This window comes from Streptomyces sp. NBC_00250, from assembly GCF_036192275.1.
Taxonomy (GTDB): domain Bacteria; phylum Actinomycetota; class Actinomycetes; order Streptomycetales; family Streptomycetaceae; genus Streptomyces.
Genome location: NZ_CP108088.1, coordinates 1259169 through 1316839, shown reverse-complemented (window position 1 = coordinate 1316839; position 57671 = coordinate 1259169). Strand labels below are relative to the sequence as shown.

The window sequence follows — 57671 nt, the reverse complement described above, 5'->3', positions numbered from 1 at the left end:
AATACCGTCTGCCAAAGGAGCGACTGTGACAGGGCCCTCACCGAAGCGGAGTTTCGGCCGGACATTGCTTCGGATCATTCCCATCCTGGCCGTTCTCATCGCGGCCGGTGCCTTCATCATCGCGAACCGCACGGAGGCCATCAGCCCGGAAGGGACACCGGTGTCGCTGAGCAAGGCGCTGAGCATCTACCGGGAGCATCCGAAGGCGTTCCGCGACGAACTCGGCCAGATCAAGGCCCCGGTGTCCCCGAACAAGGCGATCAAGGGGTTCACGGTGCCGGCCGCCGGTGTCTACACGTACAAGACGGACGGCAAGGACTCCATCATCTACGCGGGGGACAGCTATGAACGCCCCTTCCCCAAGGAGAGCTACGCGCGGGTGCACCATGGCGGCGGCTGCGTATGGGAGTTGTACTTCGCCCCGATCGAGGAACACGTCGACGCGCACCGCCAGTGCAGTGGGAAGAACGAGTACCTGTGTCTCGCGCACATGCAGAAGGTGAGCTTCGCCGGCATCGAGGGCGACGAGGCCCACAAGTGCAATCCCGCGATGGTCCAGGTCGGCGGTGCCGCGGTGAAGCCCGGCGGGAAGGAGGAGACGATCTGCGTCGCTCACGGCAACCGCGCGCGGATCGTGATCAAATACGTCGGCGACGAGACGGTGGACGTCGGCGGCGAGAAGCGCGGTGCCCATCACGTCCGTATCGACAGCTACGTCAAGGGCGACGGTCTCGACGGTGACGCCGTAGCCGACGTGTGGTTCGACAAGGAGGACGGCCTCTACCTGAAGGTCGTCCGGTCCGCCGACGTCAACGTCGACCGAGGCGGCGGCAACAAGGGCACGTACCGCGTGGAGGCCTCCTACGTCCTGACCTCGCGCACCCCGCAGATCTGAGTCCCTGTCACCGGGAGCGCACCAGCCGGAGCACCGGAAGAGGCCCTGTCTCCTCGGAGGAGACAGGGCCTCTTCGTGCGTCGGACACGCCGGTTGCGCCGGATCAGCGCACGGCGGCCGTCAGCCGGGAGCGGACGGAATCCAGGACGCACGCGGTGTTCTCGGCGATGAAGAAGTGCCCGCCCGGGACCAGTTGGAGCTCGAAGTCGCCCGTCGTGTGCATCCGCCAGGGGGCCATCAGCTCTGCGGGCGCCCGGTCGTCCTCGGTGCCGGCCAGGGCCAGGACCGGGCAGTCCAGCGGCAACCCGGGGGAGTATCGGTAGCCCTCCGCCGCCCGGAACTCGGCCCGGAGACCGGGCTCGGCCACCTCGCGCAGGGCCTCGCTCTCCATCAGCTCCGGCGGGGTTCCGCCCAGGAGGCGCACCTCCTCCCAGAACTTCACGGTCGGCAGGTCGGCCAACTCCGGCCCCGGGGAGGGGAGATGGGGTGCCACGTGACCGGAGGCGATGAGAGTGTGCGGTCCCGGCGCGCCCTTCGAGCGCAGTTCCCTGGCCGTCTCGAAGGCGATCAGGGCGCCGAGACTGTGGCCGAGGAACGCGAAGGGGCCGTTCTCCGCCCTCAGCCGGTCGGCGAGGGCGGAGGCGAGCGCGGTCACCGGAGCCGCGGGCGCGACCGTGCTCGGCCGGCTGCCGCGCCCGAGAACCCGGACCTCGGCGTCCGGGGCCAGCTCCTCCGCCCACGCGCGGTACAGCGACTCGGCGCCCCCGGCGTGCGGGAAGCAGTACAAAAGCATGTGCGCACAACTCCTCTCGAATCTCGGTGCGCGGTCCCGGCGCTCAGCACACCGGGTCAGTCCTCCACCAGGCGGGCGAACGCGGGGATGACGAACAGCTGGGTGACGAGCGTCATGCCGATCAGGACCGCGACCGCCTTGAGCAGGGCCTCGGTGACCGTGCCGCTCGTGGGACCGGTCATCAGCGCACGGACGCCCTCGATGACATAGGTGAAGGGGTTCCACCGGGTCAGCGCGGCGAGCCAGTCCTGGAGCAGGAGCGGCGGCGCCGCCGCCGGGCTGGCGAACAACAGGAGGACCGAGAGCGGAGCCATCGCCAGCGGGGCCTGCGGATTGCGGGTGCGCAGGGCGACGATGTAGAAGAAACCGCCGTACGCCACCGACCAGAGCGAGCACAGCAGCAGAAGGCCCAGGACCCCTAGAGCACCCTGCTCGATCCGGGCGCCGAGCAGCACGCTGACGACGAGGACGACGAGGACGGCGGGCACGACGCGGATCGCGTCGAAGAGCAGCCGGGAGAGCAGCAGTGCGGTGGGGCGCACCGGTTGCAGGCGCAGCCGGTCCAGGAAACCGCTCTGGGCGTCGAGCACCAGCGCCGTCGCCGAGTATCCGGAGCCCATCATGCCGGTGAACAGCAGCAGCCCCGGAGCCATGTAGGCGGCGTACGGCGTGACCGGGAAGCCGGGGATGAAGGCCATCCGCTCGTAGCTCGACGCGACCAGCGTGATGAGGAACAGCGGGAAGACCACGGGGAAGACGAACGCGATGACGGGGCTCCGCACCCCTTCGCGCAGATTGCGGACGAGCAGTGTCGTCGTACCGGAGGCAGCGGACATCACATTCCTCCCTGCTGGGTTCCGATGGTCCGGCCGAGTGCCGCCGCCGAGACCGCGCTCTCGTGTGCGACCTTGCTGTCCAGGGACTCACCCGTGAGCCGGACGAAGACGTCCTCGATGGTCGGGTCGGCGACGGTCGTCCCGTCCAGCGCAACCCCGGCGTCGCGCAGCCGGGCCAGAAGTTCGGGCATCAGATCCTCCTTGCCGGACAGGTCGATGCTCAGGACGCCGTCGTCCTCGTGGCAGGCCGCCTCGCCGACCACTCCGGCCGCGGTGCCGCGGGCCTCGGGCGAGGCCGCGGTGAGCTGGAGGACCTTGCCGCCGATGCCCTTCTTGAGCCCTTCCGGAGTGTCGGTGACCGCGACCCTTCCCTTGTCCAGGATCGCGATCCGGTCGCACAGCTCGTCGGCCTCGTCGAGATACTGCGTGGTGAGGAACACCGTGCCGCCGTCCGCGCGGTACTGCCGGACGAAGGCCCACAACGCCCGCCGGCTCTGCGGGTCGAGCCCGGTGGTGGGCTCGTCCAGGAAGAGCAGTTCGGGCCGGTGGACCAGGGCGAGCGTGGCGTCCAGCCGACGCCGCATGCCGACGGTGTACGCGGCGACGAGCCGGTCCGCCACGTCGGTCAGGCCGAAGGAGGCCAGCAGCTCGTCGACGCGTGCCTTGCGTTCCTTGCTGCTCATGCGGCGCAGGGAGGCGATGAGGTTCAGATGCTCGCGCCCGGTCATCAGCGGGTCGAGTGCCGCCTGCTGGAGCGAGAGACCGATCCGGTCGCGCACCTCGGACCGCTGTTTGACGACATCGAGCCCGAGCACGCGGGCCTCGCCGGATGTCGGCCTGATGAGAGTGGCCAGGACTCTGACCGTGGTGGTCTTGCCGGCACCGTTGCGGCCGAGGAAGCCGAACACCTCGCCGGCACTTACCTCGAGATCGACGTGGTCGAGTGCGACCGTGCCGTCGTCGAACGCCTTGTAGAGGCCTTGGACCTCGATGGTGGACATGAAGTCACTCTGGGAGCAGCGGTCCTCCGTGCACAGCGCTGATTCGGAGCGTCGTTCGTGCCTCGCCGGACGTCCGTTCGGAGTGGCCGATCGGCGTCGCCGGTGGTGCTGTGGCACGGACGTCCCGTTGGCCCTGTGGACGGAGCGCCCGCCGGCGCTAGAAACGAGACCGAGACCGTACGGGACCGTGTGAGACCGAGGGGACTTCGTGAGCGTCTTTCCCAGCACCGAATGGCTGCAGTCGTATGTCCAGCGCATCAATGCTTCGGAGGAGTTCGAGGAGGCGGCGAGCACGTTCGACGCCGAGATCGCCTTCGTCTTCGAGGCCGAGGCGGAGAGCGGGGTTCCCGCCGACATCTGGTGTCACACCGAGTTCGGCGGCGGCAAGTGCAAGTGGGCCGAGTACGACACGGGCGAGGAGAAGGCCAAGGACTCGACCTTCGTGATCCGGGCCCCGTACTCCTCCTGGAAGGGGGTCATCCGGGGCGAGATCGATCCGATCGAGGGCATGCTCGACGGTGATCTGATGGTGACCGGGCATCTGCCGACGCTGCTGCGCTACGTCCGGGCGACGGATGAGCTGGTCTCGCTCGCCGCCCATGTCGCCAGCACGTTCGTGGACGATCCGCGCTGACCCGGCGCGTTCACGGACACGGCCCGGCGGGGCGCCGTCCTCCTCGGACGGCGCCCCGCCGGTTTCGTACGTGGGGCCGAGCGGTCCGGCCAGGCCCTGGCCGGCTCGGTCGGGCCGGGTCAGCGGACCGTGCGGACGACCTCCAGGTCCCCGGCCAGATACAGCTCACGGCACACCCCGCGCTGCTTCTTGCCCGAGGAGGTCTTCGGGAGGGTCGCCGGGCGCACGATCAGCACCTCCGCGGGTGCGTGCTGGGCCGTGGTGCGCAGGACGTCGAAGAGCTCGCGCCCCAGCCGGTCCAGGGACTCCTCGCCGCCGACCCCCTCCGCGACGACGACCATCCGCTCCGTGTCCGGCAGCGAGAACGCGATCACATGACCCGCCCGTACGCCGGGGACCGCCTCGGCGGCGATCTCGTAGTCCTCCGGGTAGAGGTTGCGACCCGCCACGATGATCATGTCCTTGGCCCGGCCGCAGATGTACAGCTCCCCTTCGTGCAGGAACCCGAGGTCGCCCGTGCGCATCCGCCCGTCGGCCAGCTTTCCCTGGCCGTCGAGGGGCCGGCCGGGGCCCGTCCAGTAGCCGTCGGTGACGCCGGGGCCGCGCACCTGGACCTCGCCCACGTGCCCGTCGGGAAGCTCCTGGTCCGTGGGCCCGTGAATGGTGACCGTCGTCCCGGCGAGCGGCCGGCCGCAGGACACCAGCGGCCGGGCCGGCAACGGGTGGTCGCCGCCGTTCGGCACCTCCTGGGGATCCAGGACGCGCGGTGCGGAGCCCGCGGAGTCGGCGCTGACGACGAGCGTGGTCTCGGCCATGCCGTAGGTCGGGCAGAGGCTTCCGGCGGGCATTCCGCTCTTGCCCAGGATCTGAAGGGTCTCCTCGACGATGTCGGCGGTGACCGGTTCCGCTCCGTTGATGGCGACCTTCAGACACGACAGGTCCAGCTCCGCGGGCCGCAGCTGCTGGGCCCTGGCCGCGAGCCGGTAGGCGGAGTTGGGCGCGGCGGTGATCTCCGCACGCCACGCGCTCACCGTCGCCAGCCAGGACGACGGCCGGCCGAGGAAGTTCTCGGTGGGCATGACCACGGTGTGCACACCCTGCGAGACCAGTCCGACCACGGAGACGATCCCCATGTCGTGGTAGAAGGGCAGCCAGCTCACGTAGGTGTGACCCGGGCGCATCTCCAGCGTCTCCATGCAGGACCGCACGTTCTCGATCAACTGCCCCTGCCGGACCGGTACCGCCTTGGACGTGCTGCTCGTGCCCGAGGTGAACTGCAGCATGCCGAGCTGATCGGCCTCCGGCATCGGCGGCGCGGGAGCGGGGCCGCCGGCCGAGGCGGCGTCGAGGGTGAGAACCCGGACATCCGGCAGCCCCACGCCCCGTACGAACTCCGGGCGGTCCGTGATCACAGCGGTGGCCCCGGCGACGGCCGACCGGCCGACGAGCAGACCGCGTGCCTGAGCGCCGTCGCCGCGCTGTTCGTGCGGCAGGACGACCGGCACGGCACCGAGCCGCCAGAGACCGAACAGATTGATCAGCATCATCGGGGAGGTCGGGGCCATGACGCAGACCCGGTCGCCGGGGGCGACACCCGCGTGCCGCAGACCCACGGCGGCCCGTGTCGAGCGTTCGTGAAGTTCCTGTAAGGAAAACCGGGTGACGCGCATGGAACCGTCCAGGATGGAAAGCGACCCGCCGTGTTCGGCCGCCCGGCTCATGGCTTGGGGGATTGATGTCTGAATATTCCCCTCATGGCGGACTGTCATAGCGGCGTTTCCTTCCCTGTGAATTCAGGCATACTGCGACAGGCTAGGTGGATGATCCCGGCCCCGGCAGTTCCTCCGGGGGGCTCGTGTGGGGGTGCCCGATCGGTGCGGCCGCGAGCGTGGCCTTCTGTCGTGGCGAGAAGAGGGGCCGCTTCGGCGCGGCCGGACGCAGGTGGCGAAAACCAATCGGTCGGCTCCGGAAGTCCGTTGGCGGCGTTGCTAGGCAGTGCTTTCGTGGCTACTGTCGTCCGCGTCTACTAGCACCGCGTAGTAGGAGACCGGATCGGCGAATCGCAGCGGACCGGGGGTGAATCCCCGGGCGCATGCGTTTCGCCGTCGTGCCGTCTCGGAGGTTCCGCCCCGCCCTCCACGCGAACGACGGCTCTCCAGAACTGCCATACAACCGCCCATCCCCGGCGGCACCGCAGCCGGTAAGTAGCCAAGGAGTCAGAGCCGTGACGCAGGCAACTCACACCACCCCCCAGGACTACCGGCACAATTCCACGAAGACGCCCGACATCGCGCTCGTCGTCCCCAACGAGATGGCCCGGCTGGGTCTCAAGACCATGCTCTCGGCAATCGACATGCGATGTCTGGTCGAAGCCGATTCATTTGACGCACTGTCGAATAGCCTCGACCGAATACCGGTCGACGTGATCATCATGTCCTGTACGGAGTGTGATCTGGACGTACATGAGGAGTCGCTTCGAGAAGTGGCCGGACGTGGCGTGAAGGTTTTGTTTCTGCTGGAGAGCGCCGCGCAGCACATGATTGCCAGGGCCGCGTGTCTCCCGGTGGACGGATTTCTCATCCAGTCGGAGCTGACCGGAAATACCCTCGACGACGCCATCCGCCGTATTTCCGACGGAGAGATCTCCATGCCGTCCACTCTCGCCCGGGAACTGCTGTCCCAGGTGCGGGACAGGGGAACGGTCAAATCACCGCGCCCCGTCTCCCTGACACCCCGGGAGCAGCAGGTTCTCTCCCTCGTCGCGGACGGTCTGAGCAATAAACAGATCGCCCGCCGGCTCGGCATCTCCGAGCACGGCGCCAAACGGCACGTGGCGAACGTGCTGGCCAAGCTCAACAGTCCCAACCGGACACTGGCGGTGGTCACCGCCCTGAAGGAGGGGCTCCTTCCCGAGCAGGCCTGAGGGCAGGAGACACCGACGCGGCCGGCACTGTCCCGCTCGGCACCGTCCCGGTCGGCACCGACACGGCCGGCACCGTCCCGCTCGGCACCGTCCCGGCCTCGTCGCGGCCCTCCGTCGAGGGGCGCCATGTCCGCAGCCGCAGGCTGTTGGCGACGACGAGGAGCGAACTGGCCGACATGGCCAGCGCGGCCAGCATCGGATTGAGCAGTCCGACCGCCGCGACGGGGATCAGCAGACCGTTGTAGGCGAAGGCCCAGGTGAGGTTGGAGTGGATGACGGCCAGGGCCCGCCTGGCCAGGTGCAGCGCGTCCACCACGACCTCGATGTCGTCCTTCACCAGCGTCACACCGGCCGCACCGATCGCGGTGTCCGTGCCCGTGCCGAGCGCGATGCCCAACTCGGCACGGGCCAGCGCCACCGCGTCGTTGACCCCGTCACCCACCACGGCGGCGGTGCGTCCGGCCCTGCGCAACTCCTCCACCACCTCGGCCTTGCGCTCCGGCGAGGCCGAGAAGTGGACCTCCTCGATGCCCAGTTCGCCGGCGACCGCGTAGGCGGCCCCCCGTCCGTCACCGGTGAGGAGCACCGTGCTGACGCCCATCGCGCGCAGCCGCCGCACCGTCCGGAGACTGCCCGGCCGCACCGTGTCGCCGAGGACGAGCACGGCGGCGACGGCGCCGTCCACCTCCACCACCACGCCCGTACGGCCCATGGCGTCGGCCCGGTCCAGCTCCGCCCGCAGCACGGCCGGCAGGTCCCCGGCCGCCTGCGGGCGCAGCACCCGCACCAGGCGCCCGTCCACCATGCCCTCCACGCCCGTCCCGGTGGTCGCGAGGAAGGACGTGGCCGGCAGGGGAGCGTCGTCGCGCTCCAGGGCCGCCGCCGTCACCGCGCGGCCGATCGGATGCTCGGAGAGCCGCTCGACGGACGCGGCCGACCGCAGCACCTCGTCCTCGTCCCGTCCGGGCACCGTGACGACCGAGAGCAGCCGCATCCGTCCGGTGGTGAGCGTGCCGGTCTTGTCCATCACCACGGTGTCGATCTGCCGGAGCCGTTCCAGCACCTCCGGCCCCTTGAACAGCACCCCCAGCTGCGCACCGCGGCCCGTCGCGGCGAGCAGCGCCATGGGCGTGGCCAGCCCCAGCGCACACGGGCAGGCGACCACCAGGATGGCCACGGCGGTGGTGACCGCCCCCAGTGCGGTGGCGCCGGCACCGAGCCAGAACGCGAGGACGGCGCCGGCCAGCGCCATGACGGCGGGTACGAAGACCCCCGCGACCCGGTCCGCGAGGCGCTGCGCCCGTGCCTTGCCCGCCTGGGCGTCGGCGACCAGCGAGGTGATCCGGGCCAGCTGGGTGTCGGCCCCGACGGCGGTGGCGCGCACCACCAGGCTGCCGCCGATGTCGAGGGTCCCGCCCATCACCCGGTCGCCGGGGCCCACGTCCACGGGAACGCTCTCCCCGGTGAGCATGGACAGATCGAGGGCGGCACGGCCGCGGACCACCACCCCGTCGGTGGCGACCCGTTCGCCAGGGCGCACCAGGAACCGCTGCTCCGGAAGGAGCTGTTCGATCGGGATGAGCCGCTCCCGCTCGGGGGCGCCGTCCGCCGCGGACGGCGGATCGTCGAGGACGGTGACGTCCTTGACGGCGAGTTCGGCCAGGGCCCGCAGCGCGGATCCGGTCCACCGCCGTGCCCGGTCCTCCAGGAGCCGCCCGGTGAGGACGAACAGCGGCACTCCGACCGCCGCTTCGAGGTAGATGTGATCGTCGCCCGCATCCGCCGTGAGCGAGAACGGCATCCGCATCCCGGGTTCTCCGGCGTCCCCCAGGAACAGCGCGTACACGGACCAGGTGTAGGAGGCGACGATGCCCAGACTGACGAGCGTGTCCATGGTCGCCGTGCCGTGCCTGAGCCCCCGCAGCGCGTTGCGGTGGAAGGACTCGGCGCCCCACAGCGCCACCGCCGTGGCCAGCAGGAAGCAGACCCACTGCCAGTTGTGGAACTGCGAGGAAGGCACCATCGAAAGGACCAGGACCGGCAAGGAGAGCGCGGCCACGATCACGAGCCGGACGAGCCGGTCGGCGTCGTCCGCGGCTTCGGCCCCGGCGTCCCGCGATGCCGTGGTCCCCTCGCCGACCGGCTCCGCCGTGTACCCGGCCTTCTCGACCGCGGCCACCAGCTCGGTGACCTCCACGAGCGGCGGATGCAGCACGCGGGCGCGGCCGGTGGCGAAGTTGACCCCCGCTCTCACTCCGTCGATGCGGCTCAGCCGCTTCTCCACCCTGGCCACGCAGGCCGCGCACGTCATGCCGCCGATGGCGAGGTCCGTCGCCACCAACTCCGCGGTGTCGGTGTTCATTTCCGCTCCAGTCCCGCGCCGTGCTGCCCCGTCTCGTCCCGCGGTGGGCTCCAGCCCGGGCGCAACTCGGGCGGGACCGGCCCCACGAGCCGGCCGGCCGCGTAGGAGACGGCGAAGAGCAGAGCGAGCAGAAGGAGGAAGCCGGAGGACTTCACCAGGACGCCGTTCCCTCCCCGCCGCGCTGTCGTGGTGCGCAGGAGCTGTCCTTGCCGATGGTCTGCATCCATGACAAGTCAGTCGTGATCCGGGCCCCCGGAGTTCCGGACTCCGCCGCCTTCGGTGCGGGATGCGGTCGGGACTCGGAGACCGGGAGGGACGGGTCCCGGCGCTGGGTGGCCGAGCGGACGTCGGTCCAGGGCGAGGTCGTCTGCCCGCCGGGACGGCACCGCCCCGGCCGACAGAGCCCGGCATCCGTCGGCACGACACCCGCGGCACCCTCTCCGGCCTGCGGTTTCACCCCTGTGGAGGCAGGCGGCAGCGGCGGCTAGGGTGAGGTGAGGAGTGTGTGGGAGAGCCGGGAGCCGTGATGCGCGGACACCGTTCCGAGCCGCCCGAAGGCGTGCAGGAACTTCTGGTCGCTCTCGGGCAGCTCGTCGATCAGGCCCTGGAACGGATCGAGAACCAGCGGGCCAGGGTCGAGCTGGCCGTGGCTCTGCAACGCCATATGCTCCCGCCCGGGCTTCCGGAGTTGCCCGGACTGCGCCTGGCCGCCAGGTACGCGCCCTCACGGGACGGCCTGGACGTGGGCGGAGACTGGTACGACGCCTTCGTCATGCACGACGGGTCACTGGGGCTCACGATCGGCGATGTGCAGGGTCATGATGTGGAGGCCATCGCCTTCATGGGCCAGGTGCGTACCAGCCTGCGCGCCCTCGCGCAGGCGACGAGCGACACCCGGGAGGTACTGGGCCGCGCCAACGATCTGATGATCGCCATGGGGAGCGGCCTCTTCGCGACGTGCTGCTTCCTGCGCTTCGACCCGGCCAGTCGCGATCTGACGGTCTCCAGGGCCGGCCATGTCCCGATGGTCTGGGCCACGGCCGGAGGCCGCCACGGCATCGCCCTCGACCGCGGTGGGCCGCCGCTCGGCATCGTGCCGGGTGAGCGCTATCCGGTGACCCACCGGCGCCTGACAGAGGCGGGCGTGCTCGTGCTGCTCACCGACGGAGTGGTGGAGGGTCCGCACTATCCGATGGAGTCCGGTCTGGCCGAGGTGGCCGCACTGGTGCGCGCGGGCTTCGACGCCGATCCCGACACGTTGGCCTCGGCCGTCGTGAAAGTGGCCGACCTGACGGGACACCGCGACGATGCCGCGGTCCTCGTAGCCCGGTACGACGGCCCGCACGAGCAGGGCTGACCGACGGCCGTCGCTGAGGTCGCAGGTGGCGAAATCTGAGCGCAGACTGCTGACGTGCGGAGTGCAGAGATCGGTCGTTACGGGTCCACTGCCCTGGGCGTCCTGGCGGTCGCCGCCGTCTACTACGGGGCCGCCCGGGTCGGCCTTCTTCAGCAGCTGGTGCGTGACCAGGTCACCCCTCTGTGGCCGCCGACCGGCGTCGCACTGGCCGGGCTGCTCATGCTCGGGATGCGGGTCTGGCCGGGCATCGCACTGGGTGCGTTCGTGGTCAATGTGTTCCTCGGGCCGTCGTTGCTCTCCGTACTGGCCATCACCGTGGGCAACACCCTCGCGCCGGTCTGTGCCTGCCTGATGCTGCGCAGAGCCGGATTCAGGAACGAGCTGGACCGCCTGCGGGACGTACTGGCACTTGTCTTTCTCGGCGCGCTCGCCGGGATGCTGATCAGTTCGACCATCGGCAGCGGCGCCCTCGTCCTCTCCGGAGCGCTCGATCCGAGCGACTTCTGGCCGACATGGTCGGTGTGGTGGACCGGTGACGCGATGGGAATCCTCGTCGTCACACCCTTCCTGCTGGTGCTGCGCAAGGCCCGGTGGCCGTCGCGGGCCGGGCCCGGCCGCTGGTTCGAAGCGGTGGCGCTGGCGCTCGGCGCGCTGTTCACCACGCTCTTGGCGACGCGCACGCCCCACTCGAGCCTGCTCTTCCTCGTGTCGCCGTTCCTGATGTGGGCGGCCTTCCGATTCCGGCTTGCGGGCGCGGCGCCGTGCGCGCTCATGGTGTCGACGCTCGCGATTCTGGCTGCCGCCGGCGACCGGGGCCCCTTCGTCGGCGACGACGTCTTCGCCAATATGGTCACGCTCCAGGCCTTCAACGGCACGACGGCGCTGACGGCTCTCCTGCTCGCGGCCGTCATCGCCGAACGCGACAGCACGCATGAGGAGATCAAAAGGGTCTGCGCACGGCTCGCGCTGATGGTGGCCCGGATGGAGCCGCCACCCGAGTCGTACGAGATCCCGCCCGAGCACCCGCCGCCCTCGACCGGGAGGTCGTCGAGCACTCCCGGCGGTTGACCCCGCCGAGGAGCACCCGTCGCCGTTCGCGCGCCGGGAGTGCTCGGCTGTCACCGTCGGCGCGGGCCGACCCGCCGTTCTACGCCTTCGACGACGTGCACGCCGTCATGTCCTGCGTCGGTCGGCGCCCACCGTCCGGCCGAGGCCGAGCGGCTCATCGCCGATCGGCAGCGGTGGCTCGCACAGACCGGCGCGGGCACGCCGCAGCAGGCGCCCGCACCCGCGGCCACCGGCGCACGGCGCTCGTACGGACGGGTCCGTACCTCGGTCTCCCCGGCCGACGTGGCGCTGATCCCGATCTGGCTCACCTGCGCGGGGCGACATGCGCCCCTCCCTGGGAGGCGGCTGTCGGAGGAGCGCCGGCCCCGCCGGTGTCACCTGGAAGGCTTGAGCGGCTTCACCTTCCGGGCCGTGCCGTTGACTCGCACCGTGACGTTCCCCCGGTTCCGCGCCCGGTCGGCCACGATCCTGTACGACGTCACCTTCCCGTCCCGCCACTCGCAGCTGACCTCGTAACCGCCACGAGCGCGGAGCCCGGTGAACGAGCCCTTGGCCTTCCACTCGTCCGGCAGGGCCGGCAACAGGTGGACGACGCCGTCGTGGCTCTGCAGCAGCATCTCCGCCACCGCACCCGTGATGCCGAAGTTGCCGTCCATCTGGAACGGCGGGTGGTTGCAGAACAGGTTGGGCAGCGTGTTGTAGGTCAGCAGTCCCCGCAGCATGATCTGGGCGCGCTGCCCGTCGCCGAGCCGGGCGAAGAGGGCCGCCCGCCAGGGCCAGGTCCACGAGCGGCGGCTGTCGCCCGACACGGTCGCGGCCGTGAAAGGGACACCCTCCCGCTCGCCGCAGCGTGCTTTGAGCGAGACGAGGGCCGCGGCGGCGAATTCCGGCGTCCTCGGGGTGATCTGACGCCCCGGGTAGACCGCGAAGAGGTGCGAGGTGTGGCGGTGGATGTCGGTGGGGCTGTCGATGTCCTCCTGCCACTCCTGCAGCTGACCCCACCGGCCGATCCTGTTCGGCGCGAGCCGCGCCTGCATGTCCGCGACCTTGGCCCGGTAGACAGGATCCGTGTCGAGCACCGCCTCGCAGTCGAGGTAGTTCTGGAACAGGTCCCAGATGAGCTGCTGGTCGTACATGACGCCGTCCTCGCGCGGACCGTGCTCGGGCGACCAGCCGTCCGGCGAGACGAGGAGTCCGTCCTCGCGCTCCTCGAGACGGTCCTCCCAGAACTCGCAGATCTCCTTGATCATGGGGTGGGCGACGGTACGCAGGTAGCCGAGATCCTGGGTGAACGCCCAGTGCTCGTACAGGTGTTGCGCGTACCAGGCGCTCGCGACGGTGTTCCACTCCCACGCGTTGCCGCCGAAGATGCTCTGGCTGGTGCGGGCGGTCCAGCCGCGCGTGTCCTGGCCGAAGGCGTTGCGGGTCGCCACCCGGCTGGGTACCGCCACCTGCCGGATGAACCCGACGAGCGCCTCGTGGCACTCCGGCAGGTTCGTCGTCTCGGCTCCCCAGTAGTTCATCTGGACATTGATGTTGGTGTGGTAGTCGGAGGCCCACGCGGGCTGGTTGCTGTCGTTCCAGAGGCCCTGGAGGTTGGCGGGGAGGCCGTTCGGGCGAGAGGAGCTGATCAGCAGGTACCGGCCGTAGCCGAACATCGTCTGCTCGAGTTCCGGGTCCGCCCCGCCCGCCGCGTACCGCGCCAGCCGGGACTTGGCCGGCAGAGCGACGACGGCGGCGTCGGAGGTGCCCCAGTCCACGGAGACGCGGTTCATCAGGGCCCGCGTCCCGGCTGTGTGCTCGTCGCGCAGTGCGCCGTAGGAGCGGGCCGCCGCCTTGCCGAGGGTTCTCTGCACGACCGGGGCCGGATCGGCTCCGCGCCACCCGGCGGCGGCGTCGAGCTTGTAGTCCGTGCGGGCGTCGAGGAGCAGGGTCAGGGTCGTGCAGCCGCTGAACCGGAGCACCGAGCCGTCGGCGCGGAAGGTGCCGTCGGTGTGTACGGCCTGGACGGCGCAGGCGTGCTTGAGGCCGTTGCCCATGACGCCGGAGAAAGCGATCCGCCGGGCGTCGGCGTCGACCGTCGTCGGGGTCTCGTCCTGTGCGGACGTCAGCGCGATGGCTCCGGAGAGTCCGCCGACTCTGTCCGACGTGTACCGGAAGACCATGACGTCCGCGGACCGGCCGGCGAAGGCCTCCCGCAGCACGCGCCGTCCCGGCGCGCCGAAGCGGGTGACGTGGACGCCGTCCACGAAGTCGAGGGCACGCTGGTAGTCGACGACCGCGCGCCGGGTGCGCGTGTCGAAGCCCGCGCCTTCCAGCGCGATCTCCGCGATCTGCAGGCCGGTGGAGGAGGCTCCGGGAGTCAGAGTGAGCCGGTAGCTGCGGTAGGCCGTGGTGTCGGTGATCCGGAAGGTCCGGGTCTCGCCGCGGCCGGCGAAAGGCGCTCCCGGGTTCTGCGTATCGAGGGTCACCCAGGCGTCACCGTCCTTCGACGCCTCCAGCGCCCATCGCCCGGGGTCGTCCTGCGGACGGTCGCCGGCCGCTGTCAGGGCGTACGAGGCGACGACGACCGCGCGTGCCAGGTCGATCTGCCAGACGACCGCCGGCGCGGCCGCGTCGACCCGCCAGACGGTGGCCGGGTCGCGGTCCACCGAGCACGAGAGGTCCGTGGCCGTGCGGCCGGTCCCCGCGCCGGATCCCTCGGCGTGCCCGCTCGGCGACGAGACGTACATCGCATCGCCTGCGAGATCGACACCGGTCAGCCCGATCTCGCTCACCTGGAAGTGACTGACACCTGCCTTGGGGACGAAGTCGAACCGGTAGAAGCGGTAGGCCCCGGCGTCGCCACAGGTGAACTGCTTCGTCTGCAAGCGGCTGTCGAAGGGTGTCGCCAGGGTGCGGCTGTCCAGCGTGGTCCACTCGGCGCCGTCGACGGAGCCGGAGAGCGTCCATTCCTGCGGGTCGCGCTGGGGCACGTCGTTGGCGCTCGTCAGGCGGTAGGACGGGACCGGGACCGGCTCGGGAAGCTCCACCTGCCACTGCACCCTCGAACCGGGCGCCTCGATGCACCACTTGGTGCCCGAGTTGCCGTCGCAGGTCTTGTCGACCCCTTCCGACGAGGAAGTCCGGTACGGTCCCCCCGGGGCCGTGACCTTGGGGGCGGGCGTGAAGGTGACGACGACGTCACCGAAGTTCCGGTACGAGCCGAAGCCGGTCATGCCGGTGTCGAAGGCGCTGTCCGGCTTGCCCGCGAGGGCGTTGTCGTAGTCGTTGAGGCCGCCCCACAGGCTCTGCTCGTTGAACTGGATGCGCTCCACATGAGGATCGGCGAAGAGCATGGCGCCGAGTCGGCCGTTGCCGATCGGGAGGGCCTGCGACTGCCAGTCCGTGGCGGGGGCGGTGTACCTCAGCGCCTTCCGCGACAGGGTCGGCCACTGGACGGGGGGCGGGGCGTCGGTGCCTGCTGCGGACGCCTGGGCGACCGCTGTACCGCCGGTCAGCTGAGTGACCAAGGGCGCGAGGGCGAGGGCGCCGCTGAACTTGAGAAGGCTTCTGCGCTTGGGTTCGTTTTCATGGATCACGATGAGATCTCCCGGCCAAGTCATCGGCTCTTTCGCGGAGAAAGTGGCAGCCGCGTCTACGTTCTTCGAGGGCGCAGCCATCATTTCCACTGAATAGATCGGATGTCTAGGGGCATGCGGCGTCGACTCATCGCACACGGATGGACACAGAACGTGACGGGTCCGGGGGTGGGGCGAGCCGCATCCTGGCGCAAGCAGGCGATGGCCCCCGAAGGGAACGGCGTTCTGGAGGGCTACGAGCGGCGCACCGGCACGACCTCGGGGTCGTACGGCCGCGCCGGACCGGGTCAGGCGTGTGCGGACCCGTCCACGCCGAGGGTCTCGCGCAGCCACTGCTCGACCTCGCCGACGTGCACCGTCGCCCACGCCTGCGCGAGTTCGGGCCTGCGGGCGGCGATGGCCTCGTAGATCGCCCGGTGCTGCTGCTGGGTTCGCGCCACGGCGCCGTCGTCCGCACGGCCACGCCACACCCGGGCGCGAGCGGTGGGACCGGACAGGCCCTCGATCAACGACGCGAGCACCGCGTTGCCCGAGCCCGCTGCCAGGCGGCGGTGGAACTCGAAGTCGTTGTCGATCAGGGCGTCCAGCGACGGGTTGTCGTCGAGTCGGTCGAGGACCTCGCCGAGCGCGGCGACCTCCTCGTCCGACATCGCGCGGGCGGCCATGGCGGCGGCGGCCGGTTCGAGGACACGCCGGACTTCCAGGATCTGCAGCACGGTGTCGTCCTGCTGGAGGTCCGCCACGAAGGTCAGCGCGTCGAGCAGCAGGTCGGGTTCCAGGCTCGTCACGTACGTGCCGTCGCCCTGGCGGACGTCGAGGACCCGGATGAGCGAGAGCGCCTTGACCGCCTCGCGGAGCGAGTTGCGGGAGAGACCGAGCCGCACGGCCAGGTCGGCCTCGCGCGGAAGCTTGGAGCCCGGGCCGAGTTCACCGCTGACGATCATGGCTTTGATCTTCTCGATCGCCTCATCGGTGACTGGCACGACCTCGCCCCTCTCGAGTTCTGGTCCGTGCAGGATAGGTCACTCCCGCGGGTGGGGCCCAAAGCCGTAGACATCGATTGCGTTGTCGTGGAAGACCGCGTCCCGCTCCGCCGGGCTCAGCCGATCGGTGAGGCGTTCGGCGGTCCGGACGACCTCGCCGTATGTGGCCTGGAGCGTGCAGACCGGCCAGTCCGAGCCGAAGAGCAGCCGTCGCGGGCCGAAGGCGTCCAGGACGGTGTCGGCGTACGGAGCGAGGTCCTCGACCAGCCATGTGCCGGGGGCGGCCTCGGTGACCATGCCGGAGAGCTTGCACACGGTGTGGGGCAGGGCGGCCAGACGGCGTACGGCTGCTGCCCAGGGTTCGAGAGCCCCGCTGCCGATCGGCGGCTTGCCGAGGTGGTCGAGAACGAAGGTCAGCCCGTCGAGCCGTGCCGCCGCCTCCTCGCAGGCGGCCAGTTGATCCGGCGTGACGACGAGGTCGTAGGCGAGCCCGGCGTCGGCGACGGCGGCCAGTCCGCGCTGTACGTCGGCCCGCAGCAGCCAGTCGGGGTCCTTCTCCTCCTGCACCTGGTGCCGGACGCCCACCAGCCGTTCACCGCCCGGTCCTTCGCGCAGAGCGGCGATGGCGTCGGCGATGCCGGGGTCGGTCAGGTCGGTCCAGCCGACGACGCCGGCGATGAGATCGCTCTCCGCGGCGATGGCCAGGAGCTCGGGCGTCTCCTCGGGGACACAGACGGTCTGGACGACGACGGTGGCGGCCACGCCGGCCGCTCGTGCCTCGGGGGCGAGGTCGACCGCCGAGAACGAGCGGGCCAGCGGTGCGAGCGCCTCGCCGGTGATCCAGGGCTGCGGGCGTACCGCCAGGTCCCAGACGTGGTGGTGCGCGTCGATGATCTGCCGGTCGGTCACAGCTGCCACACCACCGGAAGTCCGGCTCCGGCCCCGTGCTCGGAGTAGTCGTGGGTCACGTCGAGGAGGTCTGCCATCCGCGCCTGCCAGGCGACGTTGACCGGAAGGTGTTCGAGCTCGCCGAGCAGGCGGGCGTAGTCCTCGCATTCGAGGAGGTGGAAGAGCTCGTTGCCGCTGCGCCAGATCGTCCAGGAGTCGACCCCCACTGCCCGGATGGCGGCGGTGAGTTCCTCGGGCACCCCCCGGTGCGCGGCCTCGTATTCCTCGATCCGGTCCGCGCGGACGCGCGTGTGCAGGGCGATCCTCATGGCTTCTCCGGGTGGGTGGGGTCGACGACGATGACGTCCAGGGTGCGCGGGCCGTGTACCCCTTCGACGCGGTCCAGTTCGATGTCGCTGGTGGCGGAAGGCCCGGAGACGAACGTGAGCGGCCGGGTCGGGTCGAGCCGGGCGAGGGCGTCGGGGACGTCGGCGGCGATCTGCTCGGCGTACACGACGCACAGATGGTAGTCGGGGATCAGGGTGAGGCTGCGGCGGCCCTGGCCGGGGCCGGTGTCGAGAACGACGGTCCCGGTGACGGCGATGCCGGCCGCCGCCAGGGTGAGCGTCCCGTCCAGCGTGTCCACCTCGGACACGTCCAAGGGTTCCCTGTGCCAGGTCCAGGGGCCGGGAGGCAGCAGTTCGACGGGGAAGCCGCTCGGCAGGGCCATGTGGTCGACACCGCGGGACGCGAGCGTGGCAGCAAGGGCGGAGGGGAGCCCGGCCTCGTCGGTGCGGTGGACGGTGGCGCGGTAATCGGTGACCCGTTCCGCGAACAGCGCGACGAGATCCTCGTCGGGCGCGGTGTGGCTGCGGAGGTAGGCGCGGGGCACGGGTACGTCGTCCGGTGTCTCGTCGGGCGGGACGTCGGCGAGTGCGGCACGGATGCGGCCGAGGACGGCGTCGCGGCTGCTCATCGTTCCCCTTCGTTCCGAGAGCGGTTCTTGCGCCACCAGGTACGGAAGGACTCGGCCGGGGGTACGGGGGTGTCGCGGGTCTCGGACCAGCCGCGCATCGGTCCCGGCAGGCTGCCGATGCGTCCGCGCCGGGCGAGGGCGCGGCCGCCGAGGCTCGCGGCCTTCTGGGCGGCGCCGAGCAGTGCCGGTGAGTCGAGGACGGTGGCGGCGGCCTTCATGGCCAGGGCCTCGGGGGTGGGTGTGCGCCGGTCCGCCCGTTCGGCCTCGACGACCTCGGCCCGCAGGTGGGCAAGGACCTCCGGGATGTCGATCTTCACCGGGCAGGCGTCGTAGCAGGCACCGCACAAGGTGGAGGCGAAGGGGAGGGAGGCGGCGTTCTCGACGCCGACGAGCTGCGGGGTGAGGACGGCGCCGATCGGGCCGGGGTAGACCGATCCGTACGCGTGACCGCCGGTCCGTTCGAAGACCGGGCAGACGTTGAGGCAGGCCGAGCAGCGGATGCAGGCGAGGGCCTGGCGGCCGACGGTGTCGGCGAGGGTGTCGGTGCGGCCGTTGTCCAGGAGGACCAGGTGGAACGCGGACGGTCCGTCCCCGTCGGTGGTGCCGGTCCAGGTGGAGGTGTACGGGTTCATCCGCTCGCCGGTGGAGGAGCGGGGCAGGAGCTGGAGGAAGACCTCCAGGTCGGACCAGGTGGGGACGACCTTCTCGATGCCCATGACGGTGATGAGGGTCTGCGGAAGGGTCAGGCACATCCGGCCGTTGCCCTCGGACTCCACCACGACGACGGTTCCGGTGTCGGCGACGGCGAAGTTCGCGCCGGAGACGGCGACCTTGGCGGTGAGGAACTTCTTCCTCAGGTGGTGGCGGGCCGCCTCGGCGAGTTCGGCCGGGTCGTCGCCGAGACCGTCGGGTGCCGGCTCCCCCCAGCGGCTCATCTCGGAGGCGAAGAGGTCCCTGATCTCGGAGCGGTTCTTGTGGATGGCGGGGACCAGGATGTGGGAGGGGCGGTCGTCGCCGAGCTGGACGATGAGTTCGGCGAGGTCGGTCTCGTACGCGGTGATCCCGGCGTCGGCGAGGTGCTCGTTGAGTCCGATCTCCTGGGTCGCCATCGACTTGATCTTCACGACTTCGCGTTCGCCGGTGGCCCGGACGAGGTCGGTGACGATGCGGTTGGCCTCGGCGGCGTCGGACGCCCAGTGGACCGTGCCGCCCGCGTCCGTGACGGACTCCTCCAACTGCACGAGGTAGCGGTCGAGATGGCGGGCGGTCCGCCTTTTGATCGCGGCGGCCGAAGTCCGCAGCTCTTCCCAGTCGTCCAGCTCGGAGGCGACGGCGAGCCGCTTGTCACGGATCGTGGACGTGGCCCGCGCCAGGTTGGCGCGCAGCTGGGAGTCCTTGAGCGCGCTTCTGGCGGCGTCGGGGAAGGGGGGCGAGCCGAGCCAGACGACGCCGCGGTCCGTGGGCGCGCTCATCGTGTGCCTCCTGCGGTGGCGGCGAGGATCTCCGCCAGGTGCACGGTCCGTACGGTGCTGTCCTGGCGGGACAGTCCGCCGCCGATGTGCATCAGGCAGGAGTTGTCGGCGGCGCACAGCACCTCGGCGCCGCTGTCCAGGATTCCCCTGGTCTTGTCGGCGAGCATCGCGCTCGACGTCTCGGCGTTCTTGAGGGCGAAGGTGCCGCCGAAACCGCAGCAGGAGTCGGCGGCCGGGAGGTCGACGAGCTCGATGTCCTCGACCGCACGCAGGAGCTGATGAGGCCGGTCGCCGAGGCGCAGGCCGCGCAGGGAATGGCAGGTGGGGTGGTACGTCACCCGGTGCGGGAACCGTGCGCCGACGTCGGTGACTCCCAGCACGTCGACGAGGAATTCGGTGAACTCATGCACGCGGGGCACCACTTCGGCGACCGTCCGCTGGAGCGCGGCGGATCCGTGGTCCCGGGCGAGGACGGGGTGCTGGTCGCGGATCATGCCGGCGCAGGACGCGGAGGGCGTGACCACGGCGTCGTACCCGTCGAAGGTCCGCGCGAAGCGGTCCACCAGGGGAACGGCCTCCGGCCGGTAGCCGGTGTTGAAGTGCATCTGCCCGCAGCAGGTCTGCTCCTGCGGGAAGTCGACGGTGTGGCCGAGACGTTCGAGGACGGTCACCACGGCCCGACCGGTGTCCGGGAACAACGTGTCGTTGAAGCACGTGAGGAAGAGGGCGACGCGCATCAGCCCGCCTCCCCGGGGGTCGGGACGTCCGCGGGCAGCAGCCCGCGTTCCTTGAGTTCCGACCACAACGCGTCCGGGACGGGGTGGCCGAGCATGGCGGCCGCGTCGCGGGCCTCGGCGGCGCTGCGGGTGCCGACCAGGACACTCGCGACGGCCGGGTGTCCGAACGGGAAGCGGAGCGCGGCTGCCCGGAGCGGCACCCCGTGGCGCTCGCACACGGCCCTGAGGTCCAGGGCGCGGGAGAGCAGGTCGGGGGGTGCCGTCGTGTAGTCGAACGTGGCCCCGGGGCGAGGGTCGGCGAGCAGGCCGGAGTTGAACGCGCCGCCGATGACGACGCCGACTCCACGCGCGGCGGCGAGCGGCAGGAGTTCGGTGAGGCCGTCCTGGTCGAGGAGCGTGTAGCGGCCGGCCAGGAGGACGGCGTCGAGGTCGGTCTCGCGGACGAAGCGGGCGAGCGGCGCGGCCTGGTTCATGCCCACGCCGATCGCGCCGATCCTTCCCTCGTCCCGCATCCGGGCCAGCTCGGGGTACGCCTCGCCGAGAGCCTGGTCGAGGTGGTCGTCCGGGTCGTGGAGGTAGGCGACGTCGATGCGGTCGAGGCCGAGCCGTCGCAGGCTGTCCTCGATCGACCGGCGTACGCCCTGGGCGCTGAAGTCCCAGCGCCTGCGGTGCGTGGCGGGCACGGCGAAGCCGTTCGCGAGGTCGTCGCCCGGGGCTCCCCGCGTCGGCTCCAGGACGCGGCCGACCTTGCTGGACACGACGTACTCGTTCCGGGGGCGGGAGCGCAGGGCTGCGCCCAGGCGCCGTTCGGACAGGCCGAGGCCGTAGTGCGGGGCGGTGTCGAAGTACCGTACGCCCGCGTCCCAGGCCGCGTGGACGGCCCGCTCGGCCTCGGCGTCGGTGACGGCGGTGAACAGGTTGCCGATCGCGGCCGCGCCGAAGGCGAGCTCGGTGACCCGTACGGTGCTGCGGCCGAGTGCGTTCTGGTCCAGGGTCAAGACTTCGGCTCCGGTCGCAGACGCAGTCCGGCCATGCCGCCGTCGACGGCGAGGGCGGTGCCCGTGGTGCTGCCGGCGGCGGGGGAGGCGAGGTAGGCGATGGAGGCGGCGACCTCGTCGGCGGAGACCAGCCGTCCGGTGGGCTGGCGCGCTTCGAGTGCGATGCGCTCCGCGGCGGGGTCGTCGGCGGCGCCGAGAAGGCGGCCGACCCACGGGGTGTCGACGGTACCGGGGTTGACGCAGTTGACCCGGATGCCTTCACGGACGTGGTCGGCGGCCATGGCGAGGGTGAGGGACAGCACCGCGCCCTTGCTGGCCGAGTACAGCGCGCGCTGCGGCAGGCCGGCGGTCGCGGCGATCGAGCAGGTGTTGACGATCGCGGCGTGTGCCGACCGCCGCAGGTGCGGCAGGGCGGCCCGGGTGGTGCGGACGACGCCGAGGACGTTGACGTCCAGGACGACGTGCCACTGCGCGTCCGGGTTGTCCTCGACGGTACCGGCGGCCCCGATACCGGCGTTGTTGACCAGGATGTCGATGCCACCGAGAGTCTCGGCTGCCGCCTCCACGGCGCGGCGCACCGACTCGTCGTCGGAGACGTCGGCTGTGAAGCCCCGCAGGGGAGCGGGGACCCCGCTCGGGTCGAGGTCGAGGACGGCGACGTCCGCTCCGCGCTCGGCGAGCAACCGGGCGGTGGCTAGGCCGATGCCCGAGGCACCGCCGGTGACCAGGGCGGTGAGCCCCGCGAGTTCGGTCGTCATGCGCGTCCCTCCGTGTCCTCGGCCGCGTCGGCGACCCAGAAGGCGCCGTGCGGGAAGGTGTACGTGTCGATGGTGGCCTGCTTCATGGCGGCGGAGAAGCCGGGCGTGGTGGGGGCCCGGTAGTGTCCGCGGTCGATCACGACCGGGTCGAGGAAGTGCTGGTGGAGGTGGTCGACGAACTCGACGACCCGGTCCTGGGTGGTGCCGGAGAGCGCCACGTAGTCGAACATCGACAGGTGCTGGACGAGTTCGCACAGTCCGACGCCACCGGCGTGCGGGCACACGGGGATGCCGAACTTGGCGGCGAGCAGCAGGATGGCGAGGTTCTCGTTGACACCGGCGACGCGGGCGGAGTCCAGCTGGAGGACGTCGACGGCGCCGGCCTGGAGGAGCTGCTTGAAGACGATGCGGTTCTGGACGTGCTCGCCGGTGGCGACCTTGACCGGATGGACGCCGCGTCGGATGGTGGCGTGGCCGAGGACGTCGTCCGGGCTGGTGGGTTCCTCGATCCAGTACGGGTCGAACTCGGCGAGCGCGTTGGTCCACTCGATCGCCTGGTCGACGTCCCAGCGCTGGTTGGCGTCGATCGCCATGCGGATGTCCGGTCCGACGGCTTCTCGGGCGGCGCGGCAGCGGCGCATGTCGTCGGCGAGGTCGGCGCCGACCTTGAGCTTGATCTGGGTGAAGCCGTCCGCGACGGCCTTCTCGGCGAGGAGGGTGAGCTTCTCGTCGGAGTAGCCGAGCCAGCCGGGAGAGGTGGTGTACGCGGGGTAGCCCTGCCGCAGCAGTCCGGCGGCGCGCTCGGCCGCACCCTGCCTGCCCTTGGTCAGCAGTTCCAGGGCCTCGTCCCGGGTGAGCGCGTCGCTGATGTACCGGAAGTCGATCTGGCTCACCAGCCACTCCGGGTCGGAGTCGGCGAGGAACTGCCAGACCGGCTTGCCCTCGCGCTTGGCCGCGAGGTCCCAGACCGCGTTGACGACGGCGCCGATCGCCATGTGCATCACCCCCTTCTCGGGCCCGAGCCAGCGCAGTTGGCTGTCTCCGACGAGGGCGCGGTAGAGGTCTCCGGGGTCGGCGCACAGTTCGTCGACGCGCCTGCCGACGACGTGCTCGCGCAGGGCGTCGATGGCGGCGACCTGGACGTCGTTGCCGCGGCCGATGGTGAAGGTGAAACCGTGGCCTTCGTGGTCGCCCGCGGAGGTGCGCAGGACGAGGTAGGCGGCGGAGTAGTCGGGGTCGGGGTTCATGGCGTCGGACCCGTCCAGCTCCCGCGAGGTGGGGAAGCGGATGTCGTAGGTGTCGACTGCAGTGATCCGCGCTGCGGATGCGGACAACTCGGTGCCTTTCACGCGTTGTTGAAGGTCTGGCGCTGGGTGCCGAGGCCGTCGATGGTCAGCTCGACGGTGTCGCCCGCGCGCAGGTAGGGGGCGCCGGGCAGGCCGAGGGCCACGCCGGCCGGGGTCCCGGTGTTGATGACGTCTCCCGGGCGCAGCACCATGTACTGGCTCAGGTACCAGACGAGGTACGCGACGTCGAAGATCATGTTCTTGGTGGAGCCGTGCTGGCGCGCCTCGCCGTTCACCGCCAGGCGCAGCCCCAGGGACTGCGGGTCGACCACCTCGTCGGGGGTCACGAGCCAGGGGCCGAGCGGGTTGAAGGTCTCGCAGGACTTGCCGAGGTCCCACTGGGCGGAGAACTCCAGCTGGAACTCCCGCTCGGAGACGTCGTGGCTGACGGCGTACCCGGCGATGTGGCCGGCCGCCTCCTCCGGGCTCTCCAGATAGCGGGCCTCCCGGGCGACGACGACCGCGAGCTCGACCTCCCAGTCGGTCTTGACCGACCCACGGGGGATCAGCACGTCGTCGTACGGGCCCACGACGGTGGAGGGGTCCTTCATGAACACCACGGGCCGCTCGGGGACGGGCGCACCGGTCTCCTCGGCGTGGTCGCGGTAGTTGAGGCCGACACAGACCACCTTGCCGGGCCGGGCCACCGGGGCCCCCGTCCGCCGGCCGGTGACGTCGAGGCGCGGCAGCTCGCCTCCCGCGAGCGCGCGCCGGACGCGGTCGATCCCGCCCGAGGCGAGGAACGGCCCGTCGATGTCCGTGGTGAGGGTACTGAGGTCGAACGCGGTGCCGTCCTCGCCCAGGACCGCCGGGGTCTCGTCCCCGGGCATGCCGATACGCATCAGCTTCATGTCTCGTCTCCTGTCGTCGCTTCGGGGATCGAGCCCCTCAAGCCGACACATCTGATGAATCCGCGGCGGCATGACCATACGAGCCTCCCTCGCCTCACCGCAAGGAGTCATCCGATGTTTGTCGGTTGTATGGGATGCCCATCCAGCTCCCTCACAGGTCAGCATCCCTGTGCCCGCATGAAGCAACCCCGCCAAGCTCCCTGAAAAGCGGCTTCGTAATTCATCCGAGGTCTCCTCTTGTCAGTCGGGTTTCCGACTCGTAAGGTCCTCGTTGCCCGGAGCCATCCGATGACTCGGGACTCTCCGGTCGTTCCGCATCGCCGGATCACGCCCCCGGCTCCCCACCCCCTCAGGGGCACCCGCACCCCAGCCAAGGAGATCACCACGATGAAGCCTCGCTCCTCCAGAATCGCGGCCACGGCCGCCGCCGTGGCCGTCCTGGCGGGGTTCGCCACCGCCTGCAACCGCGGCAGCGACGCGGCCTCCTCCGGCGGCAAGCCGGCGCTCGGCATCGACCTGCCGCGCGCGGACTCCGACTTCTGGAACTCCTACGCGCAGTACATCGAGCGGGACGCCAAGGGCCAGGGCCTCAACACCCTGCCGGTGAGCAACTCCCAGAACGACGTGACGAAGCTCGTGGCCAACGTCCAGATCTTCCAGAACACCGGCGCCAAGGCCGTCGTCATGGCCCCGCAGGACACCGGCGCGATCGCCTCCACCCTGGAGACGCTCGCCTCGAAGAAGATCCCGGTGGTCAGCGTCGACACGCGTCCCGACAAGGGGGACGTCTACATGGTGGTGCGCGCCGACAACAAGGCGTACGGCACCAAGGCCTGCGAGTTCCTCGGCAAGCAGCTCGGGGGCAAGGGCAAGGTCGCGGAACTCCAGGGCGCCCTGAGCTCCATCAACGGACGCGACCGCTCCGAGGCCTTCGCCGCCTGTATGAAGGCGAACTTCCCCGGCATCAAGGTGATCGAGCTCGCCACCGACTGGAAGGGGGACGTCGCCTCGGCCAAGCTCCAGTCCACCCTGGCCGCCCATCCGGACCTCGGCGGCATCTACATGCAGGCCGGCGGCGTCTTCCTCCAGCCCACCCTCGCACTGCTCCAGCAGAAGGGCCTGCTCAAGCCCGCCGGACAGCCGGGACACATCAGCATCGTCTCCAACGACGGCATCCCGGCGGAGCTCAAGGCGATCCGCGAGGGCAAGATCGACGCGACCGTCTCGCAGCCCGCGGACCTCTACGCCAAGTACGCCCTCCACTACGCGCAGGCCGCCGCCGAAGGCAAGACCTTCAAGCCCGGCCCGACCGACCACCAGTCGACGATCGTCGCCCTGCCCAACGGCCTCGAGGACCAGCTCCCCGCCCCCTTGATCACCAAGGAGAACGTCGACGACCAGGCCCTGTGGGGCAACAACGTCGGCAAGTAGTTCCTCCCGGCCCCCGTGAGCGGCGGCCTGCCGACCACCCGCCGCCGCTCACGGTCCCGACCGCACGCCGCTCCAGCCGAAAGGACCACCCCGCCATGGCGGACCCCAGCCCCGTCCGGGGCCCCGTCGTCGAGGCCGACGGGATCAGCAAGCGCTTCGGCGCCACGGTCGCCCTCAGCGACGCGCGCATCTCCGTGGCACCGGGCGAATCCCACGCCCTCGTCGGCCGCAACGGCGCGGGCAAGTCCACGCTCGTGTCGATCCTCACCGGCCTGCAGCAGCCCGACACCGGCACCCTGCGCTTCGAGGGGGAGCCGGCGCCCGCGCCCGGTGACACCGACGCGTGGCGCTCCAAGGTGGCCTGCGTCTACCAGCGCTCCACCATCATCCCGGGCCTGACCGTCGCGGAGAACCTCTTCCTCGACCGGCAGAGCTCCGGTGCGCTGCGCCCGATCAGCTGGAAGCGGTTGCGGCACCGTGCGAGCGACCTGCTCGCCGAGTACGGCGTGGAGGTCGACCCGACCGCCCGCGCCGAGGACCTCACCGTCGAGCAGCGCCAGTTCGTGGAGATCGCCCGGGCGCTCTCCTTCGGCGCCCGGTTCATCATCCTCGACGAGCCCACGGCCAAGCTCGACGCCCGTGGCATCGAGAGGCTCTTCGACAAGCTCCGGGCTCTCCAGCGGCAGGGCGTCGCCTTCCTCTTCATCTCCCACCACCTGCAGGAGGTGTACGAGCTCTGCTCCACGGTGACGGTCTACCGGGACGCCCGGCACATCGTCACCGCCCCGGTGGCCGAGCTCGACCAGCAGGCCCTGGTGGAGGCGATGACCGGTGAGAGCGTCCGGGGCACCGAGCCCGCCTGGTCGGTGACCGGCCGCACGTCCGCGCACGGCACCTCGCTCCTCGACGTCTCTGGCCTGAGCCTGACCGGCGTCTACGACGACGTCACCCTGACCGCACGCGCGGGCGAGGTCGTGGGGCTCGCCGGAGCGGCGGCCAGCGGCAACGTCCAGCTCGGCGAGACCCTGGCCGGACTGCGGCGACCCCGCTCCGGCACGGTCACGGTCGCCGGCCGTCCCGTCCGCACCGGACGCGTCCCCGACGCCCTCGCGGCCGGCATCGGCTTCGTACCCGAGGACCGGCACATCCAGGGACTCGTCCCGGAGCGCAGCGTCGCCGAGAACGCCACCCTCACCGTCACCGATCAGCTCGGCCCCTTCGGCATGGTGCTGCCCTCACGGACCAGGGCCTTCGCCGAGCGGATGATCGCCGAACTCGACATCAAGACGCCCGGGGCCTCCGCCTCCGTCTCCGACCTGTCCGGCGGCAACCAGCAGAAGGTCGTCATCGCCCGCGCCCTCGCCACGGAGCCGCACGTCCTGGTGGCCGTCCGCCCGACCAACGGAGTGGACGTCAAGTCCAAGGAGTCCCTGCTCGGCACGGTCCGCGAGGTCGCCGACAGCGGAAGGAGCGCCCTGATCGTCTCCGACGAACTCGACGACCTCCGGGTGTGCGACCGCGTCCTGGTCATGTTCCACGGACGGGTCGTCACCGAGTTTCCGCACGGCTGGAGCGACGAACAACTCGTCGCCGCCATGGAGGGCATGACCGGCCTGAACCACACGAAGGAATCAGATGTCTCCCACCACTGAGATCCGCGCGGTCCCGACCGCGGCCGCTCCCGCCCCCGCGGAGCGCCGCCTCACCCTGGCCCGCTACCGCGACCTGTCCCTCGTACCGGTCCTGCTCGTCCTGTGCGTCATCGGGTTCGCCGTGTCACCGGCGTTCCTCACGTCCGACAACCTCCTCGGCGTCGCCCAGCAGGCCACCGAGCTCAGCCTGCTCGTCCTGGCCCAGTCCCTCATCCTGATCTCCGGCCGGATGGACCTCTCCCTGGAGTCCACCATCGGCGTCGCCCCGGTCATCGCCGTGTGGCTGGTCCTGCCCGACCACGGCGCCCGGTTCAACGGCCTCGGCCTGTTCCCCGACTGGGCCGCGATCCCGCTGTGCCTGCTGGTCGGCGCGGCCATCGGAGCCGTCAACGGATTCCTCATCCTGAAGCTGCGCCTCAACGGCTTCATCGTCACCCTCGGCGCCCTCACGCTGCTCCGGGGCCTCCAGGTCGCCGTCTCCGAGGGCCAGTCGATCGTCGACGTGCCCGGCTCCTTCACGTACCTCGGCCGCGCGAGCTGGCTCGGCGTGCCCGCGGCCATCTGGATCTGCGCGCTCCTGTTCCTCGTCACCGGCAGCGCCCTCGCCTGGCTGCGCCACGGCCGCGCCCTGTACGCGATCGGCGGCAACTCCGAGGCCGCGCGAGCCGCGGGCATCCGGGTCGACCGCGTCGTGTGGACCGTTCTGATCCTCGGCAGTCTCATCGCCGCTTTCGCCGGCATCCTCTACACCGGTCACTACGGGTCCATCTCCGCCGACCAGGGCAACGGCTGGATCTTCCAGGTCTTCGCCGCCACCGTCATCGGCGGCGTCAGCCTCAACGGCGGCCGGGGCACGCTCTTCGGCGCGCTCACCGGCGTGCTCACACTCCAGCTCGTGGTCAACGTCATGACCCTCGCCGGAGTGCCGCCGCTGTGGAACCAGTTCCTCAACGGCGCGATCATCATCGTCGCGCTGATCATCTCCCGCTTCGCCTCCGGCGAGAAGCAGGAATAGGCATCCGCCCTCACCGTCGAAGCGGCGCTGTCCGTCCCTCGGGTACGGGCAACGCCGCTTCGACGCACACCCCAGGAGAACCACAGCATGGCGGTCACCGACCTGGCCATCGAGAAGATCAAGGAAATGATCCTCTCCGGCGCTCTGCAACCGGGCGCCCGTCTCCCCAACGAGGCCGATCTGGCCGGCCGGCTGGGCCTCTCCCGCAGCTCCTTGCGCGAGGCCGTCCGGGCGCTCACCGCGATGCGGATCCTTGTTCCCCGGCAGGGCGACGGCACGTACGTGTCCGGCCTGGAGCCCCATCTGCTCCTGGAGTCGCTCGCCTTCGCGGCGGACGTCTCCCACGGCCACGCCGCAGGCCAACTCCTCCAGGTACGGAGACTGCTGGAGCCACAGGTCACGGCTCTCGCGGCCGGTTGCCTCACGGACCGGCAACTCGATGAGCTGCGCGACATTCTCGACCGGAGTGCCGAGGAAGGCATCGGAATCGAGGCGTTCGTCGCTCTGGACATCGAGTTCCATCGCGCGATCGCCGACTCCGTGGGCAACCCGGTGCTCTCGACGCTCCTCGGCATCCTCTCGACGCACACGCAGCGCCTGCGCATCGTCCGCGGCACTCACCACGCCCCCGCCCGCGAACAGGCCCACCGTGACCACGAGGCCATCTGGCGGGCGTTGTCCGCGGGCGACGCCCAACTGGCGGCCGCTGCCAGCATGGTGCACGTCGTCGCCGTCGAGGACTGGCTGGCATCCGGCCTGCCGGCCGAGTGACAGTCACGTTCCTGGACGGGGTCCGGGAGCAGGACAACGCCTCGAGCAGTCGATGGAGGAGGATACGGGCGGGATGGCCTCTTCGACCACCTCGAAGAACGCTTCGCCCGAGCCCTGATCCGCACCACCCTGTCCCGCCTGTGCCGCCCCGGAGGCACGTTCTCCTTCTCCACCGTCGCGACCCCTAACCCCTACGCCGCCCTGACGACCCACACCGGCCGCTGGAACCTCGTCGAACGCACCCCCGCCGACATCGAGGCCGACGTCCGTGCCGCCGCGCCGCCGGGAACCGTCGCCGGACTGGACATCACCGCCGATGCCACTGGCCTGACGCTGTTCGCGACGTGCGGCGCGCCGACGAGCCGGGGTGATCCCCGCAGTCGGCTCCGTGTTCGTCGCCGACGCGGCCTCGATCGTCAGTCGAGGCCTTCGATGATGCGGAAGTCGCGCTCGACGCCGTCAGCAAGTGCGGCCAGCGCCTCCTGGTAGGCCGCACTCGCATGTGCGGCGACCGCCTGCTCGAAGCTGTCGAACTCGATCAGGACGGTGCGCTCGGCGATTCCGGCGTCGTGTGCGACGACCCGGCTGCCGCGGGCGAGCAGCCGCCCGCCCGCGGCCTCGACGGCTGGACCGGCCAGCTTGTTGTAGGCAGCCAGCTTCTCGGGGTCCGCAATGGTGCGGTAGGCGCTGACCCAATAGCCCTTGGCCACGGTGCCTCCTGTGTTCGGGATTGATGCTCAGAAGCATGCTCGGATCCATGGCCGGCGCGCTGGGGGTCAGCGAGCCGACGGAGACGGCGTCGAAGTCGGACGGTTTCGATCCTCAGCTTTCGGTTCGACTCGACCGGCCCAGGCCCGGCACACCGACGGGGTCTGTGATCGGATCGGTCTCGGGTGGGCGTCGGAGGGCGAGGGCGAGGCTGGCCATCGTCGTGATCGCCATCGCGGCGACGCCGACCAGCGCCGCGGTCGTGTAGGCGTCGTCGTTCGGGAAGAGGCGGCCCGTGGCGGTGCCGGCGGCCAGGACCAGACCGCCGATGGCGCTGCCCAGGGAGTACCCGACGCTGCGGACGACGTAGTTGAAGCTCATGGCGCTCGACGTCTCGCTCTTGGGGGTGACGGCCAGGATGACGCCGGGCATGGCGGCCGAGAAGCTGCCGACGCCGAAGCCCAGCACGCCCATGGCCGCGAGCAGTTCGGCCAGGTTGGACCGGGCGGTGGCGAACAGGACGAACCCGCCGCCGACGATGGCGGCGCTGCCGGCCAGGAGCAGGGGGCCGTCGATCCGTTCGCGGACCCGCGGCGTGAGCTTGCCGGCGACGAACCCCAGCACGGAGAACGGGATGAGGACCAGCCCTGCCACGAAGGTGGTCAGTCCGAAGCCGTAGCCGGCGCTGTGCGGCGTCTGCGCGTAGCGGGTGATGAGCGTGAGCAGGAGGTACATGCCGCTCCCGCCGACGAACATGGCGATGTTCGCCCCGGCGACCGCCGGGCGCCGTACCGCCCGGACGTCGACCAGGGGCGTCTTGGTCCGCAGTTCGGAAACGGTCCAGGCGCAGAGCAGGAGTACGGCGGCGACGGCAAGGGTCACCGCCACGGCGAGGTGTCGGCTCCACAGGCTCCTCTCGCCTGCCAGGAACAGGACGAGGAGCAGTCCACCCGACAGGACGAGCGCAGCGGCCACGTTCACGTGAGCGGAGCGGCCTTCGGGAGCTGCGGGCACGGAGCGCCACGCGGTCACGAAGGCGATGGCGGTGACGAGCAGGCCGAGGCCGTAGGCGGCCCGCAGCCCGCCGAACTCGGCGAGCAGCGCGGCCAGCGGGTAGCCGACGCCGGCTCCGATGATGGAGACCACTGAGATCAGGGCGATCGTGGCCGCGCTGCGCTCCTCGGGAAGATGGTCGCGGGCCACGCCCATCATCAGCGCCGTGAGACCGAGTCCGACGCCTTGGGCCGCTCTGCCCACGAGCAGCCAGGCGAACGGCAGCGGCAGCACGGTGAGCGCGCTGCCGACGACGACGATCGCCAGCGTGGCGAGAATCGTGGCCCGCCGGTGCGGACCGGCTCCGAGCCGGCCGAGGACGGGTGTGGCGACGGCGCCGCTGAGCAGGGAGATGGTCAGCGTCCACTGCGCGCTGTCGAGGGAGACGTGGAACGTGGTCGCCACGCTGGTGATGAGCGGCGTCCCGAGGCTGGCGACCGCCGCCACGACCAGGGCGATGAACATCAGGGCGGGGACCAGCAGACGTGCCTCGGAACGTATCGGGGCAGGGCTCATGGGCTGGTCATGAGCCTGGGCCGCGGTCACCGGTCCGACCCCTCTCGGGCGTGGCTTTCGAGCTCCGCCAGATGCAGCAGCGCCGGAAGGGCTGCTGCCAAGGCCTCGACCTCGGCACCTGTGAGTTCGTCGATCAACCGCGCGTACGCGTCGACGCCCGCCTGGCGTCGCGTCCGGACGTACGACGCGCCGGCCTCGGTCAGGCACACCAGCGTGACCCGCTTGTCGGACGGATCGCCCTTCCGCTCGACCAGCCCGGATTCCTCCATCACCCGGACCAGGACGGTCATCGCGGGCTGGGTGACGCCCTCTGCCACCGCCAGATCGGTGATCCGTCGCGGGCCGGTCTTGTCCAGGGTGGCCAAGGTGGCGGCGGACGTCAGGCTCATGTCGCGGGGAAGGCGTCTCACGGCCCTGGTGGCCAGACCGTAGAGGGCTGACCCGATGGCATCGGAAGCGTCGTGCGCGGCGTCTCGGCGACTCATGCCTGAAGCATAGCGACTTTATATGAATCCTTTATGCATCTCTGGATCGGGGTTCGGCGACACTTGCCTCACAACGCGTTCGCGCAAAGACGGCCGACGCGCCGACGTCGAGGTACGCGTGCGGCGTTCCGGCTAGGTCCTCGGTCCGGTCCGGGGCGGCGTACGGGCTTGACCTGTGCCGTGTCGGCGCGATCGCTCCCCTGGAGAGGGCATGGCTGATGATCGACAATGCCCGCCTCGGAGCGGGTGTTGCGGCGACCACGGAAATTCAAGTGGGCCGAGCCCCTCCGCCGCCGGCCGTTACGATCCTCCGGGAGGGACTGTGATCCGCATCTTGCTGGCCGAGGACATGCACATGATCCGTGGGGCGCTGGCCGCCCTGCTGGGTCTGGAGCCTGACATGGAGGTCGTCGCCGAGGTGGCCCGCGGGGATGCCGTCGTCCCCGCCGCCCTCGCCCACCGCCCTACTGTTGCGGTGCTCGACCTGGACATGCCCGGCGCCGACGGACTCTCCGCCGCCCGCGACCTCGGGGCCGCGCTTCCCGACTGCCGGATCCTGATCCTCACTGCGTTGGGCCGGCCCGAGGCCCTGAGGTCGGCACTCGCCGCCCGGGTGGGCGGGTTCATGCTCAAGGACGCCCAGCCGGCTCAGCTCGCCGCCGCGATCCGCGGCGTGGCCGCGGGGGAGCATGTCATCGATCCGCGATTGGCCGCCGCAGCGCTCACCGCCAAGGAGAGCCCGCTCACCCCACGCGAAACCGACGTGCTGCGGTGGGCCGCCACTGGCGCCGAGCTCGACGAGATCGCTCGCGAGTTGCACCTCTCGCAGGGCACCGTACGAAACTATCTTGGTGCGGCCGTCACCAAGCTCGATGCCCGCAACCGGCTCGACGCGGTGCGGATCGCCCGGGAGCACGGCTGGTTGGGGTGACACGGCGTCATACGAGGATGGAGACGGGAGCGGATTCCAGACGGACGGTCAGGACGTAGCCGCGGCCGTCCGGGGCGGGCCCGGCCTCCAGGATCCCGCCGAGTGCGGCCGCGCGCTCACGAAGATTCCTCAGCCCGTTGCCGCCGGTACCCGCGTGGTCGCCTTCCCCTCGTGGCGGCGGGGGAACCGCACGGCCGTCGTCCGCCACCCGCAGCAGCCCCGGGCCGAGGTCCACCTCGCACCGGCGAGCTCCCGCCGCGTGCCGCAGCACGTTCGTCACAGCCTCCCGCAACACCGTGGCGAACAGTGCCTCCGACGCCCCGTCCACCTCGTCCGCCTCGCCCCGTACCTGCACGGCGACGCCCGCGGCGGCCAGTATCTTCCGAGCGGAGGCCACTTCCTCGGCCAGAGTGATCTCCGGGTCTTCCCCCGGGATCGCCCGAAGGTCCGTCAGAGCCCGGTCCGCCAGCGCCGCCGCATCGACGAGATGCCGATCGGCCCGCTCCCGGTCAGGGTCGCGGACCGCCAGCTCGCCTTTGAGGGCAATCGCCGACAGCCCGTAGCCCAGGAGGTCGTGGACATCCCGGGCGATACGCCGGCGCTCTCGCGCCACGGCCAGCGCTGCCAGTGCTCCGCGGGCCTCCCGCACCTGGTGGACAAGGCCGGTGAGCAGGGCAAGGCCGTAGAAGACGGAAGCGATCACCCCGATGTCCAGCAGGAGGAGAACGGTGCCACGAGCCCCGGGCCCGTCCGGCCGCAGCAGCATGGCGATCGCTGCCAGTGCGATCAGCGCCCCGGCCGCCGGCCGGGCGGTACGCCCTGGGAGGACGATCAGCACCGAGGCGGCCGCGAAACCCACCAGCTGAGGGTACGGCCCGTCCGGAGCGGCCAGCATGCCCAGGGCGAGGGTGAGCTGCACGCCCAGTGTCCACGCGACGTACGAGGGACGCACACCCGGCGGACGCGGGAGGGAGTGGTACGCCTGCAGTCCGACCACAACCCCCAATGCGGCCGCGTACACGACGACCCGCCCGCCCGGCACCCCGGTACCGAGCAGGAACGCAGTGCCCACGACCAGGTACTCGACGTGGGTGGCGACCACGATGGGCCACACGAGCCGGGGTGCAAGGGCACCTTGAGGGATGTCGGCCACGTCGGCCGACTGCGCCGGCGGAGCGGTGCGCACGCGCTCCGTCGCCGCCCGCGCGACCGTCACGAGTTCCCGCGCCGCCCGCGTACCCTGCCCGGCCAGCCGGGTGATCTCCGTCAGGGCCGTTCCCAGCACCGCGTCCAGGGTGCGGCCGGCGCGCTCCCGCTCGGCTGTGACCAGGGCCTCCGCCAGTGCACCACGGGTGACGTGGAGTTCGGTGTAGAGCTCGGTGAGCCGGGTCAGCGCATAGATGATCAATCCGTGGGCGAGGGCGTTGCCGATGCCGTTGAGGACGGAATGGATACTGCCGTCGCCGGGTGCGAGCGGCCCCGCCGCCAGCACGACGACCGTGAACAGAGCCCATCGGGCGGGCCGTTCGACGACCAGCAGCACTGAGGCGCCGAGGAATCCGGGCAGCCCGGACCAGGACGTGAGAAGGATCTGCGCGGCGAGGGTCCAGGCCCCGCGCAGCCGCCGCGTCGAAGGCAGACAGGTGGCCAACTGGAGCAGCAGCATCGGTACGGCGGCCGGGCGTGGCAGGACGACACCGGGCTCGAAGGAGAAGCCGAGAATGACGACGACGAGGATCACCGATACGACCGCCGGCGTCGGACCGGCGTCGGTATCTGCATCGGTGAAAGGGCCGGATCCCGAGGCGTGGTCCTCCCGGGCCGGGCCACCGGCCGGCTCGCCCGGCGGGCCCTCGGTCTCCAGGATTCCCGGCCTGCTGCCTCCGGCCCCGATTCTCCGCCCGCGCCGAAATGCCCAGCCCCACCCGTTCATGAGGTCACGTTAGATGCCACTCGTGCGCCCTACCCACCCCACCCATGTGAAATACACATCGGTCGATGCGCCTCACACTGCCGCCGACCGGTCCCCGGACGAGATCGTCGACGCATGCGTACGACGTCGACACGGACCCTCACCACGATGGCCGCCACGATCACGATCACCTGCGCCGCGCTGCTCTCCGTCGCGGTCCCCGCTCACGCTGCCGCTCCGCCCCGCCTCGACTCCCTCGTCGACTCCGCCGTCGCCGACTACCTGGAGGACGACCGCATCCCCGGCGCAGCCGTCACCGTCGTGGCCGGCGGCCGGACCGTCCTGGCCAAGGGCTACGGCGTCGCCGACGTCCGCTCCCGGACGCCGGTCGACCCGCAGCACACCGGCTTCTTCCTCGGCTCACTCGCCAAGCTGTTCACGGCACAGGCCGCCTCCCAGCTCGTCGCCGAGGGGGAGGTCGACCCGAAGGCGGACGTCAACGACCACCTCCGTGGGCTCACCGTCCCCGACACGTACCCCGGACGCCCCGTCACACTGGACCAGCTCCTCACGCATACCGCGGGGTTCGACAGCGACCTCGTGGGCCGCAACAGAATCGGAGCGAACGACGTCGAACCGCTCGCCGAAAGCCTCGTGACGCGCCGCCCGCCCCGGGTCCGTGCTCCGGGCACGATCGCCGCCTACGACAACTACGGCTACGCGATCGCGGGCCAGCTCGTCGCAGATGTCTCCGGCCGGTCCTTCCCCGACTATGTCGCCGAGCACATTCTGAAGCCCCTGGGCATGGCTGGTTCCACTTTCGCCCAGCCGCAGCCGGCCCCGATCGCCGCCGGCCTCGCCCGCGGCTACCGACCCGGCGGTACGTCCGGCTGGACGCAGGACGAGGGCCAGTACGGCGCGTGGAGCCCGACCGGGCCCGGGGCGGTCAGCACCGCCGCCGACATGGGCCGCTGGATGACCGGGCAGCTCACCGACGACACAGCGGCGAACCGCCTCATGCAGCGGGTGCACTACCGGCAGGATCCCCGCATGCCCGGCCTGGGCTACGGATTCGAGGAGTGGCGACGCGGTGGGCGCACCGGCTGGTTCAAGGACGGCGACATCCCCGGCTTCCACTCCAACCTGCTGCTCGTCCCCGGCCACGACGTGGGCGTGTTCGTCGTCTTCAACGGCGACGGCACGGACGGACGTGCCTCCTGGGACGGCAAGGACCTGATCAACCGGATCGTGGACGCCCTCGTCCCGGACGAACCCGCATCCGACGTCCCGGACGCCGCGACGGATCCGTCCCTCGACTCCTACATCGGCTCCTACCGCCCGGCCCGGGTCAGCCGCACCAGCCTCATGGCCGTGGAGGGCCTGGTCGCGCGTGTCACTGTCCGGAAGGACGGCAAGAACGGCCTGCACACCACCGGGCTCTCCCTCGACCCCGCCCAGCCCGAACAGAGCTGGCTCGCGCTCGGCGACGGCCTGTTCCAAGAGCGCGGCGGAAGCCGCGCGACGCTCGCCTTCGCCAAGGGCGGCGTGCTCGTCTCGTCGGCGGTGCCTTCGACCGCCTACGAGAAGCTGGCATGGCGTCAGTCTCCGGCTCTGCACCGGGGATTGCTCGGCATCAGTACGGGCATGCTGGTACTCGCCGCGATCGCCTTTCCCACAACCGCCCTGGTACGGCGTCTCCGGGGCCGGACCCCGCATCCTCCCGCAGCGCGCGCCGCACGCGCTACGGCCTCGGTGACCGGGCTGAGCGTGATCGCGTTCACCGCCGCACTCGCCGTCGTCGTCTCGGACAGCAACGCGATGATGGAAATGGTGCCGTTGGGATCGCCCCTGCTGTCCACCGTGACGACGCTGGGTACGGCACTCGTGCCGTTGGCGCTGGGCGTGGTGGCGGGGGCGATCGCGGCCTGGCTCCGCAGTTGGTGGAACCTCACCGGCCGCATCCTGTTCACCGTCACCGCGGCGGCCGCGGTCACCATGGCGAGCATGTTGCTCCAGTACCACCTTGTGGGCGTCCCGTTCGCCTGGCTGACCAAGTGAACACCCGGAACGGGGCAGCACGGTCGCACGGCGTCCCGTCCCGTGCGTGCCCGGCCGGTCGCCCACCCCGGAACGGTCCGTGGCCACGGCGAGGTCGGTCCTGACCCGCCCGGTCGGGCCCGCACTCCTTCCGACCCGTACGAGGCACACGATCATCCGATGCCACGGCAAGCAGAGGAGCAGACCAAGAGCGCGTGGGCCAGACGCGATCTCCTGACCGCCAGTGGATCCATCGCCTCGTCCTCGTCCTCGTACCGTGCCGGCACGGTGATCGCCCTTCTGATCACGGCCGCGTCGACCGCCAGGCCCGGGGCGCCGAGCCGGAGAGGTCGCCACCGATGTGCGCGCACCATGCTCGCGGTGCATCAAGGAAGTCGGCAGGGGGGTCAGCATTCGTCCTGGAGAACCTGGGGAGAGCTGACCGAACAAGCGAACCGTTGTAGGCTCCGCGCACCGCCCTTGACCTGCAGAATGCGGGCAGGGAGCAGACATATCTGGAGTTTCCGCATGCTTCGCACCATGTTCAAGTCCAAGATCCACCGGGCGACCGTCACCCAGGCGGACCTGCACTACGTCGGTTCGGTCACCGTCGACGCCGATCTGATGGAGGCGGCCGACCTGCTGCCCGGCGAACTCGTGCACATCGTCGACATCGACAACGGGGCCCGCCTGGAGACCTATGTCATCGAGGGCGAGCGCGGCTCCGGTGTCATCGGGATCAACGGCGCCGCCGCCCATCTGGTGCACCCCGGCGATCTGGTGATCCTCATCAGCTACGCGCAGGTCGAGGACGCGGAGGCCCGGACGTTCGTCCCGCGCGTCGTGCACGTCGACGGCGGCAACCGCATCGTGGAGCTGGGGACCGACGCGTCCGCGCCGGTTCCCGGGAGCGACACGGTGCGCGCCCCGCACGCCGTGCCCGAGTCCGTACCCGCGCCGGTGCGGGGCTGACCGGTCCGAGCCGAGGGAGTGCCGCCGCATGGCCGAGCCGAAGACGCGTGACGACCGGGCGAACGGACGCCTTGAGGCGTTCGAGGGCGACACCTACGTCGGTGTGATCGTCTACTTCGTCCTGGACGCCGAGCCGCACGCGCTGGTCGCGGTGCATACCGTCGTCGAGGACGGCCATGAGGGGAAGGGCATCGCCGGAGCGCTCGTGCGCGAGTTCTACGCGATCGCCGCCGGTGCGGGCGTACCCGTCGTGCCGCTCTGTCCGTACGCCGCGAAGTGGGCCGAGCGCCACCCGGACGAGGCGCCGGTCGCCCCGTCCGAGGTGGTTCGCGCGGCGAAGCTCCAGCTGAAGGCCACGCCCGGCCTGTGGTGACCGCCGCCCGTCCGCCGCGGGGGTGCCAGGCCCCGCGGCGACCGGCGGATCACGGTCCGGGCCGCGCCGTCGGGGACTGACCCGAACGACGGGGTCCGGCGGGCGCCGCAGGGCCCGTCGGGCCACCCTGGAGGGGGACGAACCCGTCGACCGAGAGGTCCGTGATGACCCACCCGTACCCCGATCCGCTGCCCCCCTCGCCCATTCCGCCGCCGGTGCCCGCACCGCCGCCCGTACCCCCGCCCAACCCGGTACCCGTGCCTCCGGACCCCGATCCGAGTCCGGCACCGGGGCCCGGCGGTCCCGTACCGGAACCCGAGCCTCAGCCCCAGCCGGGTCCCGCCGGCCGCCGCGCGACGTCAACGGGAAGGTGACAGACGGGCCTTGAGCTTTCGCGTATCCCTTGTCACGGAGCGTGCGCCACCCCTAACTTGGACGGCTGCTGCTGTGTTCAAGGGGGGCCCATGGCCGTACGCGGACGTCACCGCCGCCACCAGCCGAGCCGGATCAACCGTGCCTCGCTCACCGTCACCGCGGGAGGCGCCGGAATGGCGCTGCCGCTGATCGGCGCGGGGGCCGTGCAAGCCGCCTCGCTCGACGTCTGGGAGAAGGTCGCGGCCTGCGAGTCGACCTCCCACTGGCACATCAACACCGGCAACGGTTACTTCGGCGGACTGCAGTTCAGCCAGTCCACCTGGGAGGCCTACGGCGGCCGGCACTACGCACCGCGTGCCGACCTCGCCTCCAAGGACCAGCAGATCGTGATCGCCGAGCGCGTCCTGAAGGGCCAGGGGCCCGGCGCGTGGCCCGGCTGCGGCCCCCGCGCGGGCCTCGCACGGGGCGGGGAAGCGCCGGACATCACCCCCGGCGGCAAGGCGACGACGAAGGCGTCCGGCGGCGGTAACGCGGCCAGGACCGCCTCCCTGCCCGGGCAGCGCGTCTTACCCGAGCAGCCGGCCAGGAACGTCGGCCCGACCGCCGTCCCCACCGTCCGCGAGATGTACACGGTGACGCCCGGCGACTCCCTGTCGAAGATCGCCCGCGAGGAACGGGTCCAGGGCGGCTGGAAGCGCCTGTACGACACGAACCGCCCCGTCGTCGGTGACGACCCCGACCTCATCCACCCCGGCCAGCGCCTGACCCTGCGCATCGCCGCCCCGCAGAAGCCCCCGACGAAGGCCCCGCCGGCCCCGACGAAGGCCCCCTCGGCCACGGTGCCCCCGGCGAAACCCTCAGCACAGGCCGCCGTGCCCCGCACCCGGCCCGTCGCGCAGCCGCCGACGAAGGCGGCCGCGAAGCCCGTGACACGGCCTGTCGCCACGTCCGTGACCAAGCCCGTGACCACGCCGGGGTCGAAACCGTCCGCCCGGCCCGAGTCGCGTCCGACGACCACGCCCAGGACGAAGCCCAGCACCAAGCCGAGCGGCACACCCGCGGCGAAGCCCACGACCAGGCCCGCCGCGAAGGAGACGCCCAAGCCCCGGCCGAAGCCCGCTCCCCGGCCCGCCTCCAAGCCCCGGCCGCCCGCCGCGGAGGAGAAGCGCTACGCCGCCCCCGTCTCCGCGGACATCGGCACCCGCTACGGCAAGCCCGGCTCCTCCTGGTCCAGCGGCTACCACACCGGCGTCGACTTCCCCGTGCCCACCGGCACCTCCGTCAAGGCCGTGGCCGGGGGACGGATCGTCTCCGCCGGGTGGGGCGGCGCGTACGGCTACCAGATCGTCCTCCGCCACGACGACGGCCGCTACAGCCAGTACGCCCATCTCTCCGCGCTCGCCGTCCGCGACGGCCAGCGGGTCACCGCCGGCCAGCGCATCGGCCGCTCAGGATCGACCGGCAACAGCTCGGGACCGCACCTCCACTTCGAGGTACGGACGGGTCCCGGGTACGGCTCCGACATCGACCCCCTGGCCTACCTCAGGGCGCGCGGGGTCTCCCTCTGACCCCGCTCCTGGTCCGGACACCGGATCACGCCCCGGATCTGACGCCGAAGGCGACCCGGCCGGGACGGCCATTCGGTCGAGCGTGAGCTGGACCAGGCCACCCGCCGCCACCGCGCCGCTGATCAGCGCGGCGACGGTGCCCGCCGTGCCGTAGCGGAAGCTCTCGCCGAACAGGGTCAGGCCCACGGCGGCGGCGACCACCGGGTTGATCACCGTGACGGTGGCCAGCGGCGCGGCGAGTCCCGCGCCCCGGTAGGAGGCCTGGGAGAGGAGCAGCCCGGTCACGGCGAGGGCCGAGAGCACCAGCAGCCCGGTCCACTCGGCGAGCGGCGCGCCGGGCGTCCACTCCTCGGCCACCGCCTTGGTGAAGACCGAGGCGATGCCGAAGGAGACGCCCGCCGCGGCGGCCAGGACGACGCTGCGCAGCACGGACCTGCCCACCACGTGCGCGGCCGTGAACAGCGCGGCCACCACGCCGAACGTGCAGCCCGCGAGCAGCCAGCGGTCGCCGTCGGCCAGGGACCGCGCCTCGGCGCCGGTCGTGAGGCTGAGCAGCCCGGCCAGGCCCACCGTGGCCATCAGGGCGCCGCGCCAGGCCCGCGATCCGGCCCTGCGGCCGACGAAGAGGGCCGCCATGGGCAGCGCGAACACGATCGTGAGGGCACCCAGCGGCTGGACCAGGCTGAGCGGCCCGTACGCGAGGGCCGCGACGTGCAGGGTCGCGCCGACGCCGTTGAGCAGGACGGACCCCCACCAGGCGGGGCTGCGCAGCGGCGCGTAGCGCGGACCGGTGGCGGAGGCCGCGACCCGTTCCTGCACGATCGCCGCGGCCGCGTAGGCGACCGCCGAGACCAGGGCCAGGAGGACGGACAGCAGGAGGGGACTCATACCTTCCACGATCTCTCTTCCCGGCCGATCGCGTCGTCGTACCAGGGGACGTCTTCGCGGGTACACCCCTCGCAGTACGTGGGCCCCACGTACGCCTGTAGATGTACACCCGTGCAGGTCAGAACGGGTACAAAGCGACGTTTTCGAGCCGTTCCGAGGAGCCGCGCACAGCGGATACGGTGGTCGGAACTCGTGCCCGGAAGACCTCGGCACGCGACCGGTACCGGATCGAGGGGGAGCTCGGGTGGATCTCGTGGAGAGCGGATCGGTGGGCGGGTTCTTCGCCCTGCGCACCACCGCGCCGGAGACCGGCGGGGCACACCGTCCGCTCGCCCGCCTGTACGCGGGCGACGACGGCCCCCTCCACGCGCGCGTGGACCGGGTCGCCGCCCGGCTCGGCGCCCCCGAGCGGCGCGTCGGGGCCTCCGTCGCCCACCTCGGACTCGCGGCCCGGCTCTGGTCGACCGCGATCGGGCCCGCCGCCCTGCACGGCCGCTTCCCCGCCCTCGACCCCGCCGAGCTGTACTGGGACGGGGCACTCACCTCCCCCGACGACCTGTGGTGGGCCGGCTCCGAGACCCGACTCGCGACCGTCGACGAGATCCGCGCGGCCGTCCAGGAGGCCCACCTCGTGCCGCTCCACGCGGCCCTGCGCCGCGACGGGAACATCTCCCCGCGCCTGCTCTGGGGCAACGCGGGCTCCGCCCTCGCCGGCGCGCTGCGCGAGCTGACCCGCTGGGCGCGCGCCCACGGCCGCCCGGAGGTGGCCGAACGGGCCGCCGCCCTGGTCTCCGGACTCCTCGACCACCCCGACCTCGCCGGTACGGTCCGCGGCCCCCGGCTGCGCCGCGCCAGCTGCTGTCTCTACTACCGCTGCCCCGGCGCGGGACTGTGCGGGGACTGTGTCTTCGACCACGCCCCCCGAACGGGTTTGGAGGCGCGGCCCCCCGCTCCGTAAAGTTGCTGAGGTTGCCGTCTCCCAAGCCCGCGGACGGTGACGGCCCACGAACGGCGACGACGAGCGAACGAGGAACCCGAAGGCCATGACGGTGACCGAAGAAAACCAGGACTACGGGCCGGGTATCGACCCCGATCGCCTGGCCGTCTGCCTCGGCGTCCTCGACGAGCTCGACAAGCTGGACGTCGACCACCCGGACGCGATCCTCGTCCGGCGTGCCACGGCCGGGATCTACCGGACCGTGAAGCAGCGCCGCCGCCAGGAGCGCCGGGCGTCCAAGACCGCCAACGACAAGGCGGTCACGGAGGCCACGGCCACCGGCTCCGCGCAGCGCATCGACGACGAGACCGAGGGCATCCTGCCCTCCTCCGTCACCGAGGAAGGCCGGATCGCGGGGATACTCCAGCGTCCGCGTTCCTGCTACGTCTGCAAGACGCGGTTCGTCGAGGTCGACTACTTCTACCACCAGCTCTGCCAGAAGTGCGCGGCCGAGAACCGGGCCAAGCGCGAGGCCCGCGCCGACCTCACCGGCAAGCGCGCCCTGCTCACCGGCGGCCGGGCGAAGATCGGCATGTACATCGCGCTGCGACTGCTGCGCGACGGCGCCCACACCACCATCACCACCCGCTTCCCCAAGGACGCCATCCGCCGCTTCAAGGCGATGGACGACTCCGCGGACTGGATGCACCGGCTCGAGGTCGTCGGCATCGACCTGCGCGACCCGGCGCAGGCCGTGGCCCTCGCCGACCAGATGACCGAGGCCGGGCCGCTGGACATCCTCATCAACAACGCGACGCAGACCGTGCGCCGCCTGCCGTCCGCGTACGCCGCCCTGGTCGAGGGCGAGAGCGCCGCGCTTCCGGCAGGCGAGCTGCCCGCCCACCACGTGATCGGCGCCTTCAACTCCGGCGCGGTCGGGGAGCTCGTCGGATCCTCCGAGCTTCCCGTCGGCGTGCGCGACCTGGAGGCCCAGCAGGTCGCCGACCTCGCGCTCGTCGCCGGCAACGCCACCATCGCCAAGCACCTCGACGGCACCGCCATCGACGCGGGCGGCCTGGTGCCGGACGTCGTCGACTCCAACACCTGGGTGCAGAGCATCGAGCAGATCTCCCCGGTGGAGCTTCTCGAGACCCAGCTGTGCAACTACACGGCGCCGTTCATCCTCATCAGCAAGCTGCGTCCGGTGATGGCCGAGGCGGCGAAGAAGGCGGCCAGCGGCCGCTCCTACGTCGTGAACGTCTCCGCGATGGAAGGCGTCTTCAGCCGTGGCTACAAGGGCGCGGGGCACCCGAACACCAACGCGGCCAAGGCGGCGATGAACATGGTGACCCGGACCAGCGGCGAGGAGATGTTCAAGACCGACGGCATCCTCATGACCTCGGTCGACACCGGCTGGATCACCGACGAGCGTCCGCACTTCGACAAGCTGCGCCTCGCCGAGGCCGGCTTCCACGCCCCGCTCGACCTGGTCGACGGCGCGGCCCGGGTCTACGACCCGATCGTGCGCGGCGAGGACGGCGTGGACCTCTACGGCTGCTTCCTGAAGGACTACGCCCAGGCCAACTGGTAGGAACCGGTCCCAAGCGGCGGAAAAGCGGTTCCCGCAGTCCTGACAAGAGCGCCCCACCGGCCCGGTGGGGCGCTTTTTCGGCTCGATTCACCCGATCGCATCACACTTGGGAGCCCGGTAGAGCGCGGACGTGCTCATTTGGTTACTCTGATGCTCACGGTCGGCCACCGAGGAGACACACCGTCCTCACGGCCTTCCAGGGGCAGGCCTGCCACCAAGGCCGCGGTCCCGCCCGACGACCGGCGCCACCGCGACCGACCGGCACTTGTCCTACAGGTACGCGACACAGAGGAGTGCGCGGTGACATCCGAACTGACGAAGCAGGAACCGCGACCGGCCGAACCCAAGGACCGGCCGCGCAGGAACGGCGAGCTGGGGAGCCTCGAAGTGTGGGCCCACGCGGCCCCGATCCGGCTGGCGGGCTACGAGGACGACCTCGCCGAGCCCCACATCCTGCCCGGCATCGACTGATCCCCTACTTCACCCCGGTGCCCCCGGCCGTCCACGGCCGGGGGCACCGGCGCGTTCACGGCGCGTCCGGGGGTTCAGCGGGGGTCCTCCGCCGGTTCCCGCAGCCGGATCGGCGGCAGGTACTCCCGGAGCAGCGTCCGGTGCCACCAGGCCCCGGTCGCGCGGAGCTCGCGCCAGGTCGTGTACCGGTACCGGTAGAGCCGCGCGCGGACGAAGGCCGGCGGAGCCTCCGGGAAGGGGTTGTGGGCGAGCAGCCGCAGGGTGTCCCGGTCGCCGTCGAGCAGCCGCTCGACGAACGGACCGAACCACTCGCGCGCGTACCCGGGGCTGAGCGCCGCGAACCACATCAGCCAGTCGAGCCGCAGATGGTACGGGGCGAACTGCCGGGGCAGCCGGCGCGGATCACCGGGCTTGCCCTTGAAGCCGTACTCCTTCCACACCGTGCCCGCGTGCGGCACGGGGTCGTCCGTGCCCTCGACGACGATCTCGTCCCTGATCCGCCCGACCGTGCCGAACGCCCCGTACGTGTTGACCAGGTGGTACGGGTCGTACGACCGGTTCATCGCCTGGTCACGGGAGAGCAGGTTGCGCACCGGGCGGTAGCTCCGGACCAGGGCGAACGCGGTGACCGCGACGACCAGGACCACGTACCAGAGCGGCGGATCCGGCTGGGGGTGCTCGCCGGTGACGGGGGAGGCGTCCACGACGGAGAGGGCGAGCACGATGGTGATCCAGTTCAGCCAGGCGAAGTTGCCGGACAGCACCAGCCACAGCTGGGTCGCGATCATCAGCCCGGCCGCGATCGTCGCCACCGGCTGCGGGGTGAACAGCAGGAACGGCACCAGGAGCTGGACGACGTGGTTGGCCGCCACCTCCACCCGGTGCAGCGGGCGCGGGAGGTGGTGGAAGAACCAGCTCAGCGGGCCGGGCATCGGCTGGGTCTCGTGGTGGTGGTAGAGGCAGGTCAGATCGCGCCAGCAGGGGTCGCCGCGGATCTTGATGAGCCCGGCACCGAATTCGACCCGGAAGAGGAGCCAGCGCAGCAGGAAGAGCACGAGGACGGGCGGGCCGGTGTCGTCGTTGCCGAGGAAGACCGCCAGGAACCCGGTCTCCAGGAGCAGCGACTCCCAGCCGAAGGCGTACCAGGTCTGGCCCACGTTCACGATCGACAGGTACATCGCCCAGAGCAGCAGCCACAGCAGCATCGACACCGGCAGCGGTACGGCGTCCCCCGCGCCGGCCACGAGCGCGAGGGCGAGCGCGGCACCGGACCAGGCGACGGTCGCGAAGAGCCGGTCGGAGTAGCGCCAGTGGAAGAGCGACGGGGTGTGCCGGGGGCGGGTCCTGCGCACGTACTCCGGTACGGGGAGCATGCCGCGCTCGCCGATCAGCGCCCGGAACTGGAGGGCTGCCGATAGGAACGCCACGCAGTACAGCCCGGCGAGGCCCCGCTGGAAGACGATCCGGCTCAGCCAGTGGTCGGGTGCGGTGAACCACTCCATCGCTTCCAGTATCGGCCCGCGGTCAGGTCCTGACGAGGCGCCGCAGGGTTCGGCCCAGGTGCTGTGCGTACGCCCGCTGGAGGAGGGGGATCACGGGGCCGCCGAGCCGGGTGTACCAGGCGGAGGGGCGGCTGAACGCGGTGACCGCGAACCGGACCGTGCCGTCGGGCTCCAGGTGGACGATGAAGGACTCCTCGCCGCACTCAGGGTGCCCGGTGAGGGTTCCGTACGCGAAGCCGATGCGGTCGTTCTCGTACGCCGTCCAGATCACCGTGCAGGGGGCGCCGAGCCGGAGCCGGCCGATGCCCGTCGATATCTCGATGACCACGCCGGGCGCGGCGCGGTCGGCGTCGGCGAGGAAGCGCGCCCCGGTGGCGCGGTGCATCCGCCAGGTGGTGACGGCCGCCCCGGCGGCCTCGAAGGCGGCGCGGCCGTGGCCGACGACCGCGCTGTGCCGCAGGTGGTGGTAGCCCTCGGGGAGGGTTTCCGGCGTCCGGGTGGCGCCGACCTCGCGGTAGGTGAGGGCGGGTCGGGGACGGTCGTGCCGGGACAGGCTGTTCATGAGGCGGGTCATGCCGGGAGCTCCGTTCGCGGGCGGGTCGGGAGGGGCGTCGGGGAGGTCGGGGAGGCCGGGAGGTCCGTCGGGGGTCGGTCGGTCGGGAAGGGCGTGGGGATCCGGTCGTCCGGGGGCCTCTGCGGAGGTGCGGCAGGAGGCGTGCGGTCCTGCCGGACGCGGCGGTGGGCGAGCAGCGCGCAGACCGCGAAGCCGAGGGCGTTGCCCAGGCCGTGGGTCGCGGCCGTCCACGTCAGGTCGAGGTGCGGAAGGCCGGTCGCCTCGCCGAGTGCCCAGCTCAGGGCGAGCAGCATGGTGACGAAGAGGACCAGGGCCGAGACGGCGAGCAGTCCCCTGGTGAGCCGGTCGGCCGCCAGGGTGCGGCGCTCGCGCAGGGTCAGGACCGCGACGGCCGTCATGCCGGCTGTCAGGACGACGGCCCCGGCGAGCTCGGCCCAGTCGTCGACGAAGTAGCCGAGCAGCACGAGCAGGGTGCCGGCCGGGACGCTGAGCGCGGCGAAGCGGGCGGTGGGGCCCTCGGAGACGCGGCAGAGGAGTCCGGCGACCAGGGCTGCGGCGAAGCCCGCGAAGTGGAAGTGCGGCACGGTCAGCGCCAAGATGTCCAGGTCGAAGCCGAAGAGCGGGTACGAGGCCCGTTCGGCGACGAGTGCGAGCCCGGCGACGGAAGGCGCGACCAGGGCGGTGAGGACGGCGACCTCGCCCGGCCGGAGGGACCGGGTCAGGAAGAGCCGGGCCGGGGCCTGGAGTGCGAGCGCGACCGTGGCCAGGGCGTAGACGGCGGCGAGCGCCGTCGAGAGACCCGAGCGGGGCAGCCACAGGGCGAGCGCGCCGGGGACGGCGAGCAGGGGCCAGGCGCGCCGGAGCGGGTCCCACCCCGGGGGCCGGGGGCCGTCGAGGAGTGCCAGCCCCGTCGGGACCACCCAGCACATGCCGATCGTCACGACCGAGCCCACGAGGACCGACAGTGCGGTCATGCGCCACCACCCCCACTTGAACGTGTTCAATCGGCGACCCCGAGCGTAGAGCTTCTCTTGAACGTGTTCAAGTACGGCATGCCGCCCCGGTCGGCCGCTCTTGGCTTGCGGGCCCCCGCCCACTGCGACAGACATGAAGGACTGGCCGGAACCGGGCGCCGTGGCCCGGGGGAGAGAAAGCGGGAGAACCAGGTGCGCTCAGCCCTCTGCCGGACGCGGCGGACCCCCACCGCTCCCACCGCGACCCACCCGGTCGCCCCCCGCGTGAACCCGCGCGCCGCGGCCCGCTCCGCGCTCGCGGCGCTCACCGTCTCCCTCCTGCTCACGGGGTGCACCTCCGTCTGGGAAGGGTCCCGTGGCGGCGCCCAGCCCGCCGCCGGATCGCTGCAGGACGTCTTCCTCCAGCCCGTCGCCGCGCAGGGCCCCGACCCCTTCACCGAGTCCACGGCCCGGACCACCCGACAGGTCTCCTCTCCGGACCGCGACCCGGACCCCGGCGGCGAGCAGGTCCGCGAGGTCACCGGCTCCACCCCCGGTCTCTACGGCGGCACGCGCGCGGAGGGCAGCTGCGACGTCGAGCGGCAGGTCTCCTTCCTCACCGCCGACCAGGACAGGACACGCGCCTTCGCCGAGGCCTCCGGGATCCCCGAGACCAACGTCGGCGACTGGCTGCGCGGGCTGACCCCGGTCGTCCTGCGCGCCGACACCCGGGTCACCAACCACGGCTACCGCCAGGGCAGGGCCAACGGCTACCAGGCCGTGCTCCAGACCGGTACGGCGGTCCTCGTCGACCAGTACGGCTCCCCGCGCGTCCGCTGCGCCTGCGGCAACCCGCTCCGCACACCCGCCGCGGCCCGGGACGGCGTCCACCAGGGCGAGCCCTGGGAGGGCTTCGACCCCGACCGGGTGATCGTCGTCCGGCCGACCACCACCGTCGTCACCAGCCTGGTCATCGTGAACGCCGCCGACCGCAGCTGGATCGAACGGCGGACCGGCAGCGACGGCGGCGAGGACCGCAAGCCGGCCGTGGAGCCCGCCTGCGACCCGGACGAATGCGCCCTGACCGGCTCCGGCACGCCCGACCCGGCCACGCCGGACGGCACCACGCCCGACCCGAGCGCCCCGGACCGCCGTACCTCCCCGGACGCCCCCTCCAGGGTGCCCGCCCCGGTCCCCCCGGCCCCGACGGACCCGCTGCCCGTGAGCCCCGACGCCTCCGGGACCGGCGGCACCGGCACCGCCCCGACCCCGGCGGACCCCGACCCGTATCCCGTACCGGACGCGGAGCCGTACCCGGACCCCTACGCCGATCCCTATGCAGACCCGTACGCCGAACCCCCGGGCGTGCCGGACGGCGAGCTGCCGCCCGGGGAGCTGTTCCCCGCCGAGTCGGTCCCGGAGCAGCCCGAGACATTCGAGGGGTGAAACGGATCTTCATGGTGCGCACGGGCGGGGCTGCGCCTAGCGTGGCCCCATGAACGCGGGCAACGGGGGCGGGGAGGCGGCCGAGCGGTTCAGCCGTGCCCCGGAGGGACAGGGTGACGGGGCGCGGATCCTCGCCGATTTCGGCTCCGCCTTCCGGATGGGCGGCTTCGACTGGGATCTCGCCGCGGGGACGATGATCATGGACGATGCGGCCCTCGGCGTCTTCGACATGGACCGCGCGGAGTACGACGACCGCCCCGAGTCGCTGGGCTCGCGGGTCCTGCCGGACGAGGGCCGCCGCCTCGACACGCTGGTCGCCCAGGCGCTCAAGGACGGCAGTGAGCAGTACGGCGCGTACTTCCGCATCCGCAGACGTGACGGCAGCCACCAGTGGACCCACACCCAGGGACTCGTCCACCGCGACGACACCGGCCTCCCGGTGCGCATCGTCGGCGTCGTCCGCGACGCCACCCATGAACTGACCGAGTCCGCCGCCCGGCTCGGCCTCGACGAGGGGCGGCGCCGACGCGCCGGAGTCGTCGAGGGCACCACGGCCGCACTCGCCTACGCGCGGACCGTGCAGGACGTCATCGACCTGCTCAACGACTCCCACGCGCTCGAACACTTCGGCGCCGCGAGTCTCGTCGTGGGCCTCCTCGACGCCGGCCGCATCCAGCTGGTCGCGGAGGGCCCCGAGGGCGCCTTCGTGCCGGGTACCCGTTTCACCCGGGTGGACGAGCCGTACCCGATGAGCGAGGTGATCCGCACCCTGCGGCCCCGGTTCATCGACTCGGCCCGGGACTTCGCCGAATCCTTCCCGGTGCTCTGGCCGCACATCAGCGGACTCGGGATCACCGCCGCCGCCTATCTGCCGCTCATCGCCCAGGCCCGGCCCATCGGCGCACTCGGGCTGCTCTACAGCGACAAGACCGGCTTCAGCGAGGACGAGCGCACCCTGCTCGTCGCCCTCGGCAGCAGCATCGCCCAGAGCCTCCAGCGGGCCATGCTCTACGAGCAGGAGCACGACCTCGCCGAGGGGCTCCAGCAGGCGATGCTCCCGCGCCGGATCCCCGAGGTGCCCGGCGCCCAGACCGCCGTCCGCTACCGCTCCGCCCGCCTCGGCCGGGACATCGGCGGCGACTGGTACGACATCATCCCGCTGCCCGGCGGACGGGTCGGCGCCGTCATCGGAGACGTCCAGGGCCACGACACCCACGCGGCCGCCGTCATGGGCCAGCTGCGCATCGTGCTGCGCGCCTACGCCGCCGAGGGGCACACGCCCGCCACGGTGATGGCCCGCGCCTCCGTCTTCCTGCACGAACTCGACACCGAACGCTTCGCCACCTGCACGTACGCGGAGGTCGACCTCGGCACAGGAGTCGTCCAGGTGGTGCGCGCCGGTCATGTCGACCCGCTGATCCGGGAGAGGGACGGCCGCTGCCGCAGGGTCCCGGTGGAGGGCGGGCTGCCGCTGGGGCTCTCCGCCGAGTTCGGCCGGCTCGACTACCCGGTGACCACCCTGGAGCTGGACCCCGGACAGACCCTGATGCTCTACACGGACGGGCTGGTCGAGAAGCCCGGTGCCGACCTCGACGAGGGTCTGCAATGGCTCTCCGGGCTCGTCCGGCGCGGCCCCGCCGACCTCCAGGAGCTCGCCGACCACCTGTGCGACGTGGTCGCCGACCGGGGTGGCGAGGACGACGTCGCGATCCTGCTCCTGCGCCGTGAGAGCGCGTCCGCCGCCCATGGCGCCGGGCGGTTCCAGCAGCACGTGGCCCAGAGCGACCCCGAGGCGCTGAGCTCGGCCCGGCACATGATCAGGGCCGCCGTCCGGGCCTGGGGAGCCGAGGAGCGCGCGGACGAGATCGAGCTGGTCGCCGACGAACTGATGACCAACGCGCTGATGCACACCGACGGCGGGGCGATCGTGACCCTGCGGATCCTCGGCGGGGCCGAGAAGCGGCTCCGGGTCGAGGTCGAGGACCGCTCCAGCGCCCTGCCCAGGCGCCGCGAGGCGGGTGAGGCGGGCGTGTCCGGGCGGGGGCTGCTGCTCGTCGACCAGATCTCCGACGTGTGGGGCGTGGAGTCGCGGGGGAGCGGCAAGTGCGTGTGGTGTGAGTTCACCGTGGAGAACTGAGTGCGTCACACGGATGCGGGACCGTTCACCGTGGAGAACTGAGCGCGCCGCATGGGTGCGGGACCGTTCACCGAATCGCGCGCTTGTTAACTGAGCGTGAACTGCTCATACTTGACCGTAACTGTCGGTACGCGATTGACTGCGTTCACCCGGCTCTTCGTGCAGGACGTGAGGACACCCGTGAGCAGCGAGCTACTGGCACCGCTAGACCTGGCCTTCTGGCACCTGGAATCCCCCGCGCACCCCCTGCACCTCGGGGCACTCGCCCACTTCGGCCCCGTACCCATGGGCGGGGGCCACGACGGCGGCCACGAGGTCCCGGACATCCTCGACCTGCTCGCCCGCCGCGCCGCCGCCGTTCCGCGGCTCCGGATGCGCGTCCGCGACGTCCTGCTGCCCGTCGGCGGCGCCGCCTGGAGCGCCGACCCGGACTTCGACGTACGCGACCATGTCCACGAGATCACCCTCCCCGGCGCCGATTTCCCCGCCGAGACCGCCCGGCTCGCCGCCGAGCTCATGGAGCGGCCCGTCGCCCGGGGCCTGCCGCCCTGGGAGATGTACGTGCTCAGCGGCGCCCCCGACGGCTCCTTCGCCGTCCTCGTCAAACTCCACCACGCCCTCGCCGACGGCATGCGGGCCGTCGCCATCGGCGCCGGCATCTTCGACGAGATCGCCGCCGGCCGCCGCCTCGCGGACCGGCGTGCCGCAGGACGTCCCCGACCGGTGCCCCCGCGCTCCTGGCTCCCCGGCCCCGGACGGCTGCTCGGCATGGCCCGCGACCGGCTCGGCGACCTCGGCCGGGCCGTCGAGGTCGGCGCCTCCGTCGTCCGCGCCAGCCGTCTCGACGGACGCCCCACCGCCGCACTCGCCGCCGAGTCCAGCGGGACCCGCCGGATCGCCACCGCCTCCCTGCCCCTCGAACGTGTCCACCGGATCCGCCGCACCACGGGCGGCACCGCCAACGACGTCCTCCTGGCCGTCGTCGCCGGGGCCCTCCGACGCTGGTTCGACGGACGCGGGCTGCCCCTCCCCGGAGCCGACCCCCGGGCCCTCGTCCCCGTGTCCCGGCGCCGCCCCGGCGTCCCTGCCGGTCCCGGCAACAGCCTCTCCGGCTACCTCCTCGACCTGCCCGTCACCGAGTCCGACCCGGCCGCCCGGCTCGCCGCCGTCCGGGGCGCCATGGACCGCAACAAGGCGGCCGGCCCCCTCAGGGGCGCCGGGGCCGTCGCCCTCCTCGCCGACCAACTGCCGCCGCTCGCGCACCGCTTCGGCGCCCCCTTCGCCTCCGGCGCCGCCCGGCTGCTCTTCGACCTGCTGGTCACCCAGGTGCCGCTGCCCCGCTCCGCGCTCTCGCTCGGCGGCGCCCCGCTGCGCGCGCTCTTCCCCATGGCCCCGCTCGCCCGCGGCCAGTCCCTCGCCGTCGCCATGTCCCCGTACGGCGGCCAGGTCCACATCGGCCTCGTCGCCGACGGCGAGGCCGTCCCCGACGTCGACGCGCTGGCGGCCGCCCTGACGGCCGAACTCGACCTGCTGGACCCGCCGGACACGCCGTAGGGCGTGTGCCTCAGGCCGGGCAGGTGGTGCCGGGACGGACCTTCGCGAGGCTGATCAGGTACTCCTCGACCTTCTTGTCGACGCAGGGGCTGCGGCCGTAACCCGTGTGGCCGGGGGCGTCGAACGAGAGCAGCATGCCGCCGGGGAACTGGCGCGCCAGGCTCACCGCCTCCCCGTACGGTGTCGCCGGGTCGCCCGCCGTACCCACGACGAGGACCGGCGGAACGCCCGCGGCCCTCACCCGGTGCGGACGCTGGGGACCGGCCGGCCAGTCCCTGCAGACCAGCTCGTTCGTCACGGCGGTCGTGCCGTGCACGCCCGCGGCCTTCTCGGCGGGGGCGAGCGCGTCCCAGTAGGCCTGGGCGTCGCGCGGGTGGGGGACGTCGAGGCAGTTGATCGCGATGAGGGCGGCCTCGCTGTTGTCCTCGGGCACGGTTCCGGAGGGCTCGGTCTCGTCGGCCTTGTCGGCGTCGTCCTCGGCCCCGGTCTTGTCGGCGTCGGTCCCGGTGGGTTCGGGCTCCTCGGGTTCGGCGTCGGTGCCCGCCTCACCGTCCCCCGGCTCCTCCTCTCCCGCCGCGAGGGCCGCCAGCTTCGTCCCGTCCCCCGCGTCCGCCGCGCTCAGCGCCTCGGACAGGGCTTCCCACTGGGCTTCCGGCGTGTACATGGACAGGTCGAGCGCGGAGACCACGGCCGCGGCGTCGAGACCGGACTCGGAGTCGTCGACCGGCAGCGGCTCGCGCTGCGTCCGTTCGACGAGGCGGTCGATCAGCGCGCGTATGTCCTCGGGCGTCTCGCCGGGACAGGCGTCACCGACGGCGTCGGCGCAGGTCTCCGCGTACTCCTCCGCCGCCTTCCGGAATCCGGCGGCCTGGCCCAGCATCCGCTGCCGCCAGTCGAGCGACGGATCGACCGCCCCGTCCAGGACCATCGCCCGTACGCGGCGCGGGAACTGCTCGGCGTACGACGTGCCCAGGCTCGTGCCGTACGACCAGCCGACGTACGTCAGCCGCCGCTCGCCGAGCGCGGCCCGCAGCACGTCCAGGTCCCGGGCGGCGTCGTCCGTGCCGACGTGGGCGAGCAGCGGACCGCCGGCCTTCCGGCAGTCGGCGGCCGTCGCCCGCGCCGCGGCGAGGGCGTCGGCGCGCTCGGTTTCGGTGCGGGGGTGGAGGGGTACGGCGGCCGGGGCGTCCGTCGAGTCCTCGGCCGCGGTCTCCGAGGGTCCCGGCGGGGTACAGGTCAGGGCCGGTCTGCTCTCCCCGACACCGCGCGGGTCGAAGGAGACGACGTCGAACCGCTCGCGCACGGCCCGGCCGATGCCGTCGGCACCGCCGTCCCGGATGAGCCGCACACCGCGCTCGCCCGGGCCCCCCGGGTTGAGGACGACCGATCCGACGCGCTTCCCCGGGACCGCGGTGACCGCCTTCGCGACCGGCAGCACGAAGGTCTTGCCGTCGGCCGGGCGGGAGTAGTCCATCGGAACGGTGAGCGCGGCGCACCTGTGGTCGCCGCAGGGCTTCCAGGCGAGCTTCTGGGCGTAGAAGCGCCGCAGGTCGGGGCGGTCGGCGGGGTCGGCGGGCCCGGTCGACGACCTCGGCCGACCGCCGTCCGGGCCGGACCCGACGCTGCAGGCGGCGAGGGACGTGGCGCCGAGCACGGCGAGAGCGAGAGCCAGGGTCCGACGGCGGCGGGTGGGGGTGGTGTTCACGAGGTACTCCCATGGATGGACGGTCCAGGGAAGGATCACGCGCGGATGCTGAGGATTTCCTGAGGACCGGTTCGGCCCGGCTGCTCGGTCGGCCCCGCTGCTCGGTCGCTTCGTCTGCTCGGTCGGACCGGCGACTCGGTCCCGGCCCGACACTTCTCGGTTCAGCTCGCCCGCCCGGTTCAGCCCGGTGTCGGCAACTTCAGTACGAACCTGGCGCCGCCCGCTTCCCCCGGCCTCGCCGTGAGCGTGCCCCCGTGCGCGTGCGCCACCCAGGACGCGATCGACAGACCCAGGCCGGTCGATCCCGATCCGCTGCGGAAGCGTTCGAACAGGGCGTTCGCGACCTCTGGTGGCAGTCCCGGACCCGCGTCCTCGACCGTCAGCGTGCCGTCCCGGGTCACCGTGATCCGTACGTCCGCCGGAACACCCGGCGCGTGGCCGTGCGTGAGCGCGTTGCCCAGCAGGTTCCCGACGGCCCGGCGTACGAGATCGGGGTCGGCGACCACGACCGTGTCCTCGGCCTCGACCCGGACGCGATGGCCCTCCGTGGGCGCCTCGTCGACGACCGCCTCCACCAACTGGTCCAGACGCAACGGCTGACGTGCCACCGTGGCCGTACCGGACATGAGGCGGGCCCGGGTGAGCAGCCCGTCGACCAGTCGGCCCATGCCTTCCGCCAGGCGCAGCGTGCGCCGGTGCACGTCCGTGCTGTCCGTCTCGCCGCGCAGCGCCGTCTCCGCGAGGGTCCGGAGGGAGGCCGCCGGGGTCCGCAGATCGTGCGCCGCGTCCGCGAGGAACGCCTCCTGCTGACCGAGCACCGTGAGCGCCGGCCGGACCGCCCGCCCCGACAGGACGTGCCCGACCGCCGCCGAGAGCAGGACGAGGAGCGCGCAGCCGCCGGTCACCACCCACACCAACCGCCGGTGGTCGTCCCGCTGTGCCGTCGCGTCGGTGAGGGTCACCAGGACACCCTGCGGCCCCTCACCCTCGGCCGCTTCCGGCGGGTAGAAGGGCAGCGCGAACACGCGCACCGGTGCACCGTTCGTCGTGCGCCGGTCGAAACCCCGCGCCTCCCCGTCCCGCGCCGCCGCCCGCCCGGCCTCCAGGACCACGCCTGGACTCACCGTCAGGCACGGGGCGGCGGGCGCGTGCTGGACGGTCAGGCTGCCGGTGTCGCCGGTGTCGCCGGTGTCGCCGGTGTCGCCGGGGCCGGTGGGGTCGGTCGGGCCAGTGCGGTTGGTGGGGTTGGTAGGGCCGGTGGGATCGCTCCCGCCCTCCCCGGTCACGAGGAGCACGGTCAGCGGCGGGCAGCCGGTGTTCACCGTGTCCGCCAGGACGTCCGTGGCCAGCAGGCCGTTCTCGTCGGTCTCCAGGAGACCGAGGGCCCAGCTGGTGTCCACGTCCATCGAGTGGTCGAGCTGCTCCCGCCAGCGGGCGCTGTCGCTGCGCACCGCGAGCGCGGCCATCGCGATCAGCCCCACGGCGCTGGTCAGCGCGAACAGCAGGCTGATCCGGCGGCGCAGCCGCAGCACCCGCGCCGTCGGCGTGACCGAGGCCGAGGACGACCGGCGGAGGAACGCGGGCCTCACCGTGCGCCGTCGGGCGCGAGCCGGTAGCCGACCCCGCGCACGGTGTGGATCAGCGGCGGATCCCCGAGCTTTCGGCGGAGCTGGGAGACCAGCACCTCCAGGACGTTGGACTGCGGCTCGGCCATCTCGTCCCAGCAGCTCTCGATCAGCTCGGCGCGCGAGACCGCCTGGTCGGCGCGGGCCGCGAGGACCTCAAGGACCGCGAACTCCCTGGTGGTGAGTGTGAGAAGCACCCCGGCCCGGCGGACGAGCCGACGGGCCGTGTCGACCTCCAGGTCGCCGACACGGTGCACGGGGGGACGGACGACGGCGGAGCGCCGGCACAGGCTCCGCACCCGGGCGACCAGCTCGGGCACGGCGAACGGCTTCACCAGGTAGTCGTCGCCGCCGCTCGCGAAGCCCTCCACCCGGTCCGCCACCGTGTCGCGCGCGGTCAGGAAGAGAACGGGCACGTCGCGGCCGTCGCGCCGCAGCCCCTCGACATAGGCGGCGGCGTCCCCGGACGGCAGCATCCGGTCGAAGACCGCGCAGTCGTACGCGGTCACGAACAGGGCCTCGTCGGCCCGGGGCAGGTCGGCGGCCTCGTCGACGGCGAGCCCGGCGGCCCGCAGAGCGGCGGCCACCCCGAACCGGAGGTCTTCGTCGTCCTCGACGAGCAGTACACGCACGTCACCCACCCTAGGCCGTGTCCGGAAGGTCCCGCCCGGCCCGCGACGCCGGCCCGCGACGCCCGGACCGCCATGCCCGGCCCGCGACGCCCGGCCCGCGACGCCCGGCACGACCCGGGCGTCACCGATCGGGCGGCGATCGCGACGCCCCGCGCGCGGCCCCGCCACCCGTGCGGCAGGGTGGAACCATGCCCGAACTCCCCGAGGTGGAAGCGCTCCGCGCCTTCCTGGACGCACACCTGGTGGGCAAGGAGATCGCCCGCGTGCTGCCCGTCGCGATCAGCGTCCTCAAGACGTACGACCCGCCCCTGAGCGCCGTCGAGGGCGCCGAGGTCACCGCGGTCGGGCGGCACGGGAAGTTCCTCGACCTCACCGCCACGGGACCGGCCGGCGAGCTCCACCTCCTGTTCCACCTCGCCCGCGCGGGCTGGCTGCGCTGGCAGGACCCGCTGCCCTCGGGACCGCCCAAGCCCGGCAAGGGCCCGCTGGCGCTGCGTACCGCGCTCACCGGCGGCGACGGCTTCGACCTCACCGAAGCGGGCACCACCAAGCGCCTCGCCGTGTACGTCGTGCACGACCCGCAGGAGGTGCCGGGCGTCGCACGCCTCGGACCCGACCCGCTCGGAGAGGACTTCGGCCCCGAGGAGTTCGCCGCGCTGCTCTCCGGCGAGCGGCGCCAGATCAAAGGCGCCCTGCGCGACCAGAGCCTCATCGCCGGCATCGGCAACGCGTACAGCGACGAGATCCTCCACGCCGCGAAGATGTCCCCCTTCAAACCCACCCAGAACCTCACCCCGGAGGAGACCGCCGCCCTCTACACGGCGATGCGGACCACCCTCCACGAGGCCGTCGACCGCTCCCACGGCCTCGCCGCCGGCAGACTCAAGGCCGAGAAGAAGAGCGGCCTGCGCGTCCACGGCCGCACCGGCGAACCCTGCACCGTGTGCGGGGACACCATCCGCGAGGTCTCCTTCAGCGACTCCTCCCTCCAGTACTGCCCCACCTGCCAGACCGGCGGCAAACCGCTCGCCGACCGCCGCCTGTCGAAGCTCCTCAAGTAGGCCACGGGGCTTCTCGACCGGGCCCTGGGGCCGCCCGTTACACTCCGCCGCATGCTGCGCGTACTGGCCGTCGACGACGAGGAACCCGCCCTCGGAGAGCTGCTCTACCTGCTGCGCGCCGACCCCCGCGTCCGCACCGCCGAGGGCGCCGGCGACGCCAACGCCGCCCTCCGCAGGATCGGGCGCGCCCTGGAGACCGGGCCGGACGGCGACGAGGCGATCGACGTCGTCTTCCTCGACATCCACATGCCCGGTCTCACCGGACTCGACGTGGCCCGGCTGCTCGCCGGCTTCGCCCGCCCGCCGCTCGTCGTCTTCGTCACCGCCCACGAGGGCT

50 protein-coding genes (1 of these 50 only partly in view) are annotated in these 57671 nt (G+C 71.9%); 22 read left to right on the top strand and 28 right to left on the bottom strand.

Going from position 1 to position 57671, the window contains the following annotated elements; genetic code table 11:
* Positions 1-25 precede the first annotated feature (25 nt).
* Positions 26-895, top strand: coding sequence for a hypothetical protein (locus OG259_RS05810; RefSeq protein WP_328941210.1), 870 nt, complete (start codon positions 26-28; stop codon positions 893-895).
* 103 nt (positions 896-998) lie between these two features.
* Here the strand turns inward: OG259_RS05810 and OG259_RS05805 are convergent, their stop codons facing one another.
* The 3 genes from OG259_RS05805 to OG259_RS05795 are packed head-to-tail and all read right to left on the bottom strand — an operon-like array spanning position 999 to position 3525.
* A complete protein-coding gene (locus OG259_RS05805; protein WP_328941209.1) occupies positions 999-1688 on the bottom strand; it encodes a thioesterase II family protein in 690 nt (229 codons plus the stop codon).
* A 56-nt stretch (positions 1689-1744) separates the two neighbouring features.
* Entirely contained in the window at positions 1745-2524 is a 780-nt protein-coding gene (locus OG259_RS05800) for an ABC transporter permease (RefSeq protein WP_266899449.1), read from the bottom strand.
* Positions 2524-3525 (bottom strand): ABC transporter ATP-binding protein, encoded by a 1002-nt coding sequence (locus OG259_RS05795; RefSeq protein WP_328941208.1) that lies wholly within the window; start codon positions 3523-3525, stop codon positions 2524-2526. Before OG259_RS05795 ends, OG259_RS05800 begins: the two co-directional genes overlap by 1 nt.
* Before the next feature lie 208 nt (positions 3526-3733).
* Here OG259_RS05795 and OG259_RS05790 point away from each other — a divergent pair, with 208 nt between their 5' ends.
* Positions 3734-4159 (top strand): SCP2 sterol-binding domain-containing protein, encoded by a 426-nt coding sequence (locus OG259_RS05790; RefSeq protein ID WP_328941207.1) that lies wholly within the window; start codon positions 3734-3736, stop codon positions 4157-4159.
* A 119-nt stretch (positions 4160-4278) separates the two neighbouring features.
* On the opposite strand, the gene OG259_RS05785 is transcribed toward OG259_RS05790, so the two are convergent.
* Positions 4279-5880 carry an AMP-binding protein gene (locus OG259_RS05785; RefSeq protein ID WP_328941206.1) on the bottom strand — a complete coding sequence of 534 codons (1602 nt, stop codon included), beginning with the start codon at positions 5878-5880 and terminating at the stop codon, positions 4279-4281.
* A 503-nt stretch (positions 5881-6383) separates the two neighbouring features.
* Between OG259_RS05785 and OG259_RS05780 the strand changes: the two genes are divergently transcribed.
* Positions 6384-7082, top strand: coding sequence for a response regulator transcription factor (locus OG259_RS05780; protein WP_328941205.1), 699 nt, complete (start codon positions 6384-6386; stop codon positions 7080-7082).
* On the opposite strand, the gene OG259_RS05775 is transcribed toward OG259_RS05780, so the two are convergent.
* Positions 7042-9444 carry a heavy metal translocating P-type ATPase gene (locus OG259_RS05775; RefSeq protein WP_328941204.1) on the bottom strand — a complete coding sequence of 801 codons (2403 nt, stop codon included), beginning with the start codon at positions 9442-9444 and terminating at the stop codon, positions 7042-7044. The genes OG259_RS05780 and OG259_RS05775 overlap by 41 nt on opposite strands.
* Positions 9441-9671, bottom strand: coding sequence for a hypothetical protein (locus OG259_RS05770; RefSeq protein ID WP_328941203.1), 231 nt, complete (start codon positions 9669-9671; stop codon positions 9441-9443). The genes OG259_RS05775 and OG259_RS05770 overlap by 4 nt, the downstream gene beginning before the upstream one ends.
* A 299-nt stretch (positions 9672-9970) precedes the next feature.
* Here OG259_RS05770 and OG259_RS05765 point away from each other — a divergent pair, with 299 nt between their 5' ends.
* Together OG259_RS05765 and OG259_RS05760 are read left to right on the top strand one after the other, a co-directional pair.
* Positions 9971-10801, top strand: coding sequence for a PP2C family protein-serine/threonine phosphatase (locus OG259_RS05765; protein ID WP_328941202.1), 831 nt, complete (start codon positions 9971-9973; stop codon positions 10799-10801).
* A gap of 54 nt (positions 10802-10855) precedes the next feature.
* Positions 10856-11869 carry an MASE1 domain-containing protein gene (locus tag OG259_RS05760; protein WP_328941201.1) on the top strand — a complete coding sequence of 338 codons (1014 nt, stop codon included), beginning with the start codon at positions 10856-10858 and terminating at the stop codon, positions 11867-11869.
* 374 nt (positions 11870-12243) lie between these two features.
* On the opposite strand, the gene OG259_RS05755 is transcribed toward OG259_RS05760, so the two are convergent.
* The 11 genes from OG259_RS05755 to OG259_RS05705 form a co-directional block, all read right to left on the bottom strand.
* On the bottom strand, positions 12244-15450 hold the full coding sequence (locus OG259_RS05755) for a glycosyl hydrolase family 95 catalytic domain-containing protein (RefSeq protein ID WP_328941200.1): 3207 nt from the start codon (positions 15448-15450) through the stop codon (positions 12244-12246).
* Between the two features lie 287 nt (positions 15451-15737).
* Positions 15738-16433: a FadR/GntR family transcriptional regulator gene (locus OG259_RS05750; protein WP_328941199.1), complete on the bottom strand. Its 696-nt coding sequence runs from the start codon at positions 16431-16433 to the stop codon at positions 15738-15740.
* A gap of 39 nt (positions 16434-16472) precedes the next feature.
* Positions 16473-17342 (bottom strand): amidohydrolase family protein, encoded by an 870-nt coding sequence (locus OG259_RS05745; RefSeq protein ID WP_328941198.1) that lies wholly within the window; start codon positions 17340-17342, stop codon positions 16473-16475.
* Positions 17339-17650, bottom strand: a complete 312-nt coding sequence (locus OG259_RS05740) for an L-rhamnose mutarotase (RefSeq protein WP_328941197.1) — start codon at positions 17648-17650, stop codon at positions 17339-17341. The genes OG259_RS05745 and OG259_RS05740 overlap by 4 nt, the downstream gene beginning before the upstream one ends.
* Positions 17647-18297, bottom strand: coding sequence for a LutC/YkgG family protein (locus tag OG259_RS05735; protein ID WP_328941196.1), 651 nt, complete (start codon positions 18295-18297; stop codon positions 17647-17649). Before OG259_RS05735 ends, OG259_RS05740 begins: the two co-directional genes overlap by 4 nt.
* The gene (locus OG259_RS05730; RefSeq protein WP_328941195.1) at positions 18294-19769 is read right to left on the bottom strand and encodes a LutB/LldF family L-lactate oxidation iron-sulfur protein; all 1476 of its coding nucleotides are present in this window, start codon (positions 19767-19769) and stop codon (positions 18294-18296) included. The genes OG259_RS05735 and OG259_RS05730 overlap by 4 nt, the downstream gene beginning before the upstream one ends.
* Positions 19766-20506 carry a (Fe-S)-binding protein gene (locus tag OG259_RS05725; protein ID WP_328941194.1) on the bottom strand — a complete coding sequence of 247 codons (741 nt, stop codon included), beginning with the start codon at positions 20504-20506 and terminating at the stop codon, positions 19766-19768. The genes OG259_RS05730 and OG259_RS05725 overlap by 4 nt, the downstream gene beginning before the upstream one ends.
* Positions 20506-21498: an aldo/keto reductase gene (locus tag OG259_RS05720; RefSeq protein ID WP_328947004.1), complete on the bottom strand. Its 993-nt coding sequence runs from the start codon at positions 21496-21498 to the stop codon at positions 20506-20508. The genes OG259_RS05725 and OG259_RS05720 overlap by 1 nt, the downstream gene beginning before the upstream one ends.
* Before the next feature lie 2 nt (positions 21499-21500).
* Complete coding sequence (locus OG259_RS05715; protein WP_328941193.1) at positions 21501-22262, bottom strand: SDR family NAD(P)-dependent oxidoreductase; 762 nt, start codon at positions 22260-22262, stop codon at positions 21501-21503.
* Complete coding sequence (locus OG259_RS05710; RefSeq protein ID WP_328941192.1) at positions 22259-23596, bottom strand: L-fuconate dehydratase; 1338 nt, start codon at positions 23594-23596, stop codon at positions 22259-22261. The genes OG259_RS05715 and OG259_RS05710 overlap by 4 nt, the downstream gene beginning before the upstream one ends.
* 11 nt (positions 23597-23607) lie before the next feature.
* Positions 23608-24459 carry a fumarylacetoacetate hydrolase family protein gene (locus tag OG259_RS05705; RefSeq protein ID WP_328941191.1) on the bottom strand — a complete coding sequence of 284 codons (852 nt, stop codon included), beginning with the start codon at positions 24457-24459 and terminating at the stop codon, positions 23608-23610.
* 387 nt (positions 24460-24846) lie between these two features.
* Here OG259_RS05705 and OG259_RS05700 point away from each other — a divergent pair, with 387 nt between their 5' ends.
* From OG259_RS05700 to OG259_RS05685, 4 genes are all read left to right on the top strand, one after another.
* Positions 24847-25890 carry a sugar ABC transporter substrate-binding protein gene (locus OG259_RS05700; RefSeq protein ID WP_328941190.1) on the top strand — a complete coding sequence of 348 codons (1044 nt, stop codon included), beginning with the start codon at positions 24847-24849 and terminating at the stop codon, positions 25888-25890.
* A gap of 95 nt (positions 25891-25985) precedes the next feature.
* Positions 25986-27542: a sugar ABC transporter ATP-binding protein gene (locus OG259_RS05695; RefSeq protein WP_328941189.1), complete on the top strand. Its 1557-nt coding sequence runs from the start codon at positions 25986-25988 to the stop codon at positions 27540-27542.
* Entirely contained in the window at positions 27526-28557 is a 1032-nt protein-coding gene (locus tag OG259_RS05690) for an ABC transporter permease (RefSeq protein ID WP_328941188.1), read from the top strand. Before OG259_RS05695 ends, OG259_RS05690 begins: the two co-directional genes overlap by 17 nt.
* 87 nt (positions 28558-28644) lie before the next feature.
* Positions 28645-29328, top strand: a complete 684-nt coding sequence (locus OG259_RS05685) for a FadR/GntR family transcriptional regulator (protein WP_328941187.1) — start codon at positions 28645-28647, stop codon at positions 29326-29328.
* A 416-nt stretch (positions 29329-29744) separates the two neighbouring features.
* On the opposite strand, the gene OG259_RS05680 is transcribed toward OG259_RS05685, so the two are convergent.
* The 3 genes from OG259_RS05680 to OG259_RS05670 all read right to left on the bottom strand — a co-directional run bounded on the left by OG259_RS05680 (position 29745) and on the right by OG259_RS05670 (position 32090).
* Positions 29745-30038, bottom strand: a complete 294-nt coding sequence (locus OG259_RS05680; protein ID WP_095853412.1) for a DUF1330 domain-containing protein — start codon at positions 30036-30038, stop codon at positions 29745-29747.
* A gap of 112 nt (positions 30039-30150) precedes the next feature.
* Positions 30151-31605: an MFS transporter gene (locus tag OG259_RS05675; RefSeq protein WP_328941186.1), complete on the bottom strand. Its 1455-nt coding sequence runs from the start codon at positions 31603-31605 to the stop codon at positions 30151-30153.
* A 26-nt stretch (positions 31606-31631) separates the two neighbouring features.
* On the bottom strand, positions 31632-32090 hold the full coding sequence (locus tag OG259_RS05670; RefSeq protein WP_328941185.1) for a MarR family winged helix-turn-helix transcriptional regulator: 459 nt from the start codon (positions 32088-32090) through the stop codon (positions 31632-31634).
* A gap of 322 nt (positions 32091-32412) precedes the next feature.
* On the opposite strand from OG259_RS05670, the gene OG259_RS05665 reads away from it, so the two are divergent.
* Entirely contained in the window at positions 32413-33021 is a 609-nt protein-coding gene (locus tag OG259_RS05665; RefSeq protein ID WP_328941184.1) for a response regulator transcription factor, read from the top strand.
* A gap of 7 nt (positions 33022-33028) precedes the next feature.
* Here OG259_RS05665 and OG259_RS05660 read toward each other — a convergent pair whose 3' ends face one another.
* Complete coding sequence (locus OG259_RS05660; protein WP_328941183.1) at positions 33029-34954, bottom strand: sensor histidine kinase; 1926 nt, start codon at positions 34952-34954, stop codon at positions 33029-33031.
* Positions 34955-35068: 114 nt separating this feature from the next.
* Here OG259_RS05660 and OG259_RS05655 point away from each other — a divergent pair, with 114 nt between their 5' ends.
* The 4 genes from OG259_RS05655 (at position 35069) to OG259_RS05640 (ending at position 40258) form a co-directional block, all read left to right on the top strand.
* Positions 35069-36991 (top strand): serine hydrolase domain-containing protein, encoded by a 1923-nt coding sequence (locus OG259_RS05655; RefSeq protein ID WP_328941182.1) that lies wholly within the window; start codon positions 35069-35071, stop codon positions 36989-36991.
* 507 nt (positions 36992-37498) lie between these two features.
* Positions 37499-37942 (top strand): aspartate 1-decarboxylase, encoded by a 444-nt coding sequence (panD, locus tag OG259_RS05650; RefSeq protein WP_328941181.1) that lies wholly within the window; start codon positions 37499-37501, stop codon positions 37940-37942.
* A gap of 28 nt (positions 37943-37970) precedes the next feature.
* Entirely contained in the window at positions 37971-38315 is a 345-nt protein-coding gene (locus OG259_RS05645; RefSeq protein ID WP_328941180.1) for a GNAT family N-acetyltransferase, read from the top strand.
* A 464-nt stretch (positions 38316-38779) separates the two neighbouring features.
* The gene (locus OG259_RS05640; protein ID WP_328941179.1) at positions 38780-40258 is read left to right on the top strand and encodes a transglycosylase family protein; all 1479 of its coding nucleotides are present in this window, start codon (positions 38780-38782) and stop codon (positions 40256-40258) included.
* Here the strand turns inward: OG259_RS05640 and OG259_RS05635 are convergent.
* A complete protein-coding gene (locus OG259_RS05635; protein ID WP_443051919.1) occupies positions 40139-41146 on the bottom strand; it encodes a DMT family transporter in 1008 nt (335 codons plus the stop codon). The genes OG259_RS05640 and OG259_RS05635 overlap by 120 nt on opposite strands.
* 244 nt (positions 41147-41390) lie before the next feature.
* Between OG259_RS05635 and OG259_RS05630 the strand changes: the two genes are divergently transcribed.
* From OG259_RS05630 to OG259_RS05620, 3 genes are all read left to right on the top strand, one after another.
* Positions 41391-42104, top strand: a complete 714-nt coding sequence (locus OG259_RS05630; RefSeq protein WP_328941177.1) for a (2Fe-2S)-binding protein — start codon at positions 41391-41393, stop codon at positions 42102-42104.
* Positions 42105-42189: 85 nt separating this feature from the next.
* Positions 42190-43674, top strand: a complete 1485-nt coding sequence (locus OG259_RS05625; protein WP_328941176.1) for an SDR family NAD(P)-dependent oxidoreductase — start codon at positions 42190-42192, stop codon at positions 43672-43674.
* A gap of 300 nt (positions 43675-43974) precedes the next feature.
* Positions 43975-44145 (top strand): hypothetical protein, encoded by a 171-nt coding sequence (locus OG259_RS05620; RefSeq protein ID WP_266899547.1) that lies wholly within the window; start codon positions 43975-43977, stop codon positions 44143-44145.
* Between the two features lie 74 nt (positions 44146-44219).
* Here OG259_RS05620 and OG259_RS05615 read toward each other — a convergent pair whose 3' ends face one another.
* Genes OG259_RS05615 through OG259_RS05605 form a run of 3 tightly spaced genes read right to left on the bottom strand, consistent with a single transcriptional unit; the run spans position 44220 to position 47186 of the window.
* On the bottom strand, positions 44220-45647 hold the full coding sequence (locus OG259_RS05615) for a lipase maturation factor family protein (protein ID WP_328941175.1): 1428 nt from the start codon (positions 45645-45647) through the stop codon (positions 44220-44222).
* A 22-nt stretch (positions 45648-45669) separates the two neighbouring features.
* Positions 45670-46221, bottom strand: coding sequence for a DUF1990 family protein (locus tag OG259_RS05610; RefSeq protein ID WP_328941174.1), 552 nt, complete (start codon positions 46219-46221; stop codon positions 45670-45672).
* Entirely contained in the window at positions 46218-47186 is a 969-nt protein-coding gene (locus OG259_RS05605) for a YndJ family protein (RefSeq protein WP_328947003.1), read from the bottom strand. The genes OG259_RS05610 and OG259_RS05605 overlap by 4 nt, the downstream gene beginning before the upstream one ends.
* Positions 47187-47387: 201 nt before the next feature.
* On the opposite strand from OG259_RS05605, the gene OG259_RS05600 reads away from it, so the two are divergent.
* The 3 genes from OG259_RS05600 to OG259_RS05590 all read left to right on the top strand — a co-directional run bounded on the left by OG259_RS05600 (position 47388) and on the right by OG259_RS05590 (position 52311).
* The gene (locus OG259_RS05600; protein WP_328941173.1) at positions 47388-48620 is read left to right on the top strand and encodes a DUF6777 domain-containing protein; all 1233 of its coding nucleotides are present in this window, start codon (positions 47388-47390) and stop codon (positions 48618-48620) included.
* A gap of 157 nt (positions 48621-48777) precedes the next feature.
* Positions 48778-50757 carry a SpoIIE family protein phosphatase gene (locus OG259_RS05595; RefSeq protein ID WP_328947002.1) on the top strand — a complete coding sequence of 660 codons (1980 nt, stop codon included), beginning with the start codon at positions 48778-48780 and terminating at the stop codon, positions 50755-50757.
* Between the two features lie 180 nt (positions 50758-50937).
* A complete protein-coding gene (locus tag OG259_RS05590; RefSeq protein ID WP_328941172.1) occupies positions 50938-52311 on the top strand; it encodes a wax ester/triacylglycerol synthase family O-acyltransferase in 1374 nt (457 codons plus the stop codon).
* Positions 52312-52321: 10 nt separating this feature from the next.
* Here the strand turns inward: OG259_RS05590 and OG259_RS05585 are convergent, their stop codons facing one another.
* From OG259_RS05585 to OG259_RS05575, 3 genes are all read right to left on the bottom strand, one after another.
* Complete coding sequence (locus tag OG259_RS05585) at positions 52322-54055, bottom strand: alpha/beta fold hydrolase (protein WP_328941171.1); 1734 nt, start codon at positions 54053-54055, stop codon at positions 52322-52324.
* Positions 54056-54195: 140 nt separating this feature from the next.
* A complete protein-coding gene (locus OG259_RS05580) occupies positions 54196-55605 on the bottom strand; it encodes a sensor histidine kinase (RefSeq protein ID WP_328941170.1) in 1410 nt (469 codons plus the stop codon).
* Positions 55602-56273 (bottom strand): response regulator transcription factor, encoded by a 672-nt coding sequence (locus OG259_RS05575; protein WP_328941169.1) that lies wholly within the window; start codon positions 56271-56273, stop codon positions 55602-55604. Before OG259_RS05575 ends, OG259_RS05580 begins: the two co-directional genes overlap by 4 nt.
* Before the next feature lie 188 nt (positions 56274-56461).
* Between OG259_RS05575 and OG259_RS05570 the strand changes: the two genes are divergently transcribed.
* Positions 56462-57334, top strand: a complete 873-nt coding sequence (locus tag OG259_RS05570) for an Fpg/Nei family DNA glycosylase (protein WP_328941168.1) — start codon at positions 56462-56464, stop codon at positions 57332-57334.
* Between the two features lie 51 nt (positions 57335-57385).
* Positions 57386-57671, top strand: partial view of a LytR/AlgR family response regulator transcription factor gene (locus tag OG259_RS05565; RefSeq protein WP_328941167.1) — the beginning only. Its footprint extends 482 nt past the window's final position; 286 of the gene's 768 nt are visible here — the first part of the coding sequence; the start codon lies at positions 57386-57388; its stop codon lies off the right edge, out of view.

Coding starts and splice junctions, on each gene's coding strand:
- OG259_RS05635 (WP_443051919.1), bottom strand. CDS start 41,146: ATGAGTCCCCTCCTGCTGTCCGTCCTCCTGGCCCTGGTCTCGGCGGTC.
- OG259_RS05640 (WP_328941179.1), top strand. CDS start 38,780: ATGGCCGTACGCGGACGTCACCGCCGCCACCAGCCGAGCCGGATCAAC.
- OG259_RS05690 (WP_328941188.1), top strand. CDS start 27,526: ATGTCTCCCACCACTGAGATCCGCGCGGTCCCGACCGCGGCCGCTCCC.
- OG259_RS05775 (WP_328941204.1), bottom strand. CDS start 9,444: ATGAACACCGACACCGCGGAGTTGGTGGCGACGGACCTCGCCATCGGC.
- OG259_RS05685 (WP_328941187.1), top strand. CDS start 28,645: ATGGCGGTCACCGACCTGGCCATCGAGAAGATCAAGGAAATGATCCTC.
- OG259_RS05765 (WP_328941202.1), top strand. CDS start 9,971: ATGCGCGGACACCGTTCCGAGCCGCCCGAAGGCGTGCAGGAACTTCTG.
- OG259_RS05740 (WP_328941197.1), bottom strand. CDS start 17,650: ATGAGGATCGCCCTGCACACGCGCGTCCGCGCGGACCGGATCGAGGAA.
- OG259_RS05800 (WP_266899449.1), bottom strand. CDS start 2,524: ATGTCCGCTGCCTCCGGTACGACGACACTGCTCGTCCGCAATCTGCGC.
- OG259_RS05645 (WP_328941180.1), top strand. CDS start 37,971: ATGGCCGAGCCGAAGACGCGTGACGACCGGGCGAACGGACGCCTTGAG.
- OG259_RS05675 (WP_328941186.1), bottom strand. CDS start 31,605: ATGAGCCCTGCCCCGATACGTTCCGAGGCACGTCTGCTGGTCCCCGCC.
- OG259_RS05615 (WP_328941175.1), bottom strand. CDS start 45,647: ATGGAGTGGTTCACCGCACCCGACCACTGGCTGAGCCGGATCGTCTTC.
- OG259_RS05670 (WP_328941185.1), bottom strand. CDS start 32,090: ATGAGTCGCCGAGACGCCGCGCACGACGCTTCCGATGCCATCGGGTCA.
- OG259_RS05725 (WP_328941194.1), bottom strand. CDS start 20,506: ATGCGCGTCGCCCTCTTCCTCACGTGCTTCAACGACACGTTGTTCCCG.
- OG259_RS05715 (WP_328941193.1), bottom strand. CDS start 22,262: ATGACGACCGAACTCGCGGGGCTCACCGCCCTGGTCACCGGCGGTGCC.
- OG259_RS05735 (WP_328941196.1), bottom strand. CDS start 18,297: ATGAGCAGCCGCGACGCCGTCCTCGGCCGCATCCGTGCCGCACTCGCC.
- OG259_RS05785 (WP_328941206.1), bottom strand. CDS start 5,880: ATGAGCCGGGCGGCCGAACACGGCGGGTCGCTTTCCATCCTGGACGGT.
- OG259_RS05595 (WP_328947002.1), top strand. CDS start 48,778: ATGGGCGGCTTCGACTGGGATCTCGCCGCGGGGACGATGATCATGGAC.
- panD (WP_328941181.1), top strand. CDS start 37,499: ATGCTTCGCACCATGTTCAAGTCCAAGATCCACCGGGCGACCGTCACC.
- OG259_RS05570 (WP_328941168.1), top strand. CDS start 56,462: ATGCCCGAACTCCCCGAGGTGGAAGCGCTCCGCGCCTTCCTGGACGCA.
- OG259_RS05805 (WP_328941209.1), bottom strand. CDS start 1,688: ATGCTTTTGTACTGCTTCCCGCACGCCGGGGGCGCCGAGTCGCTGTAC.
- OG259_RS05770 (WP_328941203.1), bottom strand. CDS start 9,671: ATGGATGCAGACCATCGGCAAGGACAGCTCCTGCGCACCACGACAGCG.
- OG259_RS05695 (WP_328941189.1), top strand. CDS start 25,986: ATGGCGGACCCCAGCCCCGTCCGGGGCCCCGTCGTCGAGGCCGACGGG.
- OG259_RS05700 (WP_328941190.1), top strand. CDS start 24,847: ATGAAGCCTCGCTCCTCCAGAATCGCGGCCACGGCCGCCGCCGTGGCC.
- OG259_RS05730 (WP_328941195.1), bottom strand. CDS start 19,769: ATGAGCGCGCCCACGGACCGCGGCGTCGTCTGGCTCGGCTCGCCCCCC.
- OG259_RS05625 (WP_328941176.1), top strand. CDS start 42,190: ATGACGGTGACCGAAGAAAACCAGGACTACGGGCCGGGTATCGACCCC.
- OG259_RS05705 (WP_328941191.1), bottom strand. CDS start 24,459: ATGAAGCTGATGCGTATCGGCATGCCCGGGGACGAGACCCCGGCGGTC.
- OG259_RS05610 (WP_328941174.1), bottom strand. CDS start 46,221: ATGACCCGCCTCATGAACAGCCTGTCCCGGCACGACCGTCCCCGACCC.
- OG259_RS05660 (WP_328941183.1), bottom strand. CDS start 34,954: ATGAACGGGTGGGGCTGGGCATTTCGGCGCGGGCGGAGAATCGGGGCC.
- OG259_RS05655 (WP_328941182.1), top strand. CDS start 35,069: ATGCGTACGACGTCGACACGGACCCTCACCACGATGGCCGCCACGATC.
- OG259_RS05795 (WP_328941208.1), bottom strand. CDS start 3,525: ATGTCCACCATCGAGGTCCAAGGCCTCTACAAGGCGTTCGACGACGGC.